The organism is Pantoea sp. C8B4, assembly GCF_051336905.1.
Lineage (GTDB): Bacteria > Pseudomonadota > Gammaproteobacteria > Enterobacterales > Enterobacteriaceae > Pantoea > Pantoea rwandensis_B.
The window spans coordinates 288,358-344,728 of record NZ_JBGMNK010000003.1 but is presented as its reverse complement, the minus strand read 5'-3'; the positions used below and the strand labels follow the sequence as shown (position 1 = coordinate 344,728).

Sequence of the window (56,371 nt, the reverse complement as noted above, 5' to 3'; positions counted from 1 at the left end):
GGAAAGACCAAAGCATGTTTTCTCCCTTTTCTGAACGTGCTGTTCAGAGTCATGAATTTTCCCAAAATCGCGATCTCAGTGTAAGTTACCGGCGACGAATGTGACAATCGGTCAACTCTGGTTGTATGCTTTGTCGTCTTTTACTGTTCCGACACTAACGCAAAGTGCGAGAGAAAACATGAGCAAACCACCGCTAATCTTTTTCATCGTTCTGGCGATTATTGCCGTATTGGCGACCCGTCAGTTTATTAAGCAACGCCGTGAAACCGCGGTAAATGATGCTTCACCGATTCGCTCACTGAGCGTTGAAGTGAAAACCAAACGTGAGTTCCCTTCGCCCAATCGCCGTACGCGCCAGCGTGAAGAGATTGTGGCTGAAGATATGAAGTACGAAGCCTGGTTTCATCCACTCAATGGGGCGAGTGATATCAAGGTGGTGGTGAGCGCTAATGACTATCATCATATTGATAAAGGCGCGAAGGGAGAGTTGAAAATGCAGGGCAGCCGCTTTGTCAGTTTCACGCCTGCGCAATAAAACGGGCCGCTGCAGCGGCCCGTATCGTTACATCTTCGGGTAATGCTTCTTCTGCCACGCCAGCAGTTCAAACACACCAAAAAAGAAAATCTTCGCCTGCGTGACGCCACTGAGTTTTGGCGCCTCTTTCGGCTGGGTAGCGCGTAGCAGAACCAGCTGCAAGCCGTGCATGATCACCATGAAGAACAGTGCCACATGCACAAAGTAGCGCAGCGGTGTCGGGAAAGGATGCACCAGATTGAGCAGCAGAAATGCCCAGACGCAAATCATCAGTAATCGTCCCAGATTAAGCCACATCGTGCGTCTCCTGTTGGCGTTGATAAAGGCGATAAGCCACCTGACCGGCAATTTTTTCGCGGTACAAGTCCCAGTTAGCGGGAGCCACTGGCGTGCCGTGCTCCACTTCGCTTTCGACGTAAATCAGCGCGTTCTCCGCCAGCCAGCCGTTGTTTTCCAGCAGCGTCAGCGTCTCCAGCAGTAACCCTTTGCGGAATGGTGGATCAACAAACACCACATCGAACGGCTCTCCGGGTTGGCTCAACCACTGAAGAGTATTGGTCTGCACGACTTTGCCTTGCGTCGCACGCAGGGTTTGCAGATTCTGCGACAGCTGTTGGGCGACGGAACGTTCCATCTCAAGCAGCGTAGCAGACGCCGCATAGCGTGACAGTGCTTCCAGGCCGAGCGCACCGCTACCGGCGAAGCAATCGAGACAACGCGCTTCCTGAATATCCGGCGCTAACCAGTTAAACAGGGTTTCACGCACGCGATCGGTGGTCGGGCGCAGACCCGCGCTATCCGGCACCGGTAATTTGCGACCGCGCCACTGTCCGCCAATGATACGAATCTGGCCAGCAGCGCCGCTGCTGCGGGGGGATTTACTCATTTTGCTCACAACTCGTCATAATTTGTTGCGTAGTTTAACGGGCGTGGCAGGCAGAAGAAACGTAAAAAAGGGTGCTGTGGTGCGCTGGCTGGAAAGTGTTAGACTACTGAGTTGATATGGCGCGCGTAATTGCCTGATTTTTACGCCGCTCGCGAACAAAAAATTGAATTTTTTATCCCCTGGGAACAGCGTGCTACCGGGAATAAGCCATCGAGGAGTGTGGTTACACAATGGCAAAAGAGAAAAAACGTGGCTTTTTTTCCTGGCTAGGCTTTGGCAAAGAAGAAGAGAAGCAGCAGCCTGCGGAAGAGCAGCAACCGGCCGAAGCGGCGCAACAGCCGATCGCTGAAGAGAGCGCATTAGTAAGCGCCGAAGCGCAGGCGGAAGAGACGGTTGCCGTCACTGAGCACGTAGCCGAAGAACAACGGGCACAGCCGGAAGCGGTGGTGTCCGAGCCGATCACGGCAATTGAAGAGGAAGTGCTGCCGGAGGAGGAAATCCATCCGGAAGTAACACCTGGCGAAGAAGAGCCTCAGGCAGAAGAACTGAATATTGCCGCGCCTGCTGCGCAGCATGATCCAGAGATCGAAGCAGCGGTCGTTGAGCCCGTCATTGCGCAGCACGAACCAGAGATCGAGGAAGCGGTCGTTGAGCCCGTCATTGCGCAGCATGATCCAGAGATCGAAGCAGCGGTCGTTGAGCCCGTGATTGCGCAGCACGAGCCAGAGATCGAAGAAGCGCCTGTTGAACCCGTCATTGCGCAGCACGAGCCAGAGATTGAAGCAGCGCCTGTTGAACCCGTGATGGTTCAGCATGAGCCAGAGGTCGAAGACGCAGCCGTTGAATCTGAAGACGACGCGTTGAGCGACGAAGAACTTGAAGCATTGGCGTTGGCCGAAACCTATGCAGAAGACGCTGAAGCCGAAGCGCAGGATACCGTCAGCGATTTACCGCTGGCTGCTGCGCCGCTGGTCACGCAGGAGCAGGATCGTCCGACCAAAGAGGGCTTCTTTGCTCGCCTCAAGCGCAGTCTGGTCAAAACCCGAGAAAACCTCGGTTCTGGTTTTGTTAGCCTGTTCCGCGGCAAAAAAATCGATGATGACCTGTTTGAAGAACTGGAAGAGCAGCTGCTGATTGCTGATGTGGGTGTGGAGACCACGCGCCGCATCATCACCAATCTGACGCAGCAGGCTAACCGCAAGCAGTTGCGTGATGCTGAAGCACTTTACGGCCTGCTGAAAAGTGAAATGGCCGGCATTCTGGAAAAGGTTGATCAGCCACTGGATGTGGGTGGCAAGGCGCCGTTTGTTATCCTGATGGTGGGCGTCAACGGCGTGGGTAAAACCACCACTATCGGTAAGCTGGCGCGTCAATATCAGGCCCAGGGCAAATCAGTGATGTTGGCGGCGGGTGATACCTTCCGTGCAGCAGCCGTGGAACAGCTTCAGGTCTGGGGTCAGCGTAACAACATTCCGGTGGTGGCTCAGCATACGGGTGCTGACTCGGCTTCCGTTATCTTCGACGCCATCCAGGCCGCGAAGTCGCGCAACGTCGATGTATTAATTGCAGATACCGCTGGTCGCCTGCAGAACAAAGCCCATCTGATGGAAGAGCTGAAAAAAATCACCCGCGTGATGAAAAAGCTGGATGAGGACGCACCGCATGAGGTGATGTTGACCCTCGATGCCAGCACCGGGCAAAACGCCGTTAGCCAGGCCAAACTGTTCCATGAAGCGGTGGGACTGACAGGCATCACGCTGACCAAGCTCGACGGCACCGCCAAAGGTGGTGTGATCTTCTCGGTTGCCGATCAGTTTGGCATTCCGATTCGCTATATCGGTGTCGGGGAAGGCATCGAGGATTTACGGCCGTTTAAGGCCGCAGACTTTATTGAGGCACTGTTTGCCCGAGAGGAATGATTGGGATGATTCGCTTTGAAGAGGTCAGTAAAGCATACCTGGGAGGACGTCAGGCGCTGCAGGGAGTGGATTTCCATCTGCGCCCCGGCGAAATGGCATTCCTGACCGGCCACTCCGGCGCAGGGAAAAGTACCTTGCTGAAGCTGATTTGTGGCATTGAGCGCCCGAGCGCCGGGCAAATCTGGTTTAGCGGCCACGATATTTCACGCCTGCGTCGCAGCGAAGTGCCTTTCCTGCGACGTCAGATCGGGATGATTTTCCAGGATCACCACTTGCTGATGGATCGTTCGGTCTATGACAACGTGGCGATTCCGCTGATCATTTCCGGCGCCAGCGGTGAAGATATTCGTCGCCGTGTATCGGCAGCGTTGGACAAAGTCGGCTTGCTCGACAAAGCGAAGAGTTATCCGATCCAGCTTTCTGGTGGTGAACAGCAACGTGTGGGCATTGCCCGCGCGGTGGTGAACAAACCTGCGGTGCTGCTGGCGGACGAACCCACCGGTAACCTGGATGATGCCCTGTCTGAAGATATTCTGCGTCTGTTTGAAGAGTTCAACCGCGTCGGTGTGACCGTCTTGATGGCGACGCACGACACCGGTTTGATTGCCCGCCGCAATTACCGCTTGATGACGCTGAATCAGGGACGCCTGCACGGAGGCCATGATGGTCAATAAACGCAATAAGCGCCCAGCGGCGCCGAAGGCGGCGAAGGCGCCTTCAAAAAGTAAGGCGCTGAAAGGCGGCTGGCAGGAGCAGTGGCGCTATGCGCTGCGCGGTACGCTGTCGGATATGTGGCGTCAGCCGCTGGCCACGCTGCTGACCGTGATGGTGATTGCCATCTCGCTGACGCTGCCCAGCGTCTGCTATATGGTGTGGAAAAACGTCAGCCAGGCGGCGACGCAGTGGTATCCGGCACCGCAGTTGACGGTGTATCTGGATAAAGCGCTGGATGATACGGCTGCTGAGAATGTCGCTGCTGAGCTGAAAAAGTTAGATGGCGTGGATAACGTTAACTATCTGACCCGTGAAGAAGCGCTGAATGAGTTCCGCAACTGGTCTGGTTTCGGCGGTTCAATGGATATGCTGGAGCAAAACCCGTTGCCCGCCGTGGCTATCATCACGCCGAAACTCAATTTCCAGAATTCAGACACCATGGCTAACCTGCGCGATCGCGTGTCGAAAGTGCAGGGCGTGGATGAAGTGCGCATGGATGACAGCTGGTTTGCCCGTTTAGCCGCATTGACCGGTCTGGTGGGGCAAATCGCTTCGATGATTGGTCTGCTGATGGTGGTGGCGGTGTTCCTGGTCATCGGTAACAGCGTGCGCCTGAGCATCTTTGCCCGTCGTGATACCATCAACGTGCAAAAGCTGATTGGTGCCACCGATGGCTTCATCCTGCGTCCGTTCCTGTATGGCGGCGCGCTGTTAGGTTTCAGTGGTGCAGTACTTTCACTGCTGCTGTCCGAAGTGCTGGTATTGCGTCTGCAATCGGTGGTGGCGCAGGTCGCGACGGTGTTTGGTACCACCTTTGTTCTGGAAGGTTTTTCCTGGGATGAAGGGCTACTGCTGCTGCTGATTGCCGCGATTATTGGCTGGATTGCCGCATGGTTAGCGACTGTACAACATTTACGCCGATTTACGCCGCAGTAACCAACAGCAACGTTTTTTGATATACTCTTCCTCTGCTGCCGACGACCTGGGAGCAGAGGAATCTTCCTATTTTCCCCGCCGTCATCTGTGTGTAAAATATTCACTGCTAATATTGAACTTGTGGATAACTTTGTCGTCCAAGTAGCACAGATTGCTTTTGGTTTTTTGGCGACGTTGACATAATGTAACGTCTGCGCCAGGAAACTGTGCAGCAAGTCCATTGAATTTGTGAGGGTTTGAATGACCAAAGAAATGCAAACTTTAGCGATTGCGCCTCTGGGTAACCTGGAATCTTACGTCCGGGCTGCCAATAACTGGCCGGTATTGACGGCAGAAGAGGAGAAGGCATTAGCGGAGAAACTGCATTACCAGGGCGATCTGGATGCAGCTAAGACGCTGATCCTGTCTCACCTGCGCTTTGTTGTTCATATTGCTCGTAACTACTCCGGTTACGGCCTGCCACAGGCGGACCTGATTCAGGAAGGTAACATCGGCCTGATGAAGGCAGTGCGTCGCTTCAACCCTGAAGTTGGCGTGCGTCTGGTGTCATTTGCCGTGCACTGGATTAAAGCAGAAATTCACGAATACGTGCTGCGTAACTGGCGCATCGTGAAAGTCGCGACCACGAAAGCTCAGCGCAAGCTGTTCTTTAATCTGCGTAAAAGCAAACAGCGTCTTGGTTGGTTTAATCAGGATGAAGTGGAGATGGTTGCGCGCGAGTTAGGCGTGAGCAGCAAAGATGTCCTCGAGATGGAATCTCGTATGGCCGCGCAGGATATGACTTTCGACATGTCTTCGGATGACGAAGCTGGCGAAGGTAAGCCGATGGCACCGGTACTCTATCTGCAGGATAAAACCTCAGACTTTGCCGACGGCATTGAAGAGGATAACTGGGATGCGCACGCTGCTGATAAGCTGAGCGATGCCATGCTGAGCCTCGATGAGCGCAGCCAGCACATCATCCGCGCCCGTTGGCTGGATGATGAGAACAAAACCACGTTGCAGGAACTGGCCGACAAATATGGCGTCTCTGCGGAGCGTGTGCGTCAGCTCGAAAAGAACGCCATGAAGAAACTGCGTATGGCGATTGAAGCCTGATAAAGCATCAGGTCAAAACGGGGCGACTTTTATAGTCGCCCTTTTTATTTGCTCGAAATCCGTAGCCGCGCAATTTATTGCGCATCGGTCACCAACCGAGGCGCTTCAGGCCAGCGCGATAAATCGCGCCGCGATGTGTTCGAAATCATTAGCGCACCCAGCCATCGGCCTGCGCGCGAAAACCACAGGCCTGCATAAAGGCGGCGCGCACACTCTGATCGTCGTCGCCGTCATCGGCTACCCACCAATCCGCCAGCGCGCGATTCTGCACGATAGTCTCTTCCAGCAAATATTGCCCAACACCACGGCGGCGCGTCACTTCGCGCACAGTGAGGTGTGAAATCTTCCCCTGCGTTCCACGAATTTCCAAATGTAACCCTCCCAGCAAGCGATCGTTAAACCTTGCCGCATACAAGCGCTGCGTCTCGCTTAATACAGCTTCAAGTTGCGAAATATCGATCTGCGGCCAGACTTTAGCTAAATCCAACCGATCCTGCGGCGTGAGTGCGGTGATTCGCTGAATAGTGAGCTTCATTACCCTTACCTGTACTGCCAGAAAGGCCATAGTGTAGCGAATTTAGACAGTCAGCGTGCTGTCACTTTTTTGCGATGAAAATAGGTCAAATGCCAGCCAGTTTGCCAGGATTGTGGAGGAAGTCATCAATGTTAGATGAAAAAGCCAGCATAACGCGCTGGCATTTTGGCTAAAAACCGGCCATAAAAACCAGATGATTCTGCTGTGCAACGCGACTAATACTGAATATGTCAGTTGATTTACAGAAGAAAGTTCCTGTTTAATAACCTGAAAAATAAAGCCTTATTACCAATAAATGCCAGAAAAGAGCGCTAACTCATTATTCTTGAATCAGTTTTCCTCTTTGACTGGCAGAAAATAAACCAAACACAACGACACACGACACAACAGATGGGGAAGTTCGCATGAAAATGAGTAAAGGACGCGCATTACTGGCGGGTTGCGTTGCGCTGGCGCTGAGCCACGCGGCACTGGCGAAAGATATCAAGATTGCCATCGTTGGCGCAGCAACCGGTCCGGTTGCACAATACGGTGATATGCAGTTTACCGGTGCAGCGCAAGCCATTAAGGACATCAACGCCAAAGGTGGCGTGAACGGTGACAAACTGGTTGGCGTGGAATATGACGACGCCTGTGACCCGAAACAAGCGGTTGCAGTGGCCAACAAAGTAGTTAACGACGGCATCAAGTATGTGATCGGCCACCTGTGCTCCTCTTCTACTCAGCCTGCTTCCGACATCTATAACGATGAAGGCATTCTGATGATCACCCCAGCGGCAACCGCACCAGAGCTGACAGCGCGTGGCTATGCGGATGTGCTGCGTACTACCGGTCTGGATTCCGATCAGGGCCCAACCGCTGCAACTTACATTCTCAATGAGATCAAACCAAAACGTATCGCTGTGGTGCATGACAAGCAGCAGTACGGTCAGGGACTGGCCGAATCGGTGCAGAAAACCCTGAAAGCCAAAGGCGGCAACGTGGTGCTGTTCGAAGGTATCACCGCGGGCGATAAAGATTTCTCTACGCTGATTGCGCGTCTGAAGAAAGAAAACGTCGATTTCGTTTACTACGGTGGCTACTACCCAGAGCTGGGCCAGATTCTGCGTCAGGCAAAAGCAGCCGGTCTGACTGCTGGCTTCATGGGACCAGAAGGTGTGGGCAACGCCTCACTGTCTAACATCGCCGGTGATGCATCTGAAGGCCTGTATGTCACCTTGCCGAAACGTTATGACCAGCTGCCAGAGAACAAGGCGATTGTTGAAGCCATCAAAGCCAATACCGCGTCTAACCGTAAAGATCCAACCGGTCCGTTCGTCTGGACCACCTATGCGGCCATTCAGTCGCTGGTGGCCGGTATCGAACGTAGCAAGAGCGCTGAGCCAGATGCCATTGCTAAAAACCTGAAAGAGGGCGCAGCGGTTCCAACGGTGATGGGCAACCTGAACTGGGATCAGAAAGGCGACCTGAAGGGCTTCGAATTTGGTGTCTTCAAATGGCACAAAGACGGTTCCTCTACCGCTGTTAAGTAATTCCCAACCTTAAATAGATTGGCCCTCTCTTTTGCCGGAGAGGGCTGGGGGAGGGACAGCGCGTACCGTCTTGAAGAGATCCCGCGCGCCTGTTCCCTCACCCTAACCCTCTGCCAAAAGGGAGAGGGGATTTTTAGTCCACATGCAGGTCCTCACTATGTCCGAGCAGTTTCTCTATTTCATTCAGCAGATGTTCAACGGGGTCACCCTCGGGAGCACTTACGCGCTGATCGCCATTGGTTACACCATGGTTTACGGCATCATCGGCATGATCAACTTCGCCCATGGCGAGGTGTATATGATCGGCAGCTATGTCTCCTTTATTGTGATTGCCGCCCTGATGATGATGGGTATCGATACCACGTGGCTGATGATTGCCGCCGGGTTCGTGATGGCGGTGATCATCTCCAGCGCCTACGGCTGGAGCATTGAGCGCGTGGCGTATAAACCCGTGCGCTCCTCTAAGCGCTTAATCGCGCTGATTTCGGCTATTGGGATGTCGATCTTCCTGCAGAACTACGTCAGTCTGACGCAAGGTTCGCGCGATCTGGCGTTGCCAAGCCTGATCACCGGCCAGTGGACGCTGGGCGAGAGCAACGGCTTTGCTGCCACGCTCTCCACTATGCAGCTGGTGATTTGGGTGGTGACCTTCCTCTCGATGCTGGCCCTGACGCTGTTTATTCGTTATTCACGTATGGGCCGCGCCTGCCGTGCCTGTGCGGAAGACCTGAAAATGGCCAGTCTGCTGGGGATTAACACTGACCGCGTGATTTCACTGACCTTTATCATTGGTGCCGCGATGGCAGCGGTGGCGGGCGTGCTGCTGGGCCAGTTCTACGGCTCGATCAACCCGTTCATCGGCTTTATGGCTGGGATGAAGGCGTTTACCGCTGCGGTATTAGGCGGCATCGGCAGTATTCCTGGCGCGATGATTGGTGGTCTGGTGCTCGGTATCGCTGAAGCGCTGACCTCGGCGTATCTGTCGACCGAATACAAAGATGTGGTGTCTTTCGCGCTGCTGATTGTGGTGCTGCTGGTGATGCCTACCGGCATTCTGGGCCGTCCGGAGGTAGAGAAAGTATGAAACGCCTCGGTCTGGTCAACGCCGTGATTTCAACGGTGATGTTACTGATTCTCGCCACTTTCTTTATGGGCGTCCGTCTCGATCTTGATGGCACCAAACTGGTGGTGGCTAACGCTGGCGCGGCGCGCTGGAACTGGATTTTCATCGGCTGTGCGGTGGTTTTTGTCTTCCAGCTGCTGCGTCCGCTGTTCCATGGCAAGTTCAAACGCAGCGGTAAAGGCTTTGTGCTGCCAGGCTTCGATGGATCGACGCCAAAGCAAAAACTGGTGATGGCGCTGTTGATTCTTGCTGCGGTGCTGTGGCCGTTTCTGGTGTCGCGCGGCAGTGTCGATATCGCCACATTAACGCTGATCTACGTGATGCTCGGTCTCGGCCTCAACGTAGTGGTCGGCCTGTCTGGTTTGCTGGTGCTGGGTTACGGTGGTTTCTATGCCATCGGCGCTTACACATTTGCGCTGCTCAATCACTATTACGGTTTTGGTTTCTGGGAAAGCCTGCCGCTGGCGGGGATTGTCGCGGGTGCGTTTGGCCTGATGCTCGGCTTCCCGGTACTGCGCCTGCGCGGTGACTATCTGGCGATTGTGACGCTCGGCTTCGGTGAGATCGTACGTATTCTGCTGCTGAACAGCACCTCTATTACCGGCGGTCCAAACGGTATCGCGCAGATTCCTAAACCGAGCCTGTTTGGCATTGAGTTTGGGCGTCGTGTCAGTGAAGGCGGCTGGACCACTTTCCATGAGCTAACGGGGCTGCAATACGATCCGAATCATCGTGTGATTTTCCTCTATCTGGTGGCGCTGCTGCTGGTGGTGCTGACGCTGTTCGTTATCAACCGCTTGCTGCGCATGCCATTGGGCCGTGCGTGGGAAGCACTGCGTGAAGACGAGATCGCCTGCCGCTCGCTGGGTCTGAGCCCAACGCGTATTAAGCTGACCGCCTTCACTATCAGTGCCGTGTTCGCGGGTTTTGCCGGCACGTTGTTCGCTGCACGTCAGGGCTTTGTCAGCCCGGAATCCTTCACCTTTGTCGAGTCTGCCTTTGTGCTGGCGATTGTGGTGCTGGGCGGCATGGGATCGCAGTTCGCAGTGATCCTCGCGGCGATACTGTTGGTGGTGTCGCGCGAATTGATGCGTGATTTGAACGAGTACAGCATGCTGGTGCTCGGTGGTTTGATGGTGCTGATGATGATCTGGCGTCCGCAAGGGCTGCTGCCGATGAAGCGTCCACACCTGAAGTTGAAAAGCAGTAAACAAGGAGAGCAGGCATGAGTCAGCCTTTGTTAGCCGTTGAAGGCTTGATGATGCGCTTTGGCGGGCTGTTGGCCGTCAACAATGTGGCGCTGGAACTGCATCCCCAGGAAATCGTGTCACTGATCGGGCCAAACGGTGCCGGTAAAACCACGGTGTTCAACTGCCTGACCGGTTTTTACAAGCCGACCGGCGGTACCATCAAACTGCGCGATCAAGAGTTGCAGGGGCAGCCGGGCCAGAAAATTGCGCGCATGGGCATCGTGCGTACTTTCCAGCACGTGCGTCTGTTCCGTGAGATGACAGTGATTGAGAACCTGCTGGTGGCGCAGCATCAGCACCTGAAAAGCGGCGTGTTCTCCGGCCTGTTTAAGACCCCGGCATTCCGTCGCGGTGAGAGTGAAGCATTGGATCGTGCGGCTACCTGGCTGGAGCGCATCGGCTTGCTGGAGCTGGCCAACCGCCAGGCGGGTAACCTGGCTTATGGTCAGCAGCGCCGTCTGGAGATTGCACGTTGCATGGTGACGCGTCCGGAAATCCTGATGCTGGATGAGCCTGCCGCAGGACTTAACCCGCGCGAAACCCACGAACTGGACGAGCTGATTGCCGAACTGCGCGGTGAGCATAAGGTCTCGGTACTGTTGATCGAACACGATATGAAGTTGGTGATGGGCATTTCTGACCGCATTTATGTGGTGAACCAGGGTACACCGCTGGCTAACGGTACGCCGGAAGAAGTGCGTAACAATCCGGATGTGATCCGTGCTTATTTAGGTGAGGCGTAAGATGGCAAACCCAATTTTAACGTTGCAAGGGGTGAGTGCCCATTACGGCCCGATTCAGGCACTGCACAACATTAATCTGCACATCAGCCAGGGTGAAATCGTCACGTTGATTGGTGCTAACGGCGCGGGTAAAACCACGCTGCTCGGTACTTTGTGCGGAGAACCGCGTGCTACCAGTGGCACAATCGTGTTCGATGGCAAAGAGATCACCGACTGGCAAACCGCCAAAATCATGCGTGAAGCGATTGCGATTGTGCCGGAAGGCCGCCGCGTGTTCTCCCGCATGACGGTGGAAGAGAACCTGGCGATGGGCGGTTTCTTTGCCACGCGCCAGCAGTATCAGGAGCGCATTGAGCGGGTTTATCAGCTGTTTCCGCGTCTGGCTGAACGTAAAGTGCAGCGCGCGGGCACCATGTCCGGTGGTGAACAGCAGATGCTGGCGATCGGTCGTGCGTTAATGAGTCAGCCGCGTTTGCTGTTGCTCGACGAGCCTTCTTTAGGTTTAGCGCCGATTATTATTCAGCAGATTTTCGATACGATTGAACAGCTGCGTAAAGAGGGCATGACCATCTTCCTGGTGGAGCAAAACGCCAACCAGGCGCTGAAGCTGGCCGATCGCGGCTACGTGCTGGAGAATGGACATGTGGTGCTGGAAGACAGTGGTGAAGCGCTGTTATCCAACGAAGCAGTCCGCAGCGCTTACCTGGGCGCTTAATCCTTTCAACGGTCTGGTACTCTACCAGACCGTCTTTTCCTCGCTGCCTTCGTCGTACAAAACTCCCTCGAAACTTAATTGTTTCTTAATGGTTTGACGCGTTTTTTGCGTGTCACATCTCTGTCATATTTCAGATATTTTTCTATCATATTTGCATGTCATGTTACTTCGCGAACAAAAAAATGCGTGATATCGCGCGTACCTAACAGCACAGGAAAAAACTTATGTCCGCTTTTACGCTTCGTCCCCGCCTGATGAGTGTTTTGCTTGGTCTGGCGCTCAGCGGTAATGCGCTGGCTGCCACTGACATTCCTTTCTGGCACTCAATGGAAGGCGAGTTAGGCAAAGAAGTCGATTCTCTGGCACAACGTTTTAACCAGGCTCACCCAGAATACAAAATCGTACCGACTTACAAAGGTAACTACGAGCAGAGCCTGGCAGCGGGTATCGCTGCTGTGCGTACCGGTAAAGCACCGGCGATTCTGCAGGTTTACGAAGTAGGTACGGCGACCATGATGGCTTCAAAAGCTATCGTGCCTGTGCATGACGTGTTCAAAGACGCTGGCGTGCAGATGGACCCGAAACAGTTCGTGCCAGCGGTTGCAGGTTACTACAGCGACAGCAATGGCCAGCTGATTTCTCAGCCGTTCAACAGCTCTACACCTGTGCTGTACTACAACAAAGATGCATTCAAGAAAGCCGGTCTGAACCCAGATCAGCCACCTAAAACCTGGCAGGAACTGGCAAAAGATGCCGACGCACTGCGTAAAGCGGGCATGACCTGTGGTTACGCCAGCGGCTGGCAGGGTTGGATTCAAATTGAAAACTTCAGCGCCTGGCATGCACTGCCGGTTGCCACCAAAAACAACGGCTTTGACGGTACCGACGCGGTATTGGAATTCAATAAGCCGGTTCAGGTGCGCCACATCCAGATGCTGGAAGACATGAACAAGAAGGGTGATTTCACCTACTTCGGTCGTAAAGATGAATCAACCGCTAAGTTCTACAACGGCGATTGCGGCATCACCACGGCTTCTTCCGGTTCTCTGGCGGATATCAAGCATTACGCTAAATTCAACTTCGGCGTCGGCATGATGCCATACGACTCAACGGTGCCTAACGCACCGCAGAACGCCATCATTGGCGGCGCAAGTCTGTGGGTGATGAAAGGCAAAGATGCTGACACCTACAAAGGCGTAGCGGAGTTCATGAAGTTCCTGGCACAGCCAGAAATCGCAGCGGAATGGCATCAGAAAACCGGTTACCTGCCAATCACCACCGCGGCGTATGAGCTGACCAAGCAGCAGGGCTTCTATGACAAGAACCCTGGCGCAGACATTGCCACGCGTCAGATGCTGAACAAAGATCCTCTGCCATTCACCAAAGGCATGCGTCTGGGCAACATGCCACAGATTCGTACCATCGTGGATGAAGAGCTGGAAGGCGTGTGGACGGGCAAACAGGCTCCACAGGCTGCACTGGATAACGCTGTGAAGCGCGGAAACGAACTGCTGCGTCGTTTTGAACAGCAAGTGAAGTAATTCCGTTGTCTCGGGGCTGGCGCATGGCGTCAGCCCCGATTTCTCTTTTGGCGAGTCTGCTATGTCCTCATCACGCCCCGTTTTTCGCTCCCGTTTTTTGCCCTATTTGCTGGTGGCACCACAACTGGTCATTACCGCTATTTTCTTCCTGTGGCCGGCCGGTGAAGCGCTGTGGTATTCGCTGCAAAGCATCGATCCCTTTGGTATTTCCAGCACCTTTGTTGGGCTGGATAACTTTAAACGCCTGTTTAGCGACAGCTATTACCTCGACTCTTTCTGGACCACCATTGAATTCAGCGCACTGGTCACCGTGTGCGGCATGACCTTTTCGCTGCTGCTGGCGGCGTTGGTTGATTACGTGGTGAGGCTGAAAAAGCTCTATCAAACCCTGTTATTACTGCCCTATGCCGTGGCACCGGTGGTCGCCGCCGTGCTGTGGATGTTCCTGTTCAACCCTGGCCTCGGCCTGTTCAGCCATCTGCTGAACCAGATTGGCTATAACTGGAACTACGCGCAAAACAGCGGTCAGGCGATGTTTCTGATCGTGCTGGCGTCCATCTGGCAGCAGATGAGCTACAACTTCCTGTTCTTCTTTGCCGCACTGCAGTCGATCCCCAAATCGCTGATGGAAGCGGCGGCGATTGACGGTGCCGGTCCGGTGCGTCGCTTCTTCAATCTGTCACTGCCGCTGATCACCCCGGTGAGCTTCTTCCTGCTGGTGGTTAACCTGGTGTATGCCTTCTTCGATACTTTCCCGGTGATCGATGCCGCGACCGGCGGCGGTCCGGTGCAAGCCACTACCACGCTGATCTACAAAATTTATCGCGAAGGCTTTACCGGTCTGGATCTCTCATCCTCTGCCGCGCAGTCGGTGGTGCTGATGCTGCTGGTGATTGGACTGACGATCCTGCAATTCCGCTTTGTCGAGCGTAAGGTGCAATATCAATGATTGAGAATCGACGCGGGCTGGACATCTTCAGCCATACCCTGCTGGTGCTCGGTGTCCTGACCATTCTGTTCCCGCTGTACGTGGCGATAGTCGCCGCCACGCTGGATAACGAAGCGGTGTATCAAGTGCCGATGACCTTAGTGCCCGGCACGCATCTGTGGGACAACATTTCACGCATCTGGACCCAAGGCGTTAACGGCAGTGGCCCGGCATTCGGCATGATGATGATGAACAGCCTGATCATGGCGCTGGGCATTACGGTGGGCAAAATCGCCGTATCGATGCTCTCTGCGTTTGCACTGGTGTGGTTTCGCTTCCCGTTGCGCTCACTGTTCTTCTGGCTGATCTTCATCACCCTGATGCTGCCGGTGGAAGTGCGTATCTTCCCGACGGTGGAAGTGATTTCAAACCTGCACATGCTCGACAGCTACAGTGGCTTAACCCTGCCGCTAATGGCTTCGGCAACCGCAACTTTCCTGTTCCGCCAGTTCTTTATGTCGCTGCCGGATGAGCTGATTGAAGCGGCGCGTATTGATGGTGCCAGCCCGATGCGCTTCTTCTGGGATATCGTCTTACCGCTGTCAAAGACCAACCTTGCCGCACTGTTCGTGATCACCTTTATCTACGGCTGGAACCAGTATTTGTGGCCGCTGTTGATCATCAACGATCCGAGCCTGAGCACGGCGGTTGCCGGGGTGAAAAGTATGATTAACACCAGCGGCGGCCCGACGCAGTGGAACGAAGTGATGGCGGCAATGTTATTAACCCTGATCCCACCGGTGGTGGTGGTACTCGTGATGCAACGTGCCTTTGTGCGTGGCCTGGTGGAGAGTGATAAATAAATGGCAGGCGTAACCCTTCAGACCGTCACCAAATCGTATGACGGCAAAAATCAGATCATTCAGCCACTGAATATCACCATCAACGATGGCGAATTTATGGTGATGGTGGGCCCTTCCGGCTGCGGCAAATCGACGCTGCTGCGTATGGTTGCGGGCCTTGAGCGCGTGACCTCGGGCGATATCTATATCGACGATAAGCGTGTCACTAACATGGAACCGAAAGATCGTGGCATCGCCATGGTGTTCCAGAACTATGCGCTTTACCCGCACATGACCGTGGGCGAAAACATGGCTTATGGCCTGAAAATTCGCGGGATGGGCAAAGAGCAGATCGATCAACGCGTAATGGAAGCCGCGCGCAGCCTGGAACTGGATCACCTGCTGGCACGTCGTCCACGTGAGCTGTCCGGTGGACAGCGTCAGCGTGTGGCGATGGGCCGTGCCATCGTGCGTGAACCGGCGGTGTTCCTGTTCGATGAGCCATTGTCGAACCTTGATGCGCGCCTGCGTGTGCAGATGCGCCTTGAACTGCAACAACTGCATCGTCGCCTGAAAACCACCAGCCTGTATGTGACGCACGATCAGGTGGAAGCGATGACGCTGGCCCAGCGTGTGATGGTGATGAACAAAGGGGTGGTCGAGCAAGTGGGCACACCGGTGGAAGTGTATGAGCGTCCGGCGAGCCAGTTTGTGGCGTCGTTTATCGGTGCACCGGCAATGAACCTGCTGCCAGGCCAAATCAATAGCGACGGCACGCGCTTTACGCTCGATGCCCTCAATAGCCTGCCATTGGGTGAGAGCAAAGCGAAGTGGGCGAATCGCCCCCTTACGTTGGGTATTCGCCCTGAGCATCTGGTGCTCAGCTCGCAAGCCGCGGGTGGCATTCCTTTAGTGGTGGATACGCTGGAGATGCTGGGTGCAGATAACCTTGCGCACGGTCGCATCGGCAATACCCGTCTGGTGGTGCGTTTGCCGCACAGCGAGCGCCCTGCATCCGGCAGCACCTTGTGGCTGCATCTGCCGCCAGATGCGTTACACTTCTTCGATTCAACCCATGGAAAGCGTCTGGAATGAGTGTAGAAAATTGGCCATACCCACCGATCGTCGCCCATCGCGGCGGCGGTAAACTGGCACCGGAAAATACCCTGGCGGCGATAGATGTCGGCGCGCAGTACGGTCATACCATGATCGAGTTTGATGCCAAGCTGTCGGATGATAAACAGGTGTTCCTGTTGCATGACGATACGCTGGATCGCACCAGCAACGGCTGGGGTGTGGCGGGCGATCTCTCATGGAGTAAGCTATCGCAGCTGGATGCGGGCAGTTGGTACAGCCGTGAATATGAAGGCGAGCCGCTGGCGCTGCTGCGTGACGTGGCCGATCGCTGCCGCCAGCATCAGATGATGGCGAACGTTGAGATCAAACCGACCACCGGTAAAGAGGTGGAGACCGGACGCGATGTGGCGTTGGCCGCGCGCGAACTGTGGCAGGGGCAAACGGCGCCGCTGCTCTCTTCCTTCTCTTATGAAGCCCTGGAAGCAGCGATGCAGGCGGCGCCTGAATTGCCACGCGGATTACTGCTGGATGAGTGGCACGATGACTGGCAGGCGCTGACGAGTGCACTGGGCTGCGTTTCTATCCATCTCAATCATAAATTGCTGGATGCCGAACGCACCACGCAGCTGAAAGCCGCCGGACTGCACATTCTGGTGTACACGGTGAATCAGCCCGCACGGGCGCGCGAGCTGCTGAATTGGGGCGTCGATGCCATCTGTACTGACCGCATCGACATTATCGGTCCCGACTTCCGTTAATTCTGGTTTTGCTGCTGGCCCGGCTGTTGCTGAATCACGCGCTGCTGGGCGCTATCCCTTCGCTCCTGCATTTTCCGCTGTAATTCCTGATTCTGCTGCTGCTGATCCTGACGCAGTTTTTGCTGCTGCTGCTGTTGCTGAACCTGCATCTGCGTTTGCATCCGCTGCTGGCTCGGGTTATAGCCGGGTTTAAAAGGCTCATTCGTATTGTTGAGCATGTTCGCCATGCCGCTCAGTGGCAGCAATGCGGCAATCACAATTAGCCATTTTTTCATGGTCTTCCTCCATTAATGCAGCCTGCTGTGTGTGATTACCGATGATCTGGCAACCAAGGCTGCTGTCATAAGTTTATGCGATGTCACAAAGTCCTGAACCAGGAGTGCGCCGAATTTGGCTTACTGCTACGCTTTTTATCGTGTTTGCAAACACTTGCATCAAAAAATAACAAATGTAAATAACCGCAAAGGAAGATCGCAAATGAGACTAAAGGGCAGCGTGCGTCAGGTTGGCTGGGCATTATTGATGAGTTTTACGGTGGTACAGGGGGCGTTTGCCGCGCCCGCCAGCGCGCCACCGGTGTCATACGGCGTGGACAGTGACACCTTCCATCCGGTGAAGGCGCAGCACGGTATGGTGGCGTCGGTGGATGCGATGGCCACCCAGGTGGGCGTCGATATTCTGAAGCAGGGCGGTAATGCCGTGGATGCGGCCGTTGCCGTGGGCTTCGCATTAGCCGTCACGCATCCACAAGCCGGTAATCTCGGCGGTGGTGGCTTTATGATGCTGCGAACCGCATCGGGACGCACCACGGCAATCGATTTTCGTGAAATGGCGCCGGCGCGTGCCTCACGCGATATGTTCCTCGATAAGCAGGGTAATGCTGACCCTAAACTGTCGCTCACGTCCCATTTAGCCTCGGGCACGCCGGGTACGGTTGCTGGTTTTGCGCTGGCGGCACAAAAATACGGTACGCTGCCGCTGAGTAAACTTCTGGCTCCAGCGATTAAACTGGCGCGTGAGGGCATCATCGTTAACGATGCGCTGGCGGACGATTTGGCGACCTACGGCAAAGAGACGTTGATCAATCACGACAACAGCCGGGCGATTTTCTACAAGGCAGACGGCAAGCCGTATCAAAAAGGTGAGCGTCTGGTGCAGAAAAACCTCGCGCACAGCCTGCAACTGATTGCTCAACAAGGGCCGGATGCCTTCTACAAAGGCAAGATTGCCGATGAGATCGCCGGAGAAATGGCACAGCATGGCGGATTGATTGGCAAACCGGATTTGGCCGCCTATCGTGCGGTAGAGCGCAAACCGGTCAGCGGCACCTATCGCGGCTATGAAGTGTTCTCAATGCCGCCACCGTCTTCAGGTGGGATTCACATCGTGCAGATCCTCAACATCCTGGAGAACTTCGATCTGGCGAAGTGGGGCTTTGGTAGCGCCGATGCGATGCAGGTGATGGCGGAAGCGGAAAAATACGCCTATGCCGATCGTTCGGAATACCTTGGCGATCCGGATTTCGTCAAAGTGCCGCAGCAAGCATTGACCAGCAAAGCCTACGCGAAAACCCTGGCGCAGCAGATTGACGTCAACAAAGCGCGTCCTTCCAGCGAAATCAAACCGGGTAAGCTTGAGCCGTACGAAAGCAACCAGACTACGCACTTCTCGGTGGTGGATAAAGACGGTAATGCGGTCGCCGTGACCTACACGCTGAACACCTATTTCGGTAGCGGCATTGTCGCCGGGCAGAGCGGTATCCTGATGAACAACGAAATGGATGACTTCTCCGCTAAGCCGGGCACACCAAACGTGTATGGTTTAGTGGGCGGCGAGGCGAATGCAGTGCAACCGGCTAAACGTCCATTGTCATCGATGTCACCGACTATCATCGCCAAAGACGGCAAAACCTGGCTGGTGACGGGCAGCCCAGGTGGCAGCCGTATTATCACCACTGTGCTGCAAATGGTGGTGAACAGCATCGATTTTGGTATGAACGTAGCGGAAGCGACCAATGCGCCGCGTTTCCACCATCAGTGGTTACCGGATCAGCTGCGTGTGGAGAAAGGCTTTAGCCCGGATACGCTGCGTTTGCTGGAAGCCAAAGGTCAGCATGTGAAAGTGATGCCAGCAATGGGCAGCACGCAGAGCATTATGATTGGGCCGGATGGCATGCGTTATGGTGCTTCGGATCCGCGTTCGGTGGATGATTTGAGTGCTGGGTATTAAGTTCGAATAAAAAAGCGCCGCGACGAGTCTTATTGTCCGTCGTGGCGCTTTAGTATGCTTGAGGGCGCTTCTACTGATTAGCGGTTATTTCAGTCGCGCCATGTAGTGCGTATCAATCATCTCGCCGTCGCGCATCGCAAAACGCTTCGCGGTGCCTTCAATCTCAAAGCCAAACTTCTGATACAGCCCAATCGCTTTATGGTTATCGGCAAACACCGTCAGCTCAATACGCGTCACCTGTAGCCAGTTGTCGCACAGATCAATCATCGCGGCCATGAGCGCCGAGCCTACGCCGCGACGGTGAAAGGCGGGATCAACGCCCATGCCAATCGATGCGGCATGTCGCCGGCGTGCCACCGTATTGCCATCAAGCGATAGCTGACCGACCACCTGTTCATCAATGCACGCCACCAAACGGTACTGGCCGGGGCGCATCTCTTTAAGACGATCCTGCCATAGCGTTGGTGATTGATAGGGCAGATGCAGCGTGCCGGCCTGAGTCTCTTGCTGGCTATAAAGGTGAGTTAAAGCAGCGGCATCTTCGGGCGTGGCGTGACGAACAGTGACCTGACTCATAAAGCGACTCCTTGTGCAAAGTGAATAAAATCCCCTTTAACATCAAGGAATTCTCTCGGGTCGTCAATGGAAAATAATTCGCAAAAAGGGTTTACAGACGCGAATGATAATGATTATTATTGTCATGCGTACTCGGAAACGTCTCCTGACTACCGGGTAAGCACGACATTGCTCACATTGCTTCCAGTGTTTCTTAGCCAGCTCGGGTGCTGGCTTTTTTTTTGCCCGCGATTCACCTCCTTCATCTCTCCTGTGCAATCCTCCTTAAAACGTTCAGCATTTTTGAACAGAGGCGTGAAGTTTTTCAGCTATCAATCAATCTCCCTCAGGCACACACTGTAAAAAACATTGAGGAGAATTGAACATGATCTACGTACGCAAAGCAGAACAACGCGGCCACGCCAATCACGGTTGGCTCGATAGCTGGCACACCTTTTCCTTCGCGGATTATTACGATGCCAACTTTATGGGCTTCTCCGCGTTGCGCGTTATCAACGAAGACGTGATTGATGGTGGCCAGGGTTTTGGTACCCATCCGCATAAAGACATGGAGATCCTGACCTATGTGCTGTCTGGCACCGTGGAGCATCAGGACAGCATGGGCAACAAAGAACAGATCCCGGCAGGTGAGTTCCAGATCATGAGCGCCGGTACCGGTGTGCGCCATTCGGAATACAACGCCAGTGACAAAGATCCGCTGCATCTGTATCAGATCTGGATCATTCCAGAGCGCAAAGGCATTGAGCCACGCTATGCGCAGCGCCGTTTCGAGGATGTGAAAGGTCGCCAGTTTGTCCTGTCACCGGATGAGCGTGAAGGATCGCTGAAAGTGTTCCAGGACATGACCCTGTCGCGCTGGGTATTTGCTAAGGGCGAAGCCGACGCGGTGACTGTCGAAGCGGGTCGTCGTGTGTGGATTCAGGTGGTAAAAGGCCTGGTGAGCGTGAATGGCGAACAGGTCGGTACCAGTGATGCGCTGGCGATCTGGGATGAAAGCGCGCTGACCATCAACGCTGACAGCGATGCAGAGATTCTGCTGTTTGATCTGCCGCCGGTGTAATAGCTTGTCAATAAAACGTGCAAGGTTGCCCACTATGGCGACCTTGCATTTTTTTGCCCACTTTTTCGTCGGGTGCGTATTGATGTGTACAAAGTCAGAGCGAGAATCCATGGTTTTCCGCAAAGCCTGAAATTGACAAAAAAATGATAGACTCATCGTATCTCTGACCTCAGGCGCATACGATGAAGAAGAAAAGGCCGGTACTACAGGACGTTGCCGATCGCGTCGGCATCACAAAAATGACCGTCAGTCGCTACCTGCGAAACCCCGATCAGGTCTCTGCGGCGCTGCGCGATAAGATCGCCGTAGCACTGGATGAACTCGGTTATATCCCCAATCGTGCCCCCGATATGCTCTCTAATGCGACCAGTCGCGCCATCGGCGTACTGTTGCCCTCGCTCACCAACCAGGTGTTCGCCGATGTGTTACGCGGCATTGAAACCGTGACGGATGAGGCCGGTTATCAAACGCTGGTGGCGCACTTTGGCTATAACGCTGATAAAGAGGAGCTACAGCTGCGTTCGCTGCTGGGCTGGAACATCGATGGCGTGATCCTGACCGAACGCACCCACACGCCCGGCACGCTGCGCATGCTGGAAGTGGCCGGCATTCCGGTGATTGAGATGATGGATTCGGTGACGCCGTGCCTCGATATGGCGGTGGGCTTCGATAACGTCGAAGCGGCGCGCCAGATGACGCATGCTATTCTGAAAAAAGGCCACCGCCACACCGTTTACCTTGGCGCGCGTCTTGATGAGCGCACCCTGCAAAAACAGCAGGGCTACGAAAAGGCGATGCGTGAAGCCGGGCTCACCCCGCACAGTGTGATGATGGAAGATGCTTCCTCCTTCAGTGCCGGCGCACAGCTGCTGCGTGAGGCGCAGAAACGCTATCCCGAAACCGACAGCCTGTTTTGTACCAACGATGATCTGGCGGTCGGCGCGATGTTTGAGTGTCAGCGTCAGGGCTTACATGTCCCCGCACAGATGGCGATTGCCGGATTTCACGGCCACGACATTACGCAAGTGGTCACGCCGCGTCTGGCCACAGTGCTTACGCCGCGTGAGCGCATGGGACGTGAATCAGCCGCGATGCTGCTGGCGCGTATCGGTGGTGATCGTAGCGTGATCGAGCCGCTGGATGTCGGGTTTGAAATTGCTGAAGGTGGCAGCATCTGATTTTGGCGATTATTTGAGTCAGTTCACACTTTCGTGCTTTTCCACCTAACAAGGGTTGCCAGTCCCGCAGTGGGCTCCGACAATGATAATCAAATTTGTTATCGGTAACATTGGCAGACAAACTGCCGGAGCGCAAAACCATGACCACGCCATCTCCATCGCACCACGTCTTTATCCTGATGGGCGTTTCCGGCAGCGGAAAGTCTGCCGTCGCTAATCAGGTTTCTCATCAGTTGAGCACGGCATTTCTGGATGGCGATTTCCTCCATCCGCGCAGCAACATCATGAAAATGGCCGACGGTCATCCGCTGGATGATAACGATCGCCAGCCGTGGCTGCAGGCGCTGAATGATGCCGCGTTCGCCATGCAGCGCACCCAGGCTATTTCGATTATCGTCTGCTCGGCGCTGAAAAAGTCCTACCGCGATATCCTGCGTCAGGGCAACCAAAACCTGAAATTCATCTATCTGAAGGGCGATTTCGAAACCATCGAATCGCGTCTGAAAGCACGTAAAGGTCACTTCTTTAAGCCGCAGATGCTGGTGACGCAATTTGAGACCTTGCAAGAGCCTGGGGCTGACGAGCCCGATGTACTGGTGGTTGATATTAATCATTCACTGGATGAAGTCGTTGCGGCCACGGTTGCGACCATCGAGGAAGCAATCAACAAGGGTTAGTGATGAGTACCGCAACGCTGGTGTTAACTGCAGCAGGCTCCGTCCTGCTGCTGCTGTTTTTGGTGATGAAAGCGCGTATGCACGCCTTTGTCGCCCTGATGTTAGTCTCAATTGGTGCCGGTCTGTTCTCTGGCATGCCGCTGGATAAAATTGCTGACACCATGCAAAAAGGCATGGGCGGAACGCTCGGATTTCTCGCCATCGTGGTGGCATTGGGCGCGATGTTCGGCAAAATCCTGCATGAAACCGGCGCAGTCGATCAAATCGCTATCCGCATGCTGAAAGCCTTTGGTGAAAACCGGGCGCATTACGCGATGGGGATTGCCGGATTGATCTGCGCGCTGCCGCTGTTCTTTGAAGTGGCGGTAGTCTTGCTGATTAGCATCGCTTTTGCCGTGGCGCGTCGTACCCATGGCAACTTAGTGAAGTTGGTCATTCCACTGTTTGCTGGTGTGGCGGCCTCAGCGGCGTTTCTGTTGCCGGGACCGGCCCCGATGCTGCTGGCTTCCCAGATGCACGCTGATTTTGGCTGGATGATCCTGCTGGGCCTGTGTGCAGCGATTCCCGGTATGCTGATTGCGGGTCCGCTGTTTGGTAACTTTATTGCCCGTCACGTCAGCTTCAGTGCGCCGCCAGAAGACCATCAGCCTGAAATTGAAGAGGGTAAACTGCCATCGTTTGGCTTCAGCCTGGCGTTGATCCTGTTCCCGCTGCTGCTGGTGGGTCTGAAAACCATCGGTGCGCGCTTCACCACACCGGATTCACGTCTCTACGAGTGGCTGGAGTTTATCGGCCATCCGTTTACAGCGATTCTGCTGGCGTGTCTGGTGGCGATTTACGGTCTGGCCTATCGCCAGGGAATGGACAAAGAGAAGGTGATGCAAGTGTGCGGCAGCGCACTGCAACCGGCCGGCATTATTCTGCTGGTGATCGGTGCGGGCGGTGTGTTCAAGCAGGTGCTGGTGGACTCTGGCGTCGGTCCGGTATTGGGCCATGCGCTCACTGGCGCCGGGATGCCGATTGCGCTGGCGTGCTTTATCCTCTCTGGTGCTATCCGTGTGATTCAGGGCTCGGCGACCGTGGCCTGTCTGACGACTGTGGGCCTGGTCATGCCGGTGATTGAACCGCTGCACTACAGCGGCGCGCAGTTGGCGGCGCTGTCGATCTGCATCGGGGGCGGCTCCATCATTATTAGTCACGTCAACGATGCCGGCTTCTGGCTGTTTGGCCGCTTCACCGGCGCCACCGAAGGTGAAACGCTGAAAACCTGGACGTTGATGGAAACCATTCTTGGTACCACCGGTGCCATTGTCGGGATGATCGCGTTCACTCTGCTGTCGTAAGATTTTCCAGGTGCGCCGCAATGCGCACCCTATAAAATCCACCTATCCGCACGGCAGGTTGCCATTGATGGCGACCTGACCGAATAGCACAGCCGGTTGGTCGCGCATGTATGATGATGTGGCTGAATCCCGCAGCCGTTGATCATCGTAGTCATGACAGGCTGTTGGTTAATCCTCATCCCGCTCATCATCCGGCTGATCCAGCACCGTATACGCCACTGCACAGAATAGCGAGTTCAGACGCTTCATATCCCCCAGCAACCCTAAATGCAGGGAACTGGTTTCGATGCTCTGCACATTCTTCTGATGCAGGCGCTCGACGTGAGCGTGTGAGAAACGGCGAATCAGGATGCGAAAACGGTGTTTGGAGCGGCGTAGTCGGCGCGCGCTGGGGATATCTTTCGACAGAAACACCGATAAGCTGAGACGCAGATTGTTGAGTACCTGCTCCTGCAATGTGTTCAGCTCTTCCAGCCCTTCGGGGGAGAATGCCCGACGGGCGTTCAGCGATTTCACCGCAACGTCCGCACACATGCGTTCAATGATATCGCCCGCCTGCTCAAGGTTGAGTGCCATCTCGATGACCTCGGCCCAGCGGCGCGAATCCTCCTCGGCCAAATCCTCTTTCGGCATGCGCGCCAGATAGAGTTTGATGGCGGTATACAGCACATCGACATCATCATCCAGACGCCGTACCGCGCGCTCTTCACGCAGTTCGCCATGCACCACTTTATTAAACGACTCCATCATATGTTCGACGACATCGCCGATGCGCAAGGTTTCGCGCGCCGCATTGGCCAATGCCAGCGCAGGGGTATCCAGCGCGCTGCGGTCGAGGTGTTTAGGGCGTAAGTGGGCATCGGTTTCCGGCTCGTCGGAAATCATGCGACGGCACAGACGTGCCATCGGTTCGGCGAATGGCACCATAATCAGGCAGCGAATCAGGTTGTAAAATACATGGAAAAAGATCACCAGTTCTTCATCATCGACCGGCATCTTGTCCAGAATATCAGCGACATAATTCACCAGTGGCAAAATCGCCAGGCTGCCAATGAGCTTGAACAGCAGGCTGCCCAACGCCACGCGTTTACCGGCGGCATTGGAGCCGCTGGCGTTAATCATCGCCAGCAAACCACTGCCGAGGTTGGCACCAATCACCAGGCAGAGCGCCACTTTGAAGGAAATCACATCCGCGGCCGTCAGCGTGGCAGTGATCAGCACCGCCGCGAGGCTGGAATAGCTGATGATGGCGAATACCGCGCCAATCAGAGCATCCAGCATGACATCGCCGGTTAGCGTGGAGAACAGCACCTGTAAGCCCGCCGCCTGGGTAATGGGTTTAGCAGCGGCCACGATCAGCTGTAGTGCTAACAGAATTAAGCCAAGGCCAATGGCAGCTCGCCCCATTTGTCCGGCCCGCGTCTGCTTACGGCTGAGGAAGAACACCACACCAAAGAAGATGAAGAGCGGCGATAGCCAGGAGAGATCGAAGGTCAGGATACGCGCCATGATGGCGGTACCGACATCGGCACCGAGCACCACCACCAGCGCAGGCGTCAGACTCACCAGATTCTGTGCGACAAACGAGGTGACGAGCAGGGTGGTGGCATTGCTGCTCTGCACCAGCGCGGTGACGCCAATCCCGGCGAGAAACGCCATTGGCTTCTTTTCCACGCTGCGGCTGAGCACCCGCCGCAAATCGGCGCCGTACACGCGCATGATGCCGGTGCGCACTATGTGCGTGCCCCACACCAGCAGGGCCACAGCAGATAATAGATTGAGCAGGGTCAACACGTCGGGCGGTTCCTTATCCTCAGACTTTCATTGCACCAACTGCAAGCCTGTGGGTCAGTACCGAAGTGCCGGGCGCACCATAGCGCGACCACAGGCAGCCTAAAGGCCGCCTCGACAACGATTTACAGGCTGCATTAACGCTGAATGCTGCCGCGTTGCGTTGCCCATTTTTCGTTAAATTTAAGCGACCTGGCGCAACGTCGACATCTCTAACTGTAGACCAATTTGCATGCCAGATGGGTGCAAATCTGCCACGCTGCGGTTCAGCACATCGACGGATAACTCCACGCTATTCGCCACTACGCGATAGCGAATGACATTACCCAGCAGGCTGTGACTGAGAATAGTGGCCGGAATGCCATCCTGCGGTGCACTCAAGCGGATTGACTCAGGTCGAATCGCTACCTGACCCGTGAATGTCTGGCCGGTGAGCTGCGTTGCCTGTTCCGCACTCAGCAGGTTGTAGTTGCCGATAAACCCGGCGGCAAACAGGTCGGCTGGTTGCGTGTAGAGTGCTTCAGCGTTGCCGTTTTGCACGATCTTGCCACGGTTCATCAGCACGATGCGATCCGACAGCGTCAGCGCCTCTTCCTGATCGTGGGTAACGAAAATCGTGGTGAGCTTTAACTCCTGCTGAATGTTGCGGATCTGTTCGCGCAGATGGCGGCGGATACGCGCATCCAGTGCGGAGAGCGGCTCATCCAGCAACAGCAAACGAGGGCGCGTGACCAGAGAGCGCGCTAAGGCAACACGCTGGCATTGTCCGCCAGAAAGTTGGTGCGGATAACGGCGGGCAAAATCGGTCAGTTCGACCAGTGCCAGCGCTTCCATAACGCGTTTCTGAATATCGCCGCCTGGCAGTTTCTGCATTTTCAGGCCAAACGCCACGTTCTTCTCCACCGTCATGTTGGGGAACAGTGCGTAGCTCTGAAACACCATGCCGATGGTACGTTTCTGCGGTGGCAGCGGCACGATATCCTGACCCTGCAGCAGAATTTTGCCGCTATCGACATCGGTCAAACCGGCGATGCAGCGCAGCAGCGTCGATTTGCCGCAACCGCTCGGGCCGAGCAGGGTGACAAACTCGCCTTCATCGGCGCTGAAATCGATATTTTCAAAGATGCTGGTGGGGCCGTAGCTTTTGTTCAGCTGGGTGACATTCAGATAACTCATGGTCAGCCTCGTTCAGGATTGAGGGCATTCGCCAGCCAGGTGACCAGCAGGACGACAGCAAAATAGGAGATCACCAGCGCACTGGTAAAGTGGCCGCTGCCGTTACGCATATTGTAGAGATACACCTGTAAGGTTTCATAGCGGGTACCAACTAACAGGTTAGCGAACACAAACTCACCTATCAGGAAAGAGAAAGAGAGCAACACCGCGATAAACACGCCTTTGCGCAGGTTGGGCAACACCACAAACAGTGCTGCCTGCCAGGTGCTGGCACCCAGCAGATGAGACGCATCGATCAGCTCTTTCAGGTTGATCGCCTGCATATTGTTGGCAATGGCGCGGTAGATAAACGGCAGCGCGATGGTGAAATAACAGCCGACCAGAATCCACGGCGTGCCGGTGATCATCAGCGGCGATGACGAGTAAAGCTGCAGCAGGCCAACGGATGACACCACCGGCGGTACGGCAAACGGCATCAAAATCAGCACGTTCATCACCGCGTCCAGCTTCGGATAGTAGTAAGCGATTACAAACATCGCAGGCAGCACCAGCACCAGCGAGAACAACAGCGCACCAAAGCAAATCAGCAGCGAATGGCCGAGCGCCGTCAGGAAACGCGGATCGCTCCACAGTTCGATAAGCCACTTCAGTGTGAAGCCCTGCGGCAGAATAGTGTCACTCCAGTCGGTGGATATGCCGTACAGCAGTGTCGCCAGCAGCGGGGCGGCGAGGATGATCAGCAGCAGCCAGATAATCAGGCGATGATAAATTTTTTCCGCGCGAGACACGTTCTACTCCTGTGATTTCGCGTTGAGATAACTGCGGCGCACCAGATACTGCTGCACCACGGTAATCAGCGCCATAATGAACACCAGCAACATTGCCAGCGCACCGCCGGTATTCGGATCGAGCGAGATATCGCCCGACACCAGCGCAGCAATTCGCACTGGCACCACGTTAAAGTTACCGGTGGTCAGCGCATAAATGGTGGCGTAAGCGCCCAGTGCATTGGCCAGCAGGATGACGAAAGTCCCTAACAGAGCCGGGAACAAAATGGGTAAACCAATATGCCACCAGTAACGCCAGCGGCTGGCACCGAGCAGCGCGGCTGACTCTTCCCAATCTTTGCGTAAGCCGTCAAACGCCGGATAGAGCAGCAGAATGCCAAGTGGGATCTGGAACCAGGTGTAAACCAGCACCATGCCGTCACGCGAGAACAGTTTGAATCCTTCCAGCATGCCGAAGTGGCGCAGCAGCAGCGTCAGACAGCCATTCATGCCCAGCAGAATCACGAAGGCAAACGCCAGCGGCACGCCGGCGAAGTTACTGGTCATGTTGGTGAAGGACATCAGGAAGCGCTGAAAACGACCGCTGCCCAACTGATGCAGGGAATAGCCGGCAAACAGCGAAATCAGCAGGCCGTAAATGCTCGACCAGATGGAGATATCCAGCGACAGGCGAAATGCCTGCAGATAAAACGGCGAAGTGAGGATATCGGTGTAGTTATCGATACCCCAGCGCTCGTTCATGTCGCTCCAGAAGCTGTTAATGGCAATCCACAACAGCGGCGCGAGCTGGAAGGCGACCCAGAAAAAGGCGAACGGCAGCAGTAACAGTGTGGCGAGGGTTTTGCCCTTCATTAACGCGGCCCCGCCAGCAAACCGTGACACACGGGTTTGTCGTGTTCAATGCCGAGCAGCGTGCAGACAATACCGCACAGTTCGGTCTGCTGTGGTTCGAGATCGGGCTGACGTGAGAAGCCAGCACCAAACACAAACAGCGGCACTTGCGTCTCTTCCGGTAAAATACCGCCGTGCGAACGGTCATCGTTCATGCCGTGGTCGGCGGTGACGATCACCTGATAGCCCGCGGCGAGCCAGCCGGGCATCCACTGTGACAAATAGCCATCAGCCATTCGTGCGCGGTTGCGGTATTGCGGCGATGACAGGCCATGTTTATGCCCGGCATCGTCAATATTCATCGGGTGGATCAGTAAAAAGTCCGGATCGTGGTTCAGACGCAGGCTCTCAGCATCTTCAAACAAGTGGGAATCCGGATAACTGTCGTCCCAGTAAAAGTGGCCGTATTGGATCGGCAAATCGGGGGCGACGGTGTGGCGATCACGCGCATTGTTGAACGGGGATTGGTTATACAGCTCACTGACCCAGTGATAGGCGGCAGCGGCCGTGGTTAAACCGGCGGCGCGGGCGTAATGGAAGATGCTGCGCTGATTGCTCAGGCGATTGACGCCGTTATGTATAATGCCGCTCTGTACCGGCGGAATACCGGTCAAAATGCACTCGTATAGCGGGCGCGATAGCGAAGGCAGCTCGCAGGTGAGCGTGTAGTATTGGCCATTACCCTGTTTGCATTCGGCAAACAGATAGCCCATCGCATGCTGTGCCACCTGATTGCTCAGGCCATCCAGTACCACCAGGATTGTCTTCATTCCCGTTCCTTACATCATTCAAATTGCGAGCACTGTGCATAGCGGCGCAACGTATTGCGTATCGATGCGCAGCGTTGTCGCTACAGATCGATGCGCGACATCGCGCCGCCAGGGTGTGTGCAAATTACTGCTTCATATTGATAATCACGTTCTCTTGCCACAGGCGCGGCAGCATTTTTGACGTCTTATCCCATGCAGCCTGATCTTTGATCGGGCGAGCATTTTTGTATTCAGACTGCGGCAGCAGTTTGGCCTGTACGTCAGCTGGCAGGGTCAAATGCTCAGCACGAATCGGACGCGCATAACCTTTCGCCAGGTTGATCTGACCTTCATCAGACAGGATGTATTCGCGCGTCAGTTTGGCGGCGTTCGGGTGCTTAGCGTATTTGTTGATAATGGTGGTATAGCCTGAAATCACGGAGCCATCAGACGGGATCACCACTTCATAGCGGTTTTTGTCGATCTGATCGCGGTAATTCAGACCGTTGAAGTCCCATACCACGGCAACCTGAATTTCGCCTTTCTCGATGTTGGCAATCACCGGATCGGTCACGCCCAGACGGCCCTCTTTGGCCAGTTCGCCAAAGAAGTTCAACGCTGGCTTCAGGTTCTTCTCATCACCACCCAGTGCGTAGTTCGCGGCCAGAACGCCGTTAGCAGCCTGAGCAGCCACGCCGACATCACCGATAGTGACCACATACTTACCTTTCTTCAGATCGGCCCAGCTGTGTGGCGCATCTTTCACCTGCTGTTTATCGATCAGGAAGGCGATGGTGCCGGTGTAAGCCAGCATCCAGTTGCCTTCGCTATCTTTTGCCCAGCTCGGAATCTGATCCCAATGCGTCGGTTTGTACGGTTGTGCCAGACCTTTGGTCACAGCGACCGGACCAAACGCGGCGCCCACATCACCGATATCGGCGCTGGCGTTCTCTTTCTCTGCATCAAATTTAGCCAGCTCCTGCGCCGATGACATATCGGTATCGCTGTGCTTCAGGCCATATTTGCTGTTGATGTCATTCCATGTGTCTTTCCAGTTCGCCCAGCTGTCTGGCATACCGACGCTGTTGACCAGGCCCTCAGCACGCGCGGCTTTTTCCAGCGCGGCAAGGTCGTTATCGGCGGCGTGCGCGGCGGGCAGCGCAAGCAGTACGGCACTGGCTACTACAGAGGAGATAAACGCTTTCATCTCGATTGCTCCGGGTGTAAGTTGTGGGACGTCTTGGTCTAGTCCAGCAAGAACCGAGCCAATGTAGCCCGATCAGATGAAGGTTTTATGACCATGGTGGTGAAATGTGGTGTGACGCGCAGCTCCACATGCGGATACAGCGCGCGAAAGCGTGGGATATGCCTGTCATATTGTAGTCATCGAACTGTCATAGTGCAGAATTGCCCCAAAATGAGGCTAAAAAATGTCGTCAAAAACGGTGGATGTGATTGCTACGGCGCTGAGTGAACGCATTGAAAACGGTGAATTTGCCAGCGGGCGTTTACCGGCAGAACGCAGTTTGAGTGAATTCTATTCCACCACGCGCATTACCTTGCGTGAGGCGCTGGGCTTGCTGGAAGCGCAAGGCATTATTTACCGTGAATTGCGTCGAGGCTGGTTTCTCGCACCGCCAAGGCTGGTGTATAACCCGGCCCATCACAGCCACTTTCATGCCATGGCGGCCGAACAAGGGCGTATCGCCCTCACTGAAGTGATTGAGGCGCGGGAAGTCCCGGCACAGTTGGTGATTGCGCGGCACTTACAGCTATTAGAAGGCGATAGCGTATTTCGCATTCGCCGCCTGCGACGTATCGATGGCCGCGCGGTGTTGTATGTCGAGCATTACCTCAATCCGGCTTTTTTTCCTGGCCTGCTGGAAGAAGACCTGACCCGCTCGCTCACCGACCTCTACGATCAGCGTTATGGCATTCGTTACGGCGGCGCACGCTTTACTATTCTTCCTGGCCCATTACCGGCGCGCGCTGCACCGGCACTTAATGTCGCCAGCGGCACTCCCGGATTACTGATTACCCGTATCAACCGCGATCAACATAAACGGGTGATCGACTGTGACTGTGAATACTGGCGTTATGACGCGCTCTGTGTGGATGTTGATGTGTAGCATATTGTGATTTCGATCACACTACAGCATGATAGCCTCAGAGAGTTTTCGTACTTTGAGGCGCATAAAAATGACAACAAAATCAGCGATGGGGCAGCTTATTGCTTCTGTTTTACAATGGGTTCTGAATATGGGTTTGGTGACGCTGGCTGTCATCCTGGTGGTCTTCCTTGGCAAAGAGACAATCCATTTAGCCAATGTGCTGTTCAGCACCGGTGAGCAGGCGTCGTCCTACCTGCTGATCGAAGGCATTGTGATCTATTTTCTTTATTTTGAATTTATCGCGCTGATCGTGAAGTACTTCCAGTCCGGCTATCACTTTCCGCTGCGTTATTTCATCTATATCGGCATCACCGCAATCATTCGTCTGATAATCGTTGACCACAAAAACCCGTTCGACACGCTTTATTATTCAGCGGCAATTTTAATTCTGGTGGTCACGCTGTGGTTAGCCAATAGCAATCGCTTAAAGCGCGAATAATCCCCCTTCTGTCGGGTGTGGCACAACCAGCAGTGCCACGCCCGATTCTCTGCGTTAAACTAGGGCAACTTTTTCTCCGGAGATGTCCTGATGTCGCATCACGCGCTGCGCCAGTTACTCGCACTGCATTGGCTGCCAGCCACTTCCCCCTTGCTTTCACCCCCTCTGCTTGACTGGTTGCTGGAGGAAGACTCCATGACGCGTCGTTTCGAGCAGCATTGCCAGCAGGTGACGGTGGAACTGATCCGCGAAAGCTTTATAACCGCTGACGAGATGGCGCCAGAAGCGGAATTCCTGCCCGCCGATGAGCGCTTTTGGTTACGTGAAATCGTGCTGTGCGGCGATGGCGAACCCTGGTTGATTGGGCGAACCGTGGTGCCAGAAAGCACGTTGAACGGCCCGGAGCAGATGCTGCAAAATCTTGGCACTCGTCCGCTGGGGCGCTATCTTTTCGCCTCCTCGACGCTGAGCCGCGATTTTATCGATCCCGGCCAGGTGGATGATCTGTGGGGACGTCGCTCGCGCCTGCGTTTATCAGGCAAACCGCTGCTGCTAACTGAACTGTTTTTACCAGCGTCGCCGTTGTACCGCGCGCTGAATCAAGGATAAAGGATTGTGGAAAAAACCTTAACCATGACCAAATGGCAGGCTTATCGGCGCCTGATGCGCATTGATAAACCGATTGGCACGCTGTTGCTGCTGTGGCCCACAATGTGGGCACTGTGGTTATCAGGCATGGCGGTGCCGCCTTTGTCTGTGCTGGTGGTATTTGTGCTCGGCGTCATTGTGATGCGTGCCGCGGGTTGCGTGATCAATGATTATGCGGACCGTAAGGTGGATGGTCATGTCAAACGGACCGCATCGCGTCCGCTGGCGAGCGGCGTGGTGACGGAGAAAGAAGCCAAAATCCTGTTTGTCGTGCTCGGGTTGCTGGCATTTGCGCTCGTGCTGACCATGAACCGTATGACGATTTTGCTGTCATTTGGTGGCCTGGCACTGGCATGGGTCTATCCGTTTATGAAGCGCTACACCCATTTACCCCAGGTGGTATTGGGAGCGGCATTTGGCTGGGCGATTCCAATGGGTTGGGCGGCAGTTAGTGAGTCCTTACCTCTTGTTTGCTGGCTGGTGTTCTTCGCGAATATCTGCTGGACGGTGGCTTACGACACGCAATACGCGATGGTTGATCGTGATGACGACCTGAAGATTGGCGTGAAATCCACGGCGATTCTGTTCGGTCGTTTCGATAAGTTGATCATCGGCTTATTGCAGTTGGCCACGCTGGGGCTGATGGCGCTAGTTGGATTGATGTTGCATCTGAACGGTGCGTTTTACTGGTCACTGCTGGTGGCGGGCGGTTTCTTTGTGTATCAACAAAAGCTGATTGCTCAACGTGAACGCGATCCTTGCTTCCAGGCCTTTCTGAATAATAACTATGTTGGGCTGGTGCTGTTTATCGGCGTACTTCTCAATACTCAGCCATTTATTGACCTGTTTTAAGTGGTTGCTGCGATAAAAAAGGCGACCCGTTGAGGGTCGCCTTTCTGTTTTTTATGCCCGACGTTATTCGTGAGCTACCGCACTTTCAATGGTCAGACGGACATCACTGGTCACCAGCTCTGCCAGCATCTGCCACATAATGTGGGTGCGTTCCGCATCGGCATCGCCTGAATCACTGATGTAGCCTTCATCACGCAGTGACAGCACCAGCGCGGTAAACACCGCTTTGTCGAAGAACTCTGGCGCGTTAATGCCATGCAACACAGACAAACGCTGCGCCAGCGTGCGGCTCTCTTTCTCCAGCGTGCCGCGGTTGATCGTCGGCTTGGCACTCAGAATGGCGAAGGTGATGGCAAAACGCTGCAGCGTTTCACGGATACCGGCAGCCAGCAGTTGTAATGAACGATGGCGGGCCGGATTCATGCGTAATTGCCCATCATGCTCGGTAATCAGGCCTTGTCGTGCCATCTCAGCACAGAGGGCATTCAGCACGCCTGGCAGCTCTGCGTTATCCCAGCGCAGGAACAGCTCACTCTTCAGCATCGGGTAAACCAGACTCACCTGACGCAGCAGCTCCGCCACACTGATCTCACGATGCTGCTGCACAACAGCGGCAATCAGCGATGGCATGACCAGCATGTGGTGGATGTTGTTGCGGTAGTAGGTCATCAGGACGGCCTGCTCGCGCGGCAGAATGATGATATCGCCAATGTTGTCTTGTTCAGTCTCGAACTTGTTCATGCCCATGGCGTGATCAAGCAGCGCTTCAGCACTCATCTCCGGCACAGTCGCTTCCGGCGAATAAGGCACGTTACGCAGCAGCTGGGTATAGCATTCCAGTTGCTCAATCAACTGCTCACGCGTCAGGGAACGCTGACGAGAAGCCAGCAACGCGGTGACGCACAGGTTCATGGCGTTGGCTGCACCGGCTTCGTTAATGCGCACCATCAGACGTGCTGCAATATCATTCACGGTCGGCGTCATCCATGCCGGGCGCTGTGGTTCAATCGGATCGATCGCATCACGCCATTCCGGCACGTTTTTGTTCAGATAGTTCATCAACGGCAGGGGTTCGCCGAAGTTAACGTAACCCTGACCAAGATTGCGCAGTTTACGTAACCCGCGCACCATCTGCAGGAAACTCTCTTTCTCTTTGGCCGCGCCACGTAACTCTTTGGCGTAAGTACCCACTTCCATGACGTGTTCATAGCCGATGTAGATCGGAACAAACGTAATCGGACGGCTACCGCCGCGCAACATGGCTTGCAACGTCATCGACAGCGTGCCGGTTTTAGGATCCAGCAGTCGGCCCGTGCGTGAGCGCCCGCCTTCAACGAAATACTCGACTGAATATCCGCGGCTGAACAACTCGCCCAGGTATTCACGGAACACCGTGGAATAGAGTTTGTTGCCCTTAAAGGTACGGCGGATAAAGAAAGCACCCAGACGACGGAAAATCGGACCTGCTGGCCAGAAGTTCAGGTTGATGCCGGCCGCGATGTGTGGCGGCACCAGGCCCTGATGGTAGAGCACGTAAGAGAGCAGTAAATAGTCCATGTGACTGCGATGGCAGGGCACATACACAATTTCGTGGCCATCTTGCGCCAGCTGACGCACACGCTCGCCACCGTTGACGTTGATGCCCTGATAAAGACGGCTCCACAGCCAGCCCATCACGCGGTCTGTGACGCGAATGGCCTCATACGAGAAGTTCGCTGCGACCTCTTCCATCATCTCAACAGCATTCTGCTGGGCTTTCTCGTGCGAGATTTTTTTGCTGCGCGCTTCATCTTCAACCGCTTTTTCAATCGCTTTGGATTGCAGCAGCTTGTTGAACAGATCCTGACGTGCGGGCAGACGTGGCCCGACTGCAGCCAGACGCTGACGCGCGAAGTGAATGCGTGCCACGCGTGCCAGCTTCTGGGCAATCGACTTATCGGTGCCGTGCTCTGTCGCCATCTGGCGCAGGGAAACGGTCGGCGAGAAGCGCACAAAGCTGTCACGTCCGTGCCATAAAATGGCGAAGAATTTCTCTACACCATTAAGGATGCGCAGATGCGGCGTATCTTCACCCTGAATTTCACGTCCTGGCGCGCGACCAAACATCACCGCAACCGGTAACATCTGGACGTCGAGATCCGGATTACTGCGGTGCAAATCGAGGTAGTCGTGGAATAGCTTCACCGACTCAGGATTGGCAACGAAATAGGGGAATACGCGTGGGCCATCGTGAATAAACACGTGACGCGGCAATAGCGTGCCGTCGATCTCCAGCGGAGCCAGCGGATCGGGCAGATCATGTTTCAGGCACTGCGCCCGAAGAGTGAGCAGGTCAGCCTTTGAATCATAAGGCAAAACATACATCACTGGACGCGTCGGATCGATCCCGTGTTCTGAGACAGGATCGGTCGGAATGACCTTACTCTTTACCAAAAAAGAGAGTGGTAAATTCAATAGTTTGTAATAAAGTTTACGCCAACCTGACATAGACAACTTAAAGCCTCTTGTTAGCAAAGCGCGGCAAGCATACCAGAAAGTGCAACGAAGATCTGTGGCTTACACGACCTCAGACAGCCCACATATTGACGCCAAATCACATCAAGGGTTCCAAAGCATGGCAAATAACGTCACCGGTATTCAAAGAATAGTGAATGCAGCCGGTTATTCCTGGCAAGGCTTGCGCGCCGCCTGGCAACATGAAGCCGCATTTCGTCAGGAAGCCATTGCCGCACTGGTGGCGATTGTGGTGGCCTGCTGGCTGGATGTTGATGCGATTTCCCGTGTGCTGATGATTGGCTCCGTGGTGCTGGTGATCATCGTTGAAATCCTGAATAGCGCCATCGAAGCGGTGGTGGATCGCATTGGGCAAGAGCGCCATCCTTTAGCCGGACGAGCAAAAGATATGGGCTCAGCGGCGGTATTGCTGGCTATCTTACTGGCTCTGTTTGTCTGGATCGCGCTGCTCTGGTCGCATTTGCGATAGGTATTCCAGAATCTTCAAACCGCTGATTTTTCCCTCTGTTTTGGTTTTCATTTCGCCAATACCTGTATATACTCACAGCGACTGTATAAACAACCAGGGGGCGGGATGAAAGCGTTAACCACCAGGCAGCAACAGGTCTATGATCTGATTCGCGACCACATTAACCAGACCGGCATGCCGCCAACGCGTGCGGAAATTGCTGCGCAACTGGGTTTTCGCTCGCCCAATGCTGCGGAAGAACACCTGAAAGCACTGGCGCGTAAAGGCGTCATCGAGATTGTATCCGGCGCATCTCGCGGCATCCGCCTGCTAATGGAAGAAGAAGTCTCTGAAGGGTTACCGCTGATCGGTCGCGTGGCCGCCGGTGAGCCACTGCTGGCGCAAGAGCACATCGAAGCGCACTATCAGGTTGATGCCAATCTGTTTAAACCTACCGCCGATTTTCTGCTGCGCGTGAGTGGTATGTCGATGAAAGACATCGGGATTATGGATGGTGACTTGCTTGCAGTGCATAAAACCCAGGAAGTCCGTAATGGTCAGGTTGTGGTGGCGCGTATTGATGATGAAGTGACCGTCAAACGCTGGAAAAAGCAGGGTGCCATTGTGCATTTGCTGCCAGAAAACACCGAATTCCAGCCAATTGTAGTCGATACCCGTGAGCAGGCTCTGACCGTTGAAGGTCTGGCTGTGGGCATCGTACGTAACGGCGAATGGCTTTAATCTCTCGTTGAATTCCCCCGCTGCGGTTGGTCACTGTACTGACCGCAGTCTGATACACTGATTTTCCTCCTCAGGCTGATTGCCGGTTAATGGTCCGATTGGCCAGCGCAACAATGGAACGGGCGAATGCGGCTGTTTTCCTCTTCAGATAAAGCATTGTGGCGGCTGGCGCTGCCGATGATTCTCTCCAATATTACCGTTCCGCTGCTCGGTGTCGTCGATACGGCAGTGATTGGCCATCTCGATAGTCCCATTTACCTCGGTGGCGTGGCGGTAGGTGCAACGGCGACCAGTTTCATCTTTATGTTGCTGCTGTTCCTGCGCATGAGCACCACGGGTTTGACTGCGCAGGCGTTTGGCGCGAACGATAAAACCGCCCTGGCGCGGGCGTTGACGCAACCTCTGTTGATCGCCCTGGTGGCGGGCGTGCTGTTTTTATTACTGCGCGCGCCCTTCAGTTTGATCGCAGCCTCATTAATGGGCGGCAGCCCGGAAGTGCAGCACCAGGCACAAATTTTTATCAACATTCGCTGGCTTAGCGCACCGGCGACCTTAGCCAATCTGGTGATTTTGGGCTGGTTGCTCGGCGTGCAATATGCGCGAGCGCCGATGGTACTGCTCATTGTCGGCAACCTGGTGAATATCCTGCTCGATCTCCTGTTTGTGCTAAAGCTTCACTGGGGCGTTGCGGGTGCGGCGGCGGCAACGGCGGTGGCAGAGTACGTCACGCTGGGTGTGGGGTTATGGATGGTGGTACGTGTGCTTAAGTTGCGTGGCATTTCATTCAATCTGCTAAAACAGAGTTGGCGTGGTGATGCGGCACGCCTGTTCCGGCTCAACCGCGACATCATGCTGCGTTCGCTTATGGTGCAAATCTGTTTCGCGTCACTCACCTTGCTGGGCGCGCGTTTAGGGCCAGATGTTGTTGCGGTGAATGCCGTACTGCTGATGTTCCTGACGTTCACGGCCTATGCGCTGGATGGTTTTGCCTATGCCGTGGAGGCCTGCTCCGGTGAAGCGGTGGGGGCGCGAGATCGCAGTCGCTTATTACTGATTTGGCATGCTGCCTGCCGTCAGGCCGGTATCGTTGCCCTGGCGTTCGCCGCCATCTATGCGGTAACCGGCCCTCAAATTGTGGCGTTGCTCACCTCGCTTGAGCCACTGCGAGAGATGGCCGATCGCTATCTTGGCTGGCAGGTGATTCTGCCGCTGATCGGTGTCTGGTGTTATCTGCTGGACGGTATGTTTATCGGCGCCACGCGTGGGCGTGAAATGCGCAACAGCATGGTGATGGCGGCAGTGGGTTATGGGCTTGCCTTAATGACACTCCCGTGGCTCGGTAATCACGGCTTATGGCTGGCGGTGACGGTGTTTCTTGCCTTGCGCGGCTTGACGCTCTGGTGGATATGGCGACGTCACTGGCGACACGACAGCTGGTTCACTGTTTGAATAAGCGAAGCGTAACCTACAGATTATTCTGTATTTTTTTGCGCAATCCTATCTGGCTACTATAATTATCTCAAACGGCGCAATTGAGTAGCGCGTTGTGTGGGTGATTTCCTGATTTATTAGGAGATCATCGCATCTCACTCAGGATGATGTGGAGGATTATGATGAACAAAGACGAAGCAAGCGGTAACTGGAAGCAGTTTAAAGGGAAAATGAAAGAGAAGTGGGGCAAGCTGACGGATGACGATATGACGGTCATCGAAGGTAAACGCGATCAGCTTGTGGGTAAAATTCAGGAACGCTACGGCTATGCGAAAGACCAGGCCGAAACTGAAGTGAAAGACTGGGAAAGTCACAATAAAGATTACCGCTGGTAACCGGAATTAAGGAAGATGCTCCTACCCCGCCGATCACCCGTCGGCAAGGCACAAGGAAGTGCCACTCACCCTTTTCTCACTCTCTTTTTCGTATCAATCTCATGATCGTGATCGCAGCTATCGTGATGATTGCACGCTGCGACTTCTGCGCAGTTCTCGCACAAACCATGGGCTTCAATAACCGTGTGGCGCAGTGAGAATCCGGCCTGATCGGCCAATCCCGAAATAATCTTTTCTACGCCGTGTGCGTGTTTTTCACTGACTGCCGCACAACCATCACACACCAGCATCACCGAAGTATGCGCAGGCTCGTCGAAATGATGGCAAACCACATAGCTGTTATTCGATTCAACACGATGAATAAAACCTTGCTCCAACAGAAAATCCAACGCGCGGTATATGGTCGGAGGTTTAGCCTGTGGCTCGCTGATGCGGAGTTGATCCAGCAGATCGTAAGCACTGATCGAACCATTCTGCTCAGCCATTAAACGCAGCACTTCAGCGCGTTGAGTGGTCAGGCGCACGCCGCGGTCAAGGCAAAGGGATTCTGCCTGAGTAAGCAGTTGTGCGGGCGTGAGGTTTGACATAAGTGTTCTCCAGGTTGCAGGCGATGTTATTTTATCACACAAATTTTTACCCTGCTGTGATTGCTTTTTACCCGGTTAAAGTCCAGGAAAAATCTCGTTAATCAATAAATTAACTTAACCTTCCTGTTGTGCTGATAAAACTGCTCATTTCAGACCCTCCATTAGATCAGTCATATAGCCTAATTATCACGCTATTTTTGCTTTGCAACTCACCGGGTTAGCGTCTAAGGTTCAAAAGGTCTTAAGTAATATCTGGCATCAATTTAGGCTTTGTTCATTTTTCTGCATAACTAAACAGCAGAATGGTGTGGTTGTATCCAATTCTGCGAACAGCAGTGCTATTTCCTTTTAATTCACAGCAATGATGCGTTAGCCAGGGTTCAGAATAGCGGCTAACTAAACTGTTTCGTTTCTGAGTTATTCAGCGACATTTCAAAGGTGATGGCAGGCTCATGGTGAAGACATTATTCAGGCACAAAAAAGTAGCTTATCTTGTTGGTTTGAATGCAGTATTTCTTTCTTCTTCAGCTCTGGCAGCAGGTACATGGTATGACGCGCGTAACGATGCCATGGGTGGCACCGGCGTCGCTTCGTCAACCTGGAGCTCAGCGGTGCTGGCTAACCCGGCATTGATGACCAAAGCCAAACCTGAAGATAACGTCAGCGTCATATTCCCTTCAGCCGGTGTACAGGTTACCGACAAAGACAAATTAATTAACAAAGTTGATGACATTACGGACAGTGTTGATCGCTATAAACAACTGATTGATGATTTCGACTTTGCGGATTATCTCAGAGGTTACCCGGAGCTGAAGGCTGCGGCAGGCGATATGGCCAATCAGCTTCAAGATTTGAAAGGTAATAAAGCTAACGGTACTGCGGGAGTCGCTTTTGCCGTCACTGTTCCAAACGATACGCTGCCCTTTGCCTTTATTACTAAAGCCTACGGTACAGCACATGTGCGCGCCAATGTGGTTGATAGCGACATCACCTATCTGCGTGGAGTGGCGGATGGGAGCATTACGCCAAGGCCGGGCGATCAGGATAACCTGCGTTCGAGCGGCAATGGCCTTGCGGCGTTAGTCACCGATTATGGCGTCTCCGTTGCACATGAATTTGATGTCGCTGGCCATCCGGTTTCTGTGGGCGTGACACCAAAGCTGCAAAAAACCTGGCTGTATAACTACACCGCCAGTATTTATAACTTTGATAAAAGTGATATCAACAACAGCCAATACCGCAGTTCCGATACCGGCTTCAACATTGATGCAGGCATCGCGACCGACTTTGGTGAGCATTGGACGTTGGGTGTGACAGGGCAGAACCTGATCTCACGCGACATCGACACCAAAACAGTGGAAGGCTACCGCGATACCTATCAAATCCGTCCGCTGGTCACGTCAGGTCTGGCCTGGAACTACGGCGCGTTCACCCTGGCAGGCGATGTTGATTTGACGCAAACCAAGCGTTTCAAATCGGAAGAAAGCAGCCAATATGCGGGAGTGGGTGCCGAGTATCGCGTGCTGGATTGGTTAGCATTGCGCGCGGGTTATCGTGCGGATATGAAATCAAATGATGCCAATGTGTTTACCGCAGGTCTGGGCGTTTCACCGTTTAACAACACGGTGCATCTGGATCTTGCTGGTTCAGTGGGTGACGATAATACCTGGGGCGGCATGCTGCAGCTCGGATTTAACTTCTAATTGCGTCATTTCACATCACGCTAACATTCACCCTGAAATGGCGTGAACATGCTCACAAAAACAGGTCGCCATTGGCGGCCTGTTTCATTATTGGGCGCGGAATTTGTGATCGTTATCAATCAGCGAAGCTGTGCCAGATTCAACTGGGAAAGTAGCCAATCTTTAAAGCTATCTAACGCGAAGTGGCGATGCTGATGCCGTGGGAACACCAGGTAATGGCCGATATAGTGAATCTCCTGGGTGGTCTCAATCAGCGGACAAACTAAGCGCCCACTGGCAAGCTCTCGTTCTGCTAATAATTTGGATTCCAGCACCACCCCCAGACCATCAACGGCAGCGGCAATCGCCATAAAACTGCGGTCAAAGCGCAAACCATAATGGCGCGGAGGCGTCAGGTGATTGGCTTCAAACCAGCCCTTCCATTGGTAGAGTTGCACATCGCACTGAATCAACGATTGGTGATAGAGGTCCTCCGGGCAGCGAATGCGTGCGGCAATCTCTGGTGAGCAAAGCGGTGTTAACTCCTCCACGGCCAGCGGGATTTTCTCGTAAGGCGAAGGACGCGGCTCGCCATAAACAATATCTAAATCATAGTCATCCTGCTCAAAGCGCGCATATTCGGTGCTGGCTGAAAGACGTAGATCAATATGTGGATGCGCGGCAATAAAGCTTCCGAGACGGGGTAATAGCCACTGATGGGCAAAGCTTGGCGCGGTGTGCAGACGCAGTGGTCGCGATTCATCAGCGGTGACGAGCGAAAGCCCACGCTGCATCTCATCAAATCCCCGCTGGATGTGTTCCAGCAAGATTGCCCCTTCTTTGGTTAGCATGATTTCGCGCGTACTGCGCTGAAACAGGCGCGTGTCGAGCGTCTCCTCCAGCTTACGAATCGCATGACTAATGGCGCTAGGCGACAAATCTAACTCTTGCGCTGCGGTGGTAAATGCTCCTGTACGGCCTGCGGCTTCAAACGCGCGCAACAGCGAAAGTGGGGCTTTTTTTAATAATGTCATTTGTGAATCCCATTCAACAGTTGATGCATTTTTTGCTTTTGTCGGCAGAGGTCAAGGCTGAGTAATCTGCTACTAAACGGCAAGCAGGTGAAAATGGCACGTGAATCCGCTGCAGCTTTCACCATGACAGATCGCTCTTCTGCTTGCCAACTCTGCTGATTTTCTCTTCTTTCAGGAACAGATATGACGACTCTTGCAGAACCGGAATTGAGCCTTACACAGCGGCTGTCACAGCACGCTTATCGTATTCGTCGCTACGCGTTGCAAATGGGCGAAGTACAGGGGCAAGGCTATATCGGCCAGGCTCTGGGACTGGCTGATATGCTGGCCGTGGCATGGTGCCATGCGATGAATTACCGCGCGGATGAACCCGAATGGGAAGGCCGCGATCGTTTCCTGCTGTCCCACGGCCACTATGCGATTGCACTTTATGCGGCGTTGATTGAAGCGGGCGTGATTCCTGTGGAGGAGTTGGAAACGTATGGATCTGATGATAGTCGCTTACCGATGTCGGGCATGGCTACCTATACGCCAGGTATGGAAATTTCAGGTGGATCGCTCGGACAGGGGCTGACGATTGGTGTCGGTATGGCATTGGCATTGCGTCATAAAGGAAATCCGGCTTTTGTTTACAACTCGATGTCTGATGGCGAACTGGATGAAGGGGCAACCTGGGAAGCGGCGATGGGAGCGGCCCATCATCAACTGAGTAATTTGATCGTCATGGTAGATATCAACCAGCAGCAGGCAGATGGCCCCTCTGGCAAGGTCATGGGGTTTGAACCGCTGGCAGATAAGTGGCAGGCGTTTGGCTGGCATGTACAGCGTGTGGATGGCAATGACATTGCTGCTGTGAAGCAGGCATTTGATCGGGCTCGCGCGTTAAACGAACCCAAGCCGCGCGTCATTCTGCTGGACACGCTAATGGGTAAAGGCGTGCCATTCCTGGAAGCGCGTGAAAAGAATCATTTTATTCGTGTGGATGCTGACGAGTGGCAACAGGCCATCGCCATCCTCGATCAAGCTCAGGAGGCCACGCAATGAGCAGCATCACCACAGAGAAAAAGCCACGCCTGACAACGTCGGCGATGATTGCCTCCATTGCCGCAGAAGGACAAGCCACGGTTGCTGCGCCCTTTGGTCATGCGCTGGTCAAAGCTGCTGCGACCCGGCCGTCAATCGTTGGGTTGACTGCTGACCTGTCAAAATACACCGATTTGCATATCTTCGCCCAGGCCTATCCAGAACGTCATTTCCAGATGGGCATGGCGGAGCAGCTGTTGATGGGCGCAGCCGGTGGCATGGCGAAGGAGGGCATGACGCCATTTGCTACCACCTATGCGGTGTTTGCCACGCGTCGTGCCTACGACTTTATCCATCAGGTGATCGCGGAAGAGCAGCTGAATGTGAAAATCTGCGCGGCGCTGCCGGGGTTAACCACCGGCTACGGCCCAAGCCATCAGGCCACTGAAGATATCGCGCTGATGCGGGGTATTCCGGGCATGACCATTGTTGATCCTTGTGATGCGCTGGATACGGAACAAGCCGTTGCCGCAATAGCCGATCATCAGGGGCCGGTTTATATGCGTCTGTTGCGCGGTAAGGTGCCGCTGGTGCTGAACGAATACGATTATCAATTCGAACTGGGCAAAGCCAAATTGCTGCGTGATGGCCGTGATGTGCTGCTGATTTCCAGTGGGATTATGACAATGCGCGCACTGGAAACAGCAAAAGCGCTGGCAGCCGATAACGTCGATGTTGCGGTATTGCACGTGCCGACCATTAAGCCTCTGGACACTGAAACCATTATCACCCAGTGCCGGCGTGCCGGGCGTTTAGTGGTGGTGGTTGAGAACCATAGCGTGGTCGGCGGTTTAGGTGAGGCGGTGGCGACCACGTTAATGCATGCGCAGGTCATGCCCGTGTTTCGTCAAATCGGCTTGCCAGATCAGTTCCTGGATGCGGGCGCGCTGCCCACTTTGCACGACCGCTACGGCATTTCCACAGAAGCGATGGTCAGCGCGATTCGCGTCTGGCTGGCATAACGACGCGAAAGGAGAACAGCATGAAGGTGATATTTGTCGGCACCGGGGCAATTGGCGTTCCTATGGCTTGCCAGATTCAGCGTGCAGGGCATGCGGTAATCGGAGTGGATGTGTTTGAAGCGTCGCGTCAGCGTGCTCAGGCGCAGGGGATTGAAGCGGTTAGTCGCATTGCAGAAGCACCTGAAGCGGATGTGGTCGTGGTGATGGTTGCCACGCCACAGCAGCTGCAGGCGCTGGTGGCGGAAGCGCTGCCGCAGGTGGCTGGTCAGCACTGGGTCATCATGTCCACTGTCGGGCCGCAGGCGGTGCGTGAGGCGGCTTCTTCACTGATTGCTGCCGGTGCGCAGGTCGTGGATGCACCGGTCACGGGCGGAACCGCCCGCGCCAGCACCGGTGAGTTAGTGATTTTTGCTTCCGGCGCACCTGCCGCCATTGCCTTTGTTGAGCCAGTACTCAAAGCCATGGGATCGGTGTCGATCGTGGGTGACGAGGTTGGCGAGGGGCAGGGGATCAAGGTGATCAATCAGCACCTTTGCTCGGTGCATATTGTGGCAGCCGCGGAGGCGCTAAGCCTGGCACAGTCACTGGGGTTAGCACCCGCTCAGGTATTGAAACTGGTCGAGCGCGGCGCGGCGGGATCGTGGATGTTGTCAGATCGTGGTCCGCGCATGCTGGAGGGGACTGATGTCTCGGTCTCCAGCGCCATCAACATCTTTGTCAAAGATAGCGGGTTAGTGGCAGAGGCGGCGACCGCCTGCCACGCTGAGGTTCCGCTGTTACAGGTCGCTCATGCTCGTTATCTGGCGGCAGCAGAAGCCGGATTGGGGCAACGTGATGACAGCAGAGTGATTGAGACCTGGAGCAAACCTGCAAATTAACCGCTCCATCACTGCTGCCCGAAAAATACGATAATACCGGGGTAACACATGAACACGACTTCTGTACCTGCAAACACCCGCGACAATGCGGCGAAAGTCTCTTTCGCCTCAATGATTGGCTCAGCGGTGGAGAGCTATGATTTCTTTATCTATGGCACCGCCGCTGCAGCCTGGTTCGGTAAGATTTTTTTCCACACGCAAGAGCCCATCGTCGGCATTCTGGCGGCATTCGCCACCTTAGCGGTCGGCTTCCTGATGCGCCCGTTTGGCGGTTACCTCGCCGGCCATTTCGGCGATCGCTATGGCCGAAAAACCGTGCTGTTCTGGTCATTACTGGCAATGGGCGGTGCCACCGTATTGATCGGTGCGTTGCCAACCTATGAGCAGGCTGGGGTGCTGGCACCGATCTTGTTGATCTTATTACGCATGATCCAGGGGATCGGATTCGGCGCCGAGTGGGGCGGCGCGGTGTTAATGGCATTTGAGCATGCGCCCGTGAAAAAGCGCGGTTTCTATGGCGCGGTGCCGCAGCTCGGGATCCCGCTTGGCCTGCTGCTGGCGAATGGCTCTTTCCTGCTCTCTGCGGCACTGTTTGAAGGTGATTGGGTGTGGCGCATGCCGTTCCTGATCTCTTTTGTGATGGTGGCCATCGGCATCTTTATTCGAATGCAGGTCGCAGAATCACCGGAATTCGAGAAAGCCAAAGCAGATAAGCAGATTGTGCAACAACCCGCGCTGGAGGTCATTCGTCGCGACTGGCGTACCATCGTCAAAATTATGGGGCTACGCCTGGCGGAGACGGGTGGCTACTACATCACCACCAGTTTTATGTTGTCCTATGTGGTGCTGGCGGAAATCACAGATACGCGCCATGTGTTATGGGGCACGCTGATTGGTTCAGCGCTGGGGCTCGGCAGCCATCTGCTGTATGGCGCGCTAAGTGATAAGGTGGGACGTCGCCCAATATTCCTGATTGGCGCCATCTTCACCATTCTGTTTGGCATCCCCATGTTTATGCTGATCAATACCGGTGCAGTGATGATGGTGATTGTCGCTGTCGCCTTGTCCCTGCTCTTCAGCCATGACCCGATATTTGCCGTAGAGTCGAGTTGGTTCTCCGAACAGTTTCCGGCTAACGTCCGTTCCTCGGGTATTTCATTGGGCTACAACGGCGCTTCCGTGGTGGCGGGGCTGTTACCGTTCATCGCAACAGGCGTGTATGGCATGGTCGGCTGGATCGGACCGGCGGTGATGTTCTCGTTACTGGGCGTCATTTCAACCTGGGTCGCCTTCAACACGCGGGAAACCGCGCCGGTGAAAGTGGGCGAGCCCTCTCTGCCGGCCTCATCAACCTCAACAGCCCCGACGGTGTGAGTGAAATAACGGGCGGCTGTGTCGCCCGTTATTGCTGTGGTATCATTGCGCAGTTTCTCGTCACTCACCTAACTCCGGATTTACTGCGTTTCATGACCGATACTTTCTCTTCGCAACGTTTTTCTATCGCTCCGATGCTGGACTGGACCGATCGTCACTGCCGTTATTTTCACCGTAAGCTGAGCGGCGATACGCTGCTGTATACCGAAATGGTGACCACGGGCGCCATCATTCACGGCAAAGGCGATTACCTGGCTTACAGCGAAGAGGAGCATCCGCTGGCGCTGCAGTTGGGCGGCAGCGATCCGGCAGCTCTGGCGCAATGTGCGAAGCTGGCGGAAGCGCGCGGTTACGACGAGATTAACCTTAACGTCGGTTGCCCATCCGATCGCGTGCAGAATGGACGCTTTGGTGCCTGTCTGATGGCTGACGCCGCGCTGGTCGCAGATTGCATTAAAGCGATGCGCGATGTGGTCAGTATTCCGGTGACGGTGAAAACCCGTATCGGAATTGATGAGCAGGACAGCTACGCATTTCTGTGTGATTTCATTGGTACGGTGGCCAATAAGGGCAACTGCGATACCTTTATTATTCATGCGCGTAAGGCATGGCTTTCTGGTTTAAGCCCGAAAGAGAACCGTGAGATTCCGCCGCTGGATTATCCGCGTGTCTATCAGCTGAAGCGTGATTTTCCGGCGCTGACCATGGCGATTAACGGCGGCATCAAGACGCTGGAAGAGGCGAAAGTGCATTTGCAGCATATGGATGGCGTGATGATGGGGCGCGAAGCGTATCAAAATCCCGGCATTCTGGCACAGGTCGATCGTGAACTGTTTGGTCGTGATACGCCTTCTGTCGATCCGGTCGCAGTGGTTCGTGCGATGTACCCGTACATCGAAGCGGAGCTAAGCAAAGGCACCTATCTGGGACACGTTACACGCCATATGCTGGGCCTGTTCCAGGGCATTCCTGGCGCGCGCCAGTGGCGTCGTCATTTAAGTGAGAATGCCCATAAGCCGGGTGCCGATGTACGAGTGCTGGAAGCGGCACTGTCGCTGGTCGCGGATAAGATTCCACAGGAGGCCTGATTGTAGGTGAGTCGCGGTGGGCCGGTGTGCCCGGCCATAAAAGGGCAGTCCGATCGCAAAGGAAAATGCCGATCTGCCGCGTGAACATTCGCCCCATTTTTGTGAAACGGCCCGATGCTGCGTATGGCTGAAAAACGCGCTCAGCGTATTAATCTCTGGCGCGTAAGCTTTGCTTTTCTAGCGGACCTTTTCTGTCCCTTCAGAGGAGCATCGTGCCGTTAATGCGGTTTAAAATGCGCCAATAATTAGTGAATTTCATCACTGCTGAAATACCCCCTTTGAATAGAACCTATTATTTTTCAGTGCATTAACTTTTTATCTATATTGGCACGTATCTTGTAAAGCACTCTGTGTTACTTACACAGGAGAGCCTTCGTGGAAATTTTATTTGTTATCGGCTTTTTTCTGATGCTGTTGCTGACTGGCGTTTCACTGCTGGGCGTTATCGCTGCATTGGTTGTTGCCACCGTTGTGATGTTCCTCGGCGGGTTATTCGCGCTTGTTATCAAATTGTTACCGTGGCTGGTGTTGGCGGTGGTAGCAGTGTGGCTTTATCGCGCCTTTACGACATCGAGCGGTGAAGTGAAATTGAACAGACTGAAAAGAAAAATCAGTAAGTTAGAGCGGCGTGGTTGGCGCTAAATGCGGGAGCGATCACAGAGTCGGTAATTGCTTAGTACGAATCTGCAATTAAACATATTTTTTACTTATGTTTTCTGTCAGGATGCGTAAAGTAATTCAAAACGAATTCATCGCCGCTGACCCTACACCAGCGCGAACTATAAAAAGAGAGAAAAAAGGGCTTCCTTCGGGAAGCCCTTAACTTTTTAGGGAATCAGCAAGCTGGAACCTTGCGTGGCGCGGCTCTCAAGAACCTGATGTGCGCGCACCGCATCGCTCAAGGCAAACTTCTGCTCTTCTGGCACCTTCAACTGAATCGCACGACTGGCGATTAACGAGAACAACTCGTTGCTGGCGTTATCCAGTTCCTGACGATTGGTAATGTAACCAAACAGCGAAGGGCGTGTGACAAACAGTGAACCTTTCTTGTTCAGAATTCCAAGATCGACGCCGGTGACGGGGCCCGAGGCATTACCAAAACTCACCATTAAGCCATGACGACGCAGGCTATCGAGAGACGGTTCCCAGGTATCTTTCCCCACCGAGTCATACACCACCGCGACCTTTTCACCGTCAGTCAATTCACTGACGCGCTGTGCAATATTCTCTTCGCGATAGTTAATGGTCGCCCAGGCGCCGGCATTTTTTGCAATCTGCGCTTTTTCGGCGGAGCCCACGGTACCAATCAGATGTGCGCCCAGCGCTTTAGCCCACTGACAGGCAATCAGTCCCACGCCGCCCGCTGCGGCATGGAACAAGAAGATTTCATCGGCTTTCACTTTGTAGGTCTGACGCAGCAAATACTGCACGGTTAAGCCTTTCAAAAACGAGGCTGCACCTTGTTCAAAGCTGATGCTCTCCGGGAGGATCACCAAACGCTCTTCCGCCACGTTATGCATTTCGCTATAGGCACCCAGCGCGGCCTGACAATAGACCACGCGATCGCCGGGCTTAAAGCGCGTCACGCCTGAGCCAACGCGTTTCACCACGCCAGCGGCTTCTGTGCCCAGCCCGGATGGGAAAGCCGCCACCGGATAGAGCCCGCTGCGCACATAGGTGTCGATATAGTTGATGCCAATCGCCTTGTTTTCGACCTGAACCTCATGTTCAGCGGGATCGGCCAGCTCAAAATCGACCCATTGCAGTACCTCCGGGCCACCGTGTTGGTTGAACTGAATACGCTTTGCCATTCTGACTCCTGTGATTGTTCATCCTGGGACGGTATACTTGCGCGTCCCTTTCACGATCGGTAATGCATTCACTATGGCAGGAAATAAACCCACCAACAAATCCAACGAACCCCGCGATCGTCAGCTGGAAGGCGTGAAAATGCCGCCGCACTCTATTGAAGCGGAGCAGTCGGTGCTCGGTGGGTTGATGCTGGATAACGAACGCTGGGATAACGTCTCCGAGCGCGTGGTGGCGGATGATTTCTTCAACCGTTCGCACCGCATGATCTTCTCTGAGATGCAGCGTCTGCTGGAAATGGGCCAGCCGATTGACCTCATTACGCTGTCTGAATCGCTGGAAACACTGGGCGAGCTGGAGATGGCCGGTGGCTTTGCTTATCTGGCAGAGCTGGCGAAAAACACGCCAAGCGCGGCGAACATCGGCGCTTATGCGGATATCGTGCGTGAACGTGCCGTTGTGCGCCAAATGATCTCGGTAGCGAATCAAATTGCTGATGCCGGTTACGATCCGCAGGGGCGCAGCAGTGAAGATTTGCTCGATTTCGCAGAATCCAACGTCTTCAAGATTGCTGAACAGCGCGCCAATAAGGCGGAAGGCCCGCAGAACATCGAGCAAATTCTGGAAGCCACGGTCTCGCGTATTGAAGCGCTGGTGTCGACCCCGCACGATGGTGTCACCGGAGTGGATACGGGCTATCAGGATCTGAACAAAAAGACCGCCGGTTTGCAGGGTTCAGATTTGATCATCGTGGCGGCGCGTCCGTCGATGGGTAAAACCACCTTCGCCATGAACCTGTGTGAAAACGCCGCGATGCTGCAAGACAAACCGGTGCTGATATTCAGTCTGGAGATGCCCAGCGAGCAGCTAATGATGCGTATGCTGGCGTCATTATCACGCGTTGACCAAACGCGCATTCGTACCGGCCAGCTGGAAGATGAAGATTGGGCGCGCATCTCTGCCACCATGGGCATCTTGCTGGAGAAGAAGAACATGTTCATTGATGATTCTTCTGGCCTGACGCCAACGGAAGTGCGTTCGCGCGCGCGCCGCGTGTTTCGTGAGAATGGCGGCTTAAGCCTGATCATGATCGACTATCTCCAGTTAATGCGCGTGCCGGCGCTGTCGGATAACCGTACGCTGGAGATCGCGGAGATCTCGCGCTCGCTCAAAGCGCTGGCGAAAGAGCTCAATGTGCCGGTGGTGGCGCTGTCGCAGCTTAACCGCTCACTGGAGCAGCGCGCCGATAAACGCCCGGTGAACTCGGATCTGCGTGAATCGGGATCGATCGAGCAGGATGCTGACTTGATCATGTTCATCTATCGCGATGAGGTGTATCACGAAAACAGCGATCTTAAAGGCATCGCCGAGATCATCCTCGGTAAGCAGCGTAACGGCCCAATCGGTACAGTACGATTGACCTTCAATGGCCAGTGGTCGCGTTTTGATAACTACGCAGGCCCGTCCTACGACGACGAATAATCCTTTCCCGCTGGATGCATGCACGATTTGTGCATGCATTTCACGTCATCAGAAAATAGTGTTGGACAACCCCGGCTTTAATCAGGTTATCTGTACCAAAGCGCACCCTATAACGCTGTGGAAGCAGAATGACTCAGGTAGATGATTACGACCTTAAGATATTGACACTATTACAATCTAACGGCCGCCTTACCAATCAGGAACTCAGTGATTTAGTCGGTCTTTCGGCGTCTCAATGTTCACGCCGCCGCATCAATCTTGAACAGGCAAACCTCATCCTCGGCTATCACGCACGGCTCTCGCCGGACGCGGTGGGTCTTGGCATGGTGGGCTTGATTGAAGTGCGTTTAAAGAATCACACGCCAGATTATGAAGAGAGTTTCCATCGCATGGTGGCAGAGGAGGACGCGATTGTTGATGCCTTCAAAACCACCGGTGATGCTGATTATCTGCTGAAAGTGGCCGTGGCTGATTTAGCCTCGCTGAGTGCGTTGATCAGTCAACTGGTGGCTGGCCATCAGAGTGTGGCCCATGTGAAAACCTCCGTGGTGTTGAGCCGTTTAAAAGAGAACGGCTTGATGATTATCCCCGAGCACAAAACGCGCCAAAAAAGTGCATGATGTGCTAATCTGGTGCAATTAACGCACAGTAAATGCAAATAACGCGCACTAGAAAACAGATTTGTGCATGAATCAACGGTTAAAGTTTGGGTTGATGCACAAAAACCTGCAATAAAAGCGCCTTAGATATCAATTGGATAATCGCTGGCACCCCATAGGTGGCGACTTAACGCCGCCTATGTGGTGCGTTTTTTGCATTTGAACCGCATCAATTGCACTGAGATGACTCCATGGATAACGTTGTTCAACCCACTAAAATTCCTCATTCACGTATTGAAGATGCGCTGGCGATAGTGCTCGGCACCTTAATGGTTTCCTTTGGCGTGATGATGCTGAAACAGGCGGGCGCACTGACTGGCAGCACTGCAGGTATCGCGTTTTTAATCAGCTATCTGACGCACCTCTCTTTTGGTACCGCATTTTTCCTGATTAACCTGCCGTTTTACTGGCTGGCAGTGCGCCGCATGGGCTGGGAATTCACGGTTAAAACGTTCTGCGCAGTGGGGCTGGTTTCACTGTTCACGCACTTGCATCCGATGTTCATCCATTTTTCTGCGCTAAATCCGTTTTATGCGACATTGTTCGGTAACGTGGTGATGGGGATTGGGTTTATAGTGTTGTTTCGTCACAAAGCCAGCCTCGGCGGTATCAACATTTTGGCGCTCTGGCTGCAGGACCGTATCGGTCTGCGTGCCGGCAAACTGCAAATGGCGGTGGATACCTGCGTGGTACTCGCATCCCTGTTCGTGGTGTCGCTGCCGATACTTTTGGCCTCTATCGCGGGCGCGGTGATCCTTAATCTCATCATCGCTATGAATCATCGTCCCGGCCGCTACATGGTTTGATGACGCCTTTTTACCGACTATTTATGACCAATCATGGAGATCTGCACCGTGTTTCAAAACGTTGATGCTTATGCTGGCGATCCAATTCTGTCGCTGATGGAAACCTTCAAACAGGACCCACGTGACAATAAAGTGAATCTGAGCATTGGCCTCTATTACAACGAGGCGGGTATCATTCCTCAGTTGCAAGCCGTGGCTGCGGCAGAAGAACGCCTGCAGGCGCAGCCGCATCAGGCGTCGCTTTACCTGCCGATGGAAGGCCTGGGCCCATACCGTAATGCGATTGCACCGCTGCTGTTTGGCAAAGAACACCCGATGCTGAAGGCCGGTCGCATTGCTTCCATCCAGACGCTGGGTGGCTCCGGTGCACTGAAAGTCGGGGCGGATTTCCTCAAGCGTTACTTCCCGCACTCAAATGTCTGGGTGAGCGATCCGACCTGGGAGAACCACATCGCGATTTTCAACGGTGCTGGTTTCGACGCACAGACTTATCCGTGGTACGACGAAGAGACCAACGGCGTGAAGTTTGATGCGTTTATTGCCAAGCTGAAAACGCTGCCGAAGCAATCTATCGTGCTGTTGCACCCATGCTGCCACAATCCTACTGGCGCGGATCTGACGAACGCGCAGTGGGATGAAACCACCGAAGTATTGAAAGCGCAGGAACTGATTCCGTTCCTCGATATCGCTTATCAGGGCTTTGGTGCGGGCATGGAGCAGGATGCTTATGCGATTCGCGCGATTGCTGCTGCGGGCTTGCCGGCTCTGGTCAGCAACTCATTCTCGAAAATCTTCTCGTTGTATGGCGAGCGTGTTGGTGGCCTCTCCATCGTATGCGAGAACGCAGAAGAGTCTGCACGCGTGCTGGGTCAGCTGAAAGCGACCGTCCGTCGCAACTACTCCAGCCCACCAAACTTTGGCGCGCAGGTGGTTTCTTGCGTACTGAACGATGAGGCGCTGCTGAACAATTGGCTGGCCGAGGTGGAAGCCATGCGCCTGCGCATCATCGAAATGCGCCAGACGCTGGTCAACGTATTGAGCACCAAGCTGCCGGGCAAAAACTTCGATTACCTGCTGAAGCAGCGCGGCATGTTCAGTTACACCGGTTTAAGCGCGCAGCAGGTTGATCGCCTGCGTGATGAGTTCGGCGTATATCTGATCGCCAGCGGCCGTATGTGTGTGGCTGGCCTCAACAGCCGCAACGTTAATCAGGTGGCCGAGGCCTTTGCTGCCGTGATGTAACGCACTTCGCAGCACGAGAAAACCGCCATGCCTCCGGGCTGGCGGTTTTTTTATGTGCGTTATCTGGTGCCACCGCCTTTACCTTTGGCTGACTTGCTGCACACTTAAACGGTGTCATGACGTCTGTAATGAAGCCGATGGCAGGCGTTATCGGGCCTCAAATCGGCCTCTACCAAGGAGAATACCGCATGAACATTTCGGATCTCCTCACCTACTGCATGAGCAAATCGGGTGCGGAGCAGAGCTATAAAAATGAATGGGATGCCACACAGGTAAAAAGCGAAGGCGTACTGTTTGCCATGGTGCATGAGGTGAAAGGGCGTCCGGCGCTATCGTTGAAAACCTCGCCTGCGCTGGCTGATTTATTGCGCGAAGAGCACAGTGATGTATTCCCGAGCGAGCATCTCAATAAGTCGCACTGGAGCACGCTGTGGCTGGATGGATCTCTAAAGGATTCGCAGATTTATTATCTGGTGGAGGCTTCCTGGCAACAGGCTGACGCCACGCGCGCGGCGGGCGTCAGCCATGATGAAGACTCGCGCTAATTAAGCCGCTGACTCTTCTCTCAGGGTGTTGATATCAATCACGAAGCGGTATTTCACGTCGCTTTTCAGCATACGTTCATAGGCTTCGTTAATCTGGTTCATGGCGATCAGTTCGATATCGGAAGTGATACCGTGCTTGCCACAGAAATCCAGCATCTCCTGGGTCTCAGCAATACCACCGATCAGTGAACCGGCGATGCTGCGACGTTTGAAGATCAGGTTAAACACCTGTGGGGCCGGGTGATCGTGCTCTGGCGCGCCCACCAACGTCATATTGCCATCCAGCTTCAACAGGGTGATGAACGGGTTGAGATCGTGTTGAGCCGCAACGGTATTCAAGATGAAATCAAAGCTGTTGGCATGCTGCGCCATTTGATCGGCATCTTTCGAAATGACGACTTCATCAGCACCAAGGCGCTTACCGTCTTCAATTTTCGAAGGTGAAGTAGTGAATAACACCACATGCGCGCCCATCGCATGCGCGATTTTCACGCCCATATGACCGAGGCCACCCAAACCAACGATGCCCACTTTCTTACCTGGGCCAACGTTCCAGTGACGCAGCGGGGAATAGGTGGTGATACCCGCACACAGCAGCGGCGCCACGCCGGCCAGATCGAGATTTTCCGGCACGCGCAGCACATAGTTCTCATCCACGACCATCGCTGTGGAGTACCCGCCGTAAGTGATGGCGCCGGTTTCACGGTCTTCACCGTTATAGGTGCCCACAAAGCCGTTTTCGCAATATTGCTCCAATCCTCTCTGGCAGCTTGGACAGCTGCGGCAGGAATCAACTAAACAACCGACACCGACCAGGTCGCCCACTTTGTATTTGTGGGTGTGTGCGCCTACGGCAGTGACGCGACCAACGATTTCATGGCCTGGCACCACCGGGAAAATGGTGTTTTTCCATTCGTTGCGCGCCTGGTGTAGGTCAGAGTGGCAAACGCCACAGTACAACACTTCAATCTGCACATCATGAGCGCGAAGCTCGCGCGGCTTATAGTCGAACGGGGCGAGCTTGGATTTCGCGTCCTGTGCGGCATAGGCATGCGTAATATTCATGGTGTCTCCAATCGGGTGTGTCGTGAGTGTATTGCGGGATCCCGTTCAGCGATCTGAAGGGACAAAGGCGTAACGAGCTACGCCAAAAAGGAACTGTGTAAGGATAGTCAGCGAGATGAGATGCGTATATGCCTGAAGTTGTCTGATTCTTGCCTGTTTCTGCATTTTGCTGCGGAATCTGACAGCCAGATAACAGGCTCGAGTAATTGCAATATTAAGCTGTTAAACTCGCGTGAGTCGCGCCTGCGCACTGAAAGAAATGAGAAGGCCCGCAGTGCGGGCCTTCAATTTTACTTCTTCTTCAGCATCGGCTTGAGGAAGCGTGCAGTGTGGGATTTTTCACACTCTGCCACGGTTTCTGGCGTGCCTGAAATCAGAATTTCGCCGCCGCCGCTGCCGCCTTCCGGACCCAAATCGACAATCCAGTCAGCCGTTTTGATCACGTCGAGGTTATGCTCAATCACCACGATGGTATTGCCCTGATCGCGCAACTGATGCAGCACTTCCAGCAACTGCTGAATATCAGCAAAGTGCAGACCCGTGGTTGGCTCATCAAGGATATAGAGTGTTTGCCCGGTGCCACGTTTCGACAGCTCGCGCGCCAGTTTTACACGTTGCGCTTCACCGCCTGACAGCGTGGTTGCAGACTGACCGAGGCGAATATAAGACAGGCCCACGTCGATCAGCGTTTGCAGTTTACGCGCCAGCGCGGGTACGGCATCAAAGAACTCACGCGCTTCTTCGATGGTCATATCCAGCACTTCGTGAATCCCTTTGCCTTTGTATTTAATCTCCAGCGTTTCACGGTTATAGCGTTTGCCTTTGCATTGATCGCAAGGCACATAC

General features: G+C 54.3%; 58 protein-coding genes (2 of these 58 running past the window's edge). 40 read left to right on the top strand and 18 right to left on the bottom strand.

What is annotated here, in order from left to right:
- Positions 1 to 16: the beginning of a lysoplasmalogenase gene (locus ACCW76_RS06235; RefSeq protein ID WP_038643698.1), read on the bottom strand. It extends 614 nt beyond the left edge of the window; only the first 16 of its 630 coding nucleotides appear in the window; it begins with the start codon at positions 14 to 16; the stop codon falls past the left edge of the window.
- 162 nt (positions 17 to 178) lie between these two features.
- On the opposite strand from ACCW76_RS06235, the gene ACCW76_RS06230 reads away from it, so the two are divergent.
- A complete protein-coding gene (locus tag ACCW76_RS06230; RefSeq protein WP_045815768.1) occupies positions 179 to 535 on the top strand; it encodes a DUF2500 domain-containing protein in 357 nt (118 codons plus the stop codon).
- A 27-nt stretch (positions 536 to 562) separates the two neighbouring features.
- Here ACCW76_RS06230 and ACCW76_RS06225 read toward each other — a convergent pair whose 3' ends face one another.
- Positions 563 to 832, bottom strand: a complete 270-nt coding sequence (locus tag ACCW76_RS06225) for a DUF1145 family protein (protein WP_034827067.1) — start codon at positions 830 to 832, stop codon at positions 563 to 565.
- Positions 822 to 1,421 carry a 16S rRNA (guanine(966)-N(2))-methyltransferase gene (rsmD, locus tag ACCW76_RS06220; RefSeq protein ID WP_034827065.1) on the bottom strand — a complete coding sequence of 200 codons (600 nt, stop codon included), beginning with the start codon at positions 1,419 to 1,421 and terminating at the stop codon, positions 822 to 824. Before rsmD ends, ACCW76_RS06225 begins: the two co-directional genes overlap by 11 nt.
- Positions 1,422 to 1,651: 230 nt before the next feature.
- Here rsmD and ftsY point away from each other — a divergent pair, with 230 nt between their 5' ends.
- The 4 genes from ftsY to rpoH all read left to right on the top strand — a co-directional run bounded on the left by ftsY (position 1,652) and on the right by rpoH (position 6,088).
- Positions 1,652 to 3,340, top strand: a complete 1,689-nt coding sequence (ftsY, locus tag ACCW76_RS06215; RefSeq protein ID WP_436338033.1) for a signal recognition particle-docking protein FtsY — start codon at positions 1,652 to 1,654, stop codon at positions 3,338 to 3,340.
- Positions 3,341 to 3,345: 5 nt separating this feature from the next.
- A complete protein-coding gene (gene ftsE / locus ACCW76_RS06210) occupies positions 3,346 to 4,014 on the top strand; it encodes a cell division ATP-binding protein FtsE (protein WP_034827061.1) in 669 nt (222 codons plus the stop codon).
- The gene (gene ftsX, locus ACCW76_RS06205) at positions 4,004 to 4,990 is read left to right on the top strand and encodes a permease-like cell division protein FtsX (protein WP_045832406.1); all 987 of its coding nucleotides are present in this window, start codon (positions 4,004 to 4,006) and stop codon (positions 4,988 to 4,990) included. Before ftsE ends, ftsX begins: the two co-directional genes overlap by 11 nt.
- A 240-nt stretch (positions 4,991 to 5,230) precedes the next feature.
- Entirely contained in the window at positions 5,231 to 6,088 is an 858-nt protein-coding gene (gene rpoH, locus ACCW76_RS06200) for an RNA polymerase sigma factor RpoH (protein ID WP_034827057.1), read from the top strand.
- 148 nt (positions 6,089 to 6,236) lie between these two features.
- On the opposite strand, the gene panM is transcribed toward rpoH, so the two are convergent.
- On the bottom strand, positions 6,237 to 6,623 hold the full coding sequence (gene panM, locus ACCW76_RS06195; protein ID WP_436338032.1) for an aspartate 1-decarboxylase autocleavage activator PanM: 387 nt from the start codon (positions 6,621 to 6,623) through the stop codon (positions 6,237 to 6,239).
- A 404-nt stretch (positions 6,624 to 7,027) separates the two neighbouring features.
- On the opposite strand from panM, the gene ACCW76_RS06190 reads away from it, so the two are divergent.
- The 10 genes from ACCW76_RS06190 to ugpQ all read left to right on the top strand — a co-directional run bounded on the left by ACCW76_RS06190 (position 7,028) and on the right by ugpQ (position 17,132).
- Positions 7,028 to 8,155, top strand: a complete 1,128-nt coding sequence (locus tag ACCW76_RS06190) for a branched-chain amino acid ABC transporter substrate-binding protein (RefSeq protein ID WP_045815772.1) — start codon at positions 7,028 to 7,030, stop codon at positions 8,153 to 8,155.
- A 157-nt stretch (positions 8,156 to 8,312) separates the two neighbouring features.
- Positions 8,313 to 9,239, top strand: coding sequence for a high-affinity branched-chain amino acid ABC transporter permease LivH (livH, locus tag ACCW76_RS06185; RefSeq protein WP_034827036.1), 927 nt, complete (start codon positions 8,313 to 8,315; stop codon positions 9,237 to 9,239).
- Positions 9,236 to 10,507, top strand: a complete 1,272-nt coding sequence (locus ACCW76_RS06180) for a high-affinity branched-chain amino acid ABC transporter permease LivM (protein WP_436338031.1) — start codon at positions 9,236 to 9,238, stop codon at positions 10,505 to 10,507. Before livH ends, ACCW76_RS06180 begins: the two co-directional genes overlap by 4 nt.
- A complete protein-coding gene (gene livG / locus ACCW76_RS06175) occupies positions 10,504 to 11,271 on the top strand; it encodes a high-affinity branched-chain amino acid ABC transporter ATP-binding protein LivG (protein WP_038643684.1) in 768 nt (255 codons plus the stop codon). Before ACCW76_RS06180 ends, livG begins: the two co-directional genes overlap by 4 nt.
- 1 nt (position 11,272) lies before the next feature.
- Complete coding sequence (livF, locus tag ACCW76_RS06170) at positions 11,273 to 11,986, top strand: high-affinity branched-chain amino acid ABC transporter ATP-binding protein LivF (RefSeq protein WP_038643683.1); 714 nt, start codon at positions 11,273 to 11,275, stop codon at positions 11,984 to 11,986.
- A 224-nt stretch (positions 11,987 to 12,210) separates the two neighbouring features.
- Positions 12,211 to 13,527: a sn-glycerol-3-phosphate ABC transporter substrate-binding protein UgpB gene (ugpB, locus tag ACCW76_RS06165; protein ID WP_034827028.1), complete on the top strand. Its 1,317-nt coding sequence runs from the start codon at positions 12,211 to 12,213 to the stop codon at positions 13,525 to 13,527.
- Between the two features lie 61 nt (positions 13,528 to 13,588).
- The gene (ugpA, locus tag ACCW76_RS06160) at positions 13,589 to 14,476 is read left to right on the top strand and encodes a sn-glycerol-3-phosphate ABC transporter permease UgpA (RefSeq protein WP_436338030.1); all 888 of its coding nucleotides are present in this window, start codon (positions 13,589 to 13,591) and stop codon (positions 14,474 to 14,476) included.
- Positions 14,473 to 15,318: a sn-glycerol-3-phosphate ABC transporter permease UgpE gene (gene ugpE / locus ACCW76_RS06155; RefSeq protein ID WP_182056462.1), complete on the top strand. Its 846-nt coding sequence runs from the start codon at positions 14,473 to 14,475 to the stop codon at positions 15,316 to 15,318. The genes ugpA and ugpE overlap by 4 nt, the downstream gene beginning before the upstream one ends.
- Positions 15,319 to 16,392 carry a sn-glycerol-3-phosphate import ATP-binding protein UgpC gene (locus ACCW76_RS06150; RefSeq protein ID WP_045815774.1) on the top strand — a complete coding sequence of 358 codons (1,074 nt, stop codon included), beginning with the start codon at positions 15,319 to 15,321 and terminating at the stop codon, positions 16,390 to 16,392.
- Entirely contained in the window at positions 16,389 to 17,132 is a 744-nt protein-coding gene (gene ugpQ / locus ACCW76_RS06145; RefSeq protein WP_436338029.1) for a glycerophosphodiester phosphodiesterase, read from the top strand. The genes ACCW76_RS06150 and ugpQ overlap by 4 nt, the downstream gene beginning before the upstream one ends.
- Here the strand turns inward: ugpQ and ACCW76_RS06140 are convergent.
- The gene (locus ACCW76_RS06140; RefSeq protein WP_436338028.1) at positions 17,129 to 17,407 is read right to left on the bottom strand and encodes a DUF2756 domain-containing protein; all 279 of its coding nucleotides are present in this window, start codon (positions 17,405 to 17,407) and stop codon (positions 17,129 to 17,131) included. The two genes, ugpQ and ACCW76_RS06140, sit on opposite strands and share 4 nt — an antisense overlap.
- A gap of 202 nt (positions 17,408 to 17,609) precedes the next feature.
- On the opposite strand from ACCW76_RS06140, the gene ggt reads away from it, so the two are divergent.
- On the top strand, positions 17,610 to 19,361 hold the full coding sequence (ggt, locus tag ACCW76_RS06135) for a gamma-glutamyltransferase (protein ID WP_045815776.1): 1,752 nt from the start codon (positions 17,610 to 17,612) through the stop codon (positions 19,359 to 19,361).
- A gap of 84 nt (positions 19,362 to 19,445) precedes the next feature.
- On the opposite strand, the gene ACCW76_RS06130 is transcribed toward ggt, so the two are convergent.
- The gene (locus ACCW76_RS06130; protein WP_436338027.1) at positions 19,446 to 19,937 is read right to left on the bottom strand and encodes a GNAT family N-acetyltransferase; all 492 of its coding nucleotides are present in this window, start codon (positions 19,935 to 19,937) and stop codon (positions 19,446 to 19,448) included.
- A gap of 364 nt (positions 19,938 to 20,301) precedes the next feature.
- Between ACCW76_RS06130 and ACCW76_RS06125 the strand changes: the two genes are divergently transcribed.
- From ACCW76_RS06125 to gntU, 4 genes are all read left to right on the top strand, one after another.
- The gene (locus ACCW76_RS06125; protein ID WP_436338026.1) at positions 20,302 to 20,997 is read left to right on the top strand and encodes a pirin family protein; all 696 of its coding nucleotides are present in this window, start codon (positions 20,302 to 20,304) and stop codon (positions 20,995 to 20,997) included.
- A 182-nt stretch (positions 20,998 to 21,179) separates the two neighbouring features.
- The gene (gene gntR, locus ACCW76_RS06120; protein WP_038643664.1) at positions 21,180 to 22,175 is read left to right on the top strand and encodes a gluconate operon transcriptional repressor GntR; all 996 of its coding nucleotides are present in this window, start codon (positions 21,180 to 21,182) and stop codon (positions 22,173 to 22,175) included.
- A gap of 140 nt (positions 22,176 to 22,315) precedes the next feature.
- Positions 22,316 to 22,852 carry a gluconokinase gene (gntK, locus tag ACCW76_RS06115; protein ID WP_038649722.1) on the top strand — a complete coding sequence of 179 codons (537 nt, stop codon included), beginning with the start codon at positions 22,316 to 22,318 and terminating at the stop codon, positions 22,850 to 22,852.
- 2 nt (positions 22,853 to 22,854) lie between these two features.
- Complete coding sequence (gene gntU / locus ACCW76_RS06110) at positions 22,855 to 24,195, top strand: gluconate transporter (RefSeq protein WP_038643662.1); 1,341 nt, start codon at positions 22,855 to 22,857, stop codon at positions 24,193 to 24,195.
- Positions 24,196 to 24,363: 168 nt separating this feature from the next.
- On the opposite strand, the gene ACCW76_RS06105 is transcribed toward gntU, so the two are convergent.
- The 6 genes from ACCW76_RS06105 to ACCW76_RS06080 all read right to left on the bottom strand — a co-directional run bounded on the left by ACCW76_RS06105 (position 24,364) and on the right by ACCW76_RS06080 (position 30,797).
- Positions 24,364 to 25,989, bottom strand: a complete 1,626-nt coding sequence (locus tag ACCW76_RS06105) for a Na/Pi cotransporter family protein (RefSeq protein ID WP_436338025.1) — start codon at positions 25,987 to 25,989, stop codon at positions 24,364 to 24,366.
- Positions 25,990 to 26,169: 180 nt separating this feature from the next.
- Complete coding sequence (locus ACCW76_RS06100; protein ID WP_436338024.1) at positions 26,170 to 27,162, bottom strand: ABC transporter ATP-binding protein; 993 nt, start codon at positions 27,160 to 27,162, stop codon at positions 26,170 to 26,172.
- A 2-nt stretch (positions 27,163 to 27,164) separates the two neighbouring features.
- Entirely contained in the window at positions 27,165 to 27,950 is a 786-nt protein-coding gene (locus tag ACCW76_RS06095; protein WP_034826980.1) for an ABC transporter permease, read from the bottom strand.
- A gap of 3 nt (positions 27,951 to 27,953) precedes the next feature.
- Positions 27,954 to 28,802, bottom strand: a complete 849-nt coding sequence (locus ACCW76_RS06090) for an ABC transporter permease (RefSeq protein ID WP_038643654.1) — start codon at positions 28,800 to 28,802, stop codon at positions 27,954 to 27,956.
- Entirely contained in the window at positions 28,802 to 29,611 is an 810-nt protein-coding gene (locus ACCW76_RS06085; RefSeq protein ID WP_436338023.1) for an alkaline phosphatase family protein, read from the bottom strand. The genes ACCW76_RS06090 and ACCW76_RS06085 overlap by 1 nt, the downstream gene beginning before the upstream one ends.
- Before the next feature lie 124 nt (positions 29,612 to 29,735).
- Positions 29,736 to 30,797: an ABC transporter substrate-binding protein gene (locus tag ACCW76_RS06080; RefSeq protein ID WP_436338022.1), complete on the bottom strand. Its 1,062-nt coding sequence runs from the start codon at positions 30,795 to 30,797 to the stop codon at positions 29,736 to 29,738.
- Positions 30,798 to 31,020: 223 nt separating this feature from the next.
- Between ACCW76_RS06080 and ACCW76_RS06075 the strand changes: the two genes are divergently transcribed.
- The 4 genes from ACCW76_RS06075 (at position 31,021) to ubiA (ending at position 33,700) form a co-directional block, all read left to right on the top strand.
- Complete coding sequence (locus ACCW76_RS06075) at positions 31,021 to 31,719, top strand: UTRA domain-containing protein (protein WP_038643648.1); 699 nt, start codon at positions 31,021 to 31,023, stop codon at positions 31,717 to 31,719.
- A gap of 70 nt (positions 31,720 to 31,789) precedes the next feature.
- Positions 31,790 to 32,200 carry a phosphate-starvation-inducible protein PsiE gene (psiE, locus tag ACCW76_RS06070; protein ID WP_038643647.1) on the top strand — a complete coding sequence of 137 codons (411 nt, stop codon included), beginning with the start codon at positions 31,790 to 31,792 and terminating at the stop codon, positions 32,198 to 32,200.
- Between the two features lie 90 nt (positions 32,201 to 32,290).
- Entirely contained in the window at positions 32,291 to 32,809 is a 519-nt protein-coding gene (gene ubiC, locus ACCW76_RS06065) for a chorismate lyase (RefSeq protein WP_038643645.1), read from the top strand.
- A 24-nt stretch (positions 32,810 to 32,833) separates the two neighbouring features.
- Positions 32,834 to 33,700 (top strand): 4-hydroxybenzoate octaprenyltransferase, encoded by an 867-nt coding sequence (ubiA, locus tag ACCW76_RS06060; RefSeq protein WP_197079598.1) that lies wholly within the window; start codon positions 32,834 to 32,836, stop codon positions 33,698 to 33,700.
- Positions 33,701 to 33,763: 63 nt separating this feature from the next.
- Here ubiA and plsB read toward each other — a convergent pair whose 3' ends face one another.
- Entirely contained in the window at positions 33,764 to 36,187 is a 2,424-nt protein-coding gene (plsB, locus tag ACCW76_RS06055; RefSeq protein WP_436338051.1) for a glycerol-3-phosphate 1-O-acyltransferase PlsB, read from the bottom strand.
- 127 nt (positions 36,188 to 36,314) lie between these two features.
- On the opposite strand from plsB, the gene ACCW76_RS06050 reads away from it, so the two are divergent.
- From ACCW76_RS06050 to ACCW76_RS06035, 4 genes are all read left to right on the top strand, one after another.
- Positions 36,315 to 36,683: a diacylglycerol kinase gene (locus ACCW76_RS06050; RefSeq protein ID WP_038643641.1), complete on the top strand. Its 369-nt coding sequence runs from the start codon at positions 36,315 to 36,317 to the stop codon at positions 36,681 to 36,683.
- A gap of 105 nt (positions 36,684 to 36,788) precedes the next feature.
- Entirely contained in the window at positions 36,789 to 37,403 is a 615-nt protein-coding gene (lexA, locus tag ACCW76_RS06045; RefSeq protein ID WP_034826962.1) for a transcriptional repressor LexA, read from the top strand.
- A 126-nt stretch (positions 37,404 to 37,529) separates the two neighbouring features.
- The gene (gene dinF, locus ACCW76_RS06040) at positions 37,530 to 38,852 is read left to right on the top strand and encodes an MATE family efflux transporter DinF (protein WP_436338021.1); all 1,323 of its coding nucleotides are present in this window, start codon (positions 37,530 to 37,532) and stop codon (positions 38,850 to 38,852) included.
- 164 nt (positions 38,853 to 39,016) lie between these two features.
- On the top strand, positions 39,017 to 39,229 hold the full coding sequence (locus tag ACCW76_RS06035; RefSeq protein WP_009128598.1) for a CsbD family protein: 213 nt from the start codon (positions 39,017 to 39,019) through the stop codon (positions 39,227 to 39,229).
- A 65-nt stretch (positions 39,230 to 39,294) separates the two neighbouring features.
- On the opposite strand, the gene zur is transcribed toward ACCW76_RS06035, so the two are convergent.
- Positions 39,295 to 39,816, bottom strand: coding sequence for a zinc uptake transcriptional repressor Zur (gene zur, locus ACCW76_RS06030; protein ID WP_034826958.1), 522 nt, complete (start codon positions 39,814 to 39,816; stop codon positions 39,295 to 39,297).
- A gap of 452 nt (positions 39,817 to 40,268) precedes the next feature.
- Here zur and traF point away from each other — a divergent pair, with 452 nt between their 5' ends.
- Positions 40,269 to 41,519, top strand: a complete 1,251-nt coding sequence (traF, locus tag ACCW76_RS06025; RefSeq protein ID WP_038643638.1) for a conjugal transfer protein TraF — start codon at positions 40,269 to 40,271, stop codon at positions 41,517 to 41,519.
- A 119-nt stretch (positions 41,520 to 41,638) separates the two neighbouring features.
- Here traF and ACCW76_RS06020 read toward each other — a convergent pair whose 3' ends face one another.
- Positions 41,639 to 42,532, bottom strand: coding sequence for a LysR substrate-binding domain-containing protein (locus ACCW76_RS06020; protein WP_038643637.1), 894 nt, complete (start codon positions 42,530 to 42,532; stop codon positions 41,639 to 41,641).
- A gap of 183 nt (positions 42,533 to 42,715) precedes the next feature.
- Here ACCW76_RS06020 and ACCW76_RS06015 point away from each other — a divergent pair, with 183 nt between their 5' ends.
- The 6 genes from ACCW76_RS06015 (at position 42,716) to pspG (ending at position 48,559) form a co-directional block, all read left to right on the top strand.
- Positions 42,716 to 43,576 carry a transketolase gene (locus ACCW76_RS06015; RefSeq protein WP_045815786.1) on the top strand — a complete coding sequence of 287 codons (861 nt, stop codon included), beginning with the start codon at positions 42,716 to 42,718 and terminating at the stop codon, positions 43,574 to 43,576.
- Positions 43,573 to 44,577 (top strand): transketolase family protein, encoded by a 1,005-nt coding sequence (locus tag ACCW76_RS06010; protein WP_034826946.1) that lies wholly within the window; start codon positions 43,573 to 43,575, stop codon positions 44,575 to 44,577. Before ACCW76_RS06015 ends, ACCW76_RS06010 begins: the two co-directional genes overlap by 4 nt.
- A gap of 20 nt (positions 44,578 to 44,597) precedes the next feature.
- Positions 44,598 to 45,455, top strand: coding sequence for an NAD(P)-dependent oxidoreductase (locus tag ACCW76_RS06005; RefSeq protein WP_436338020.1), 858 nt, complete (start codon positions 44,598 to 44,600; stop codon positions 45,453 to 45,455).
- Positions 45,456 to 45,503: 48 nt separating this feature from the next.
- Entirely contained in the window at positions 45,504 to 46,829 is a 1,326-nt protein-coding gene (locus ACCW76_RS06000; RefSeq protein ID WP_034826943.1) for an MFS transporter, read from the top strand.
- A 92-nt stretch (positions 46,830 to 46,921) separates the two neighbouring features.
- Positions 46,922 to 47,917 (top strand): tRNA dihydrouridine(20/20a) synthase DusA, encoded by a 996-nt coding sequence (gene dusA, locus ACCW76_RS05995; RefSeq protein ID WP_045815789.1) that lies wholly within the window; start codon positions 46,922 to 46,924, stop codon positions 47,915 to 47,917.
- Between the two features lie 375 nt (positions 47,918 to 48,292).
- Entirely contained in the window at positions 48,293 to 48,559 is a 267-nt protein-coding gene (gene pspG, locus ACCW76_RS05990; RefSeq protein WP_436338019.1) for an envelope stress response protein PspG, read from the top strand.
- 185 nt (positions 48,560 to 48,744) lie between these two features.
- Here pspG and ACCW76_RS05985 read toward each other — a convergent pair whose 3' ends face one another.
- Positions 48,745 to 49,728 (bottom strand): quinone oxidoreductase, encoded by a 984-nt coding sequence (locus ACCW76_RS05985; protein WP_038643631.1) that lies wholly within the window; start codon positions 49,726 to 49,728, stop codon positions 48,745 to 48,747.
- Positions 49,729 to 49,801: 73 nt separating this feature from the next.
- Here ACCW76_RS05985 and dnaB point away from each other — a divergent pair, with 73 nt between their 5' ends.
- From dnaB to ACCW76_RS05960, 5 genes are all read left to right on the top strand, one after another.
- Entirely contained in the window at positions 49,802 to 51,208 is a 1,407-nt protein-coding gene (gene dnaB / locus ACCW76_RS05980; protein ID WP_034826934.1) for a replicative DNA helicase, read from the top strand.
- Positions 51,209 to 51,336: 128 nt separating this feature from the next.
- Positions 51,337 to 51,828, top strand: a complete 492-nt coding sequence (locus ACCW76_RS05975) for an Lrp/AsnC family transcriptional regulator (RefSeq protein ID WP_034826932.1) — start codon at positions 51,337 to 51,339, stop codon at positions 51,826 to 51,828.
- Positions 51,829 to 52,058: 230 nt separating this feature from the next.
- The gene (locus ACCW76_RS05970) at positions 52,059 to 52,673 is read left to right on the top strand and encodes a YitT family protein (RefSeq protein ID WP_038643629.1); all 615 of its coding nucleotides are present in this window, start codon (positions 52,059 to 52,061) and stop codon (positions 52,671 to 52,673) included.
- Positions 52,674 to 52,721: 48 nt separating this feature from the next.
- Entirely contained in the window at positions 52,722 to 53,915 is a 1,194-nt protein-coding gene (locus ACCW76_RS05965) for an amino acid aminotransferase (RefSeq protein ID WP_436338018.1), read from the top strand.
- A gap of 188 nt (positions 53,916 to 54,103) precedes the next feature.
- Entirely contained in the window at positions 54,104 to 54,460 is a 357-nt protein-coding gene (locus ACCW76_RS05960) for an MmcQ/YjbR family DNA-binding protein (protein WP_045815792.1), read from the top strand.
- Here the strand turns inward: ACCW76_RS05960 and ACCW76_RS05955 are convergent, their stop codons facing one another.
- Positions 54,461 to 55,525 carry an NAD(P)-dependent alcohol dehydrogenase gene (locus ACCW76_RS05955; RefSeq protein WP_038643626.1) on the bottom strand — a complete coding sequence of 355 codons (1,065 nt, stop codon included), beginning with the start codon at positions 55,523 to 55,525 and terminating at the stop codon, positions 54,461 to 54,463.
- A gap of 290 nt (positions 55,526 to 55,815) precedes the next feature.
- A protein-coding gene (gene uvrA / locus ACCW76_RS05950; RefSeq protein ID WP_436338017.1) for an excinuclease ABC subunit UvrA crosses the window boundary here: on the bottom strand, positions 55,816 to 56,371 show its 3' portion. 2,276 nt of this gene lie beyond the right edge of the window; the window shows 556 of its 2,832 coding nt (coding positions 2,277–2,832); the start codon falls outside the window, past its right edge; it ends in the stop codon at positions 55,816 to 55,818.

Coding starts and splice junctions, on each gene's coding strand:
- ubiA (WP_197079598.1), top strand. CDS start 32,834: ATGACCAAATGGCAGGCTTATCGGCGCCTGATGCGCATTGATAAACCG.
- ACCW76_RS06130 (WP_436338027.1), bottom strand. CDS start 19,937: ATGAGTCAGGTCACTGTTCGTCACGCCACGCCCGAAGATGCCGCTGCT.
- rsmD (WP_034827065.1), bottom strand. CDS start 1,421: ATGAGTAAATCCCCCCGCAGCAGCGGCGCTGCTGGCCAGATTCGTATC.
- livG (WP_038643684.1), top strand. CDS start 10,504: ATGAGTCAGCCTTTGTTAGCCGTTGAAGGCTTGATGATGCGCTTTGGC.
- ACCW76_RS06015 (WP_045815786.1), top strand. CDS start 42,716: ATGACGACTCTTGCAGAACCGGAATTGAGCCTTACACAGCGGCTGTCA.
- ACCW76_RS06180 (WP_436338031.1), top strand. CDS start 9,236: ATGAAACGCCTCGGTCTGGTCAACGCCGTGATTTCAACGGTGATGTTA.
- zur (WP_034826958.1), bottom strand. CDS start 39,816: ATGTCAAACCTCACGCCCGCACAACTGCTTACTCAGGCAGAATCCCTT.
- psiE (WP_038643647.1), top strand. CDS start 31,790: ATGACAACAAAATCAGCGATGGGGCAGCTTATTGCTTCTGTTTTACAA.
- lexA (WP_034826962.1), top strand. CDS start 36,789: ATGAAAGCGTTAACCACCAGGCAGCAACAGGTCTATGATCTGATTCGC.
- ACCW76_RS06125 (WP_436338026.1), top strand. CDS start 20,302: ATGATCTACGTACGCAAAGCAGAACAACGCGGCCACGCCAATCACGGT.
- plsB (WP_436338051.1), bottom strand. CDS start 36,187: ATGTCAGGTTGGCGTAAACTTTATTACAAACTATTGAATTTACCACTC.
- ubiC (WP_038643645.1), top strand. CDS start 32,291: ATGTCGCATCACGCGCTGCGCCAGTTACTCGCACTGCATTGGCTGCCA.
- ACCW76_RS06190 (WP_045815772.1), top strand. CDS start 7,028: ATGAAAATGAGTAAAGGACGCGCATTACTGGCGGGTTGCGTTGCGCTG.
- gntU (WP_038643662.1), top strand. CDS start 22,855: ATGAGTACCGCAACGCTGGTGTTAACTGCAGCAGGCTCCGTCCTGCTG.
- ACCW76_RS05985 (WP_038643631.1), bottom strand. CDS start 49,728: ATGGCAAAGCGTATTCAGTTCAACCAACACGGTGGCCCGGAGGTACTG.
- ftsX (WP_045832406.1), top strand. CDS start 4,004: ATGGTCAATAAACGCAATAAGCGCCCAGCGGCGCCGAAGGCGGCGAAG.
- ACCW76_RS06075 (WP_038643648.1), top strand. CDS start 31,021: ATGTCGTCAAAAACGGTGGATGTGATTGCTACGGCGCTGAGTGAACGC.
- panM (WP_436338032.1), bottom strand. CDS start 6,623: ATGAAGCTCACTATTCAGCGAATCACCGCACTCACGCCGCAGGATCGG.
- ACCW76_RS06225 (WP_034827067.1), bottom strand. CDS start 832: ATGTGGCTTAATCTGGGACGATTACTGATGATTTGCGTCTGGGCATTT.
- ggt (WP_045815776.1), top strand. CDS start 17,610: ATGAGACTAAAGGGCAGCGTGCGTCAGGTTGGCTGGGCATTATTGATG.
- livF (WP_038643683.1), top strand. CDS start 11,273: ATGGCAAACCCAATTTTAACGTTGCAAGGGGTGAGTGCCCATTACGGC.
- ACCW76_RS06100 (WP_436338024.1), bottom strand. CDS start 27,162: ATGAGTTATCTGAATGTCACCCAGCTGAACAAAAGCTACGGCCCCACC.
- ftsE (WP_034827061.1), top strand. CDS start 3,346: ATGATTCGCTTTGAAGAGGTCAGTAAAGCATACCTGGGAGGACGTCAG.
- ugpB (WP_034827028.1), top strand. CDS start 12,211: ATGTCCGCTTTTACGCTTCGTCCCCGCCTGATGAGTGTTTTGCTTGGT.
- livH (WP_034827036.1), top strand. CDS start 8,313: ATGTCCGAGCAGTTTCTCTATTTCATTCAGCAGATGTTCAACGGGGTC.
- ACCW76_RS05960 (WP_045815792.1), top strand. CDS start 54,104: ATGAACATTTCGGATCTCCTCACCTACTGCATGAGCAAATCGGGTGCG.
- rpoH (WP_034827057.1), top strand. CDS start 5,231: ATGACCAAAGAAATGCAAACTTTAGCGATTGCGCCTCTGGGTAACCTG.
- dnaB (WP_034826934.1), top strand. CDS start 49,802: ATGGCAGGAAATAAACCCACCAACAAATCCAACGAACCCCGCGATCGT.
- ftsY (WP_436338033.1), top strand. CDS start 1,652: ATGGCAAAAGAGAAAAAACGTGGCTTTTTTTCCTGGCTAGGCTTTGGC.
- ACCW76_RS06140 (WP_436338028.1), bottom strand. CDS start 17,407: ATGAAAAAATGGCTAATTGTGATTGCCGCATTGCTGCCACTGAGCGGC.
- gntK (WP_038649722.1), top strand. CDS start 22,316: ATGACCACGCCATCTCCATCGCACCACGTCTTTATCCTGATGGGCGTT.
- ACCW76_RS06005 (WP_436338020.1), top strand. CDS start 44,598: ATGAAGGTGATATTTGTCGGCACCGGGGCAATTGGCGTTCCTATGGCT.
- ACCW76_RS06090 (WP_038643654.1), bottom strand. CDS start 28,802: ATGAAGGGCAAAACCCTCGCCACACTGTTACTGCTGCCGTTCGCCTTT.
- ACCW76_RS06085 (WP_436338023.1), bottom strand. CDS start 29,611: ATGAAGACAATCCTGGTGGTACTGGATGGCCTGAGCAATCAGGTGGCA.
- ACCW76_RS06080 (WP_436338022.1), bottom strand. CDS start 30,797: ATGAAAGCGTTTATCTCCTCTGTAGTAGCCAGTGCCGTACTGCTTGCG.
- ugpA (WP_436338030.1), top strand. CDS start 13,589: ATGTCCTCATCACGCCCCGTTTTTCGCTCCCGTTTTTTGCCCTATTTG.
- ugpQ (WP_436338029.1), top strand. CDS start 16,389: ATGAGTGTAGAAAATTGGCCATACCCACCGATCGTCGCCCATCGCGGC.
- traF (WP_038643638.1), top strand. CDS start 40,269: ATGGTGAAGACATTATTCAGGCACAAAAAAGTAGCTTATCTTGTTGGT.
- dinF (WP_436338021.1), top strand. CDS start 37,530: ATGCGGCTGTTTTCCTCTTCAGATAAAGCATTGTGGCGGCTGGCGCTG.
- ACCW76_RS06150 (WP_045815774.1), top strand. CDS start 15,319: ATGGCAGGCGTAACCCTTCAGACCGTCACCAAATCGTATGACGGCAAA.
- ACCW76_RS06010 (WP_034826946.1), top strand. CDS start 43,573: ATGAGCAGCATCACCACAGAGAAAAAGCCACGCCTGACAACGTCGGCG.
- ACCW76_RS05970 (WP_038643629.1), top strand. CDS start 52,059: ATGGATAACGTTGTTCAACCCACTAAAATTCCTCATTCACGTATTGAA.
- ACCW76_RS06000 (WP_034826943.1), top strand. CDS start 45,504: ATGAACACGACTTCTGTACCTGCAAACACCCGCGACAATGCGGCGAAA.
- ACCW76_RS05955 (WP_038643626.1), bottom strand. CDS start 55,525: ATGAATATTACGCATGCCTATGCCGCACAGGACGCGAAATCCAAGCTC.
- ACCW76_RS06230 (WP_045815768.1), top strand. CDS start 179: ATGAGCAAACCACCGCTAATCTTTTTCATCGTTCTGGCGATTATTGCC.
- ACCW76_RS05975 (WP_034826932.1), top strand. CDS start 51,337: ATGACTCAGGTAGATGATTACGACCTTAAGATATTGACACTATTACAA.
- gntR (WP_038643664.1), top strand. CDS start 21,180: ATGAAGAAGAAAAGGCCGGTACTACAGGACGTTGCCGATCGCGTCGGC.
- dusA (WP_045815789.1), top strand. CDS start 46,922: ATGACCGATACTTTCTCTTCGCAACGTTTTTCTATCGCTCCGATGCTG.
- ACCW76_RS06020 (WP_038643637.1), bottom strand. CDS start 42,532: ATGACATTATTAAAAAAAGCCCCACTTTCGCTGTTGCGCGCGTTTGAA.
- ACCW76_RS06035 (WP_009128598.1), top strand. CDS start 39,017: ATGAACAAAGACGAAGCAAGCGGTAACTGGAAGCAGTTTAAAGGGAAA.
- ugpE (WP_182056462.1), top strand. CDS start 14,473: ATGATTGAGAATCGACGCGGGCTGGACATCTTCAGCCATACCCTGCTG.
- ACCW76_RS06050 (WP_038643641.1), top strand. CDS start 36,315: ATGGCAAATAACGTCACCGGTATTCAAAGAATAGTGAATGCAGCCGGT.